Raw genomic sequence first — 55,480 nt, forward strand, 5'->3', positions numbered from 1 at the left:
CCGCTATTGACGGCGAAGTATTCGCTGCGTGGGGAAAACTTGGTGCTGGAGAAGGCTTTGAAACATTAACAGAAAGTCAACAAGCGAAAATTAGCGCAATGGGTACTAATTTAGAAACATTCATGCATGCAGATAAATATGTATTTGTAACACCAATGTGGAACTTTAGCTATCCGCCAGTTGTAAAAGCATACTTAGATAACTTAGCAATCGCTGGTAAAACATTTAAATATACAGAAAATGGTCCAGTAGGTTTACTAGAAGGTAAAAAAGCTCTTCATATTCAAGCGACAGGTGGCGTTTACTCTGAGGGCCAATATGCTGCGGTGGACTTTGGACGTAATCATTTACAAACAGTATTAGGTTTTATGGGTGTAACAGATGTAGATTACATTGCGGTTGAAGGTATGGGTGCGAACCCAGCGGAGGCGCCAGCAATTAAAGAAGCAGCAATCAATAAAGCACGTGAAGTAGCGAAACGCTTCTAATTTTAAAAGTAGGATATATTGTAGAAAAAATGTCCAAACGCTTGTCGTTTGGACATTTTTTCTTCTTTTTCATCTATTTGTCTTGTATAATGAAGGACGGAATGATAATTGTGGAGGGTTAATATGATTCAGACGTTTTTTAAAATCTTTTATTTAATTTTAATCGTTATTTTCATTGCACCAAGAACGTGGCGTTTAAAAAAACAAGCACAAGTATTATCTCCTAAGGAGAAAGATCAGCTTGTGTATAAGACAACGAACTGGTTCGGAAAGAAAATGGTTGGTCTTACTCATTCAACGGTAGAAGTGAAAGGGTTAGATCATGTACCAGCGGATGAGCCAGTACTTGTTGTTTGTAATCATCAAAGTAATTTTGATATTCCAGTTTTACTTGGCTATTTAAATAAACCAATTGGATTTGTATCTAAAGTAGAAATGCAAAGGTTTCCGCTTGTACCGACATGGATGGAACTAATGAACTGTATCTTTATGGATCGTAGCGATCGTCGTCAATCTTTGCAAGCGATTAAAGACGGAATTGAAACGCTTAAAAAAGGGCACTCAATCGTTATTTTCCCAGAAGGAACACGCAGTAAGAATGGTGAAATGGCAGAGTTTAAAGCTGGTAGTTTTCACCTTGCAACGAAGGCAGGCGTGGCGATTTTGCCAGTAACAATTGATGGTACATATAATATCTTTGAAGCGAATGGGAATAAAATGAAGCCAGCTCATGTGACATTAACGATTGGAAAGCCAATCACAAAAGAGCAGTATGAAGAGATGGATATGAAAGAGTTAGCGAAGCATACGCAAGATGTAGTTACGGCACCATTCAATAAATAGAAAAAAGTCTCCGTTATTAAAAACGGAGACTTTTTTTATGCTGTTGGTAACACGTAAAATAATACGCAGAAAAACATCATTGTGCTGCCACCGAGTACAAATACATGCCAAATCGCATGATTGAAGGGAAGTTTCTCCCATAAGAAGAAGATAGCACCAACGGAGTATAAAATACCGCCGATTAAGAGAAGGATAAAACCTTCACCAGTTAAATTTTCATATAAAGGTTTAATGGCAACGATAATAAGCCAGCCCATCATGATATAAAACAATGTTGATAGTTTAATAAAGCGGCGCACAAAAAAGATTTTGAAAACAATACCGCCAATTGCGAGTGCCCAAATGATAGCTAGTAATGTCCAGCCAAGAGGGCCTTTTAATGTAACAAGTAAAAATGGTGTATATGTGCCAGCGATAAATAAATAAATCGCAGAATGATCTAAAATAGTAAATAACTTCTCCACTTTTGGATGATGAATGCTATGTAACAATGTTGAAAATAAATAAAGTAAAAACATGCTTACGCCGTATATTGTAAAGGCAACGACAGCAGAAGCAGTACCGTGCTCAGCAGCGTGAATAATTAAAATAATTAACGCAGGTATACTTAAAATGGCACCGATACCATGAGTAATGGCGTTTGCAATCTCTTCTTTCATAAATTGGGACATTTTTTTCTTCATTGTGTGACCCCTTTCTGCAAAACATGTATCGTAAGTGTAATTTTCTCTACCATATCATATACAAGAGAAATAGAAAATGAAAATTGTTTACATATTATATTTTCTAATTTTTTTGATAAAAGAGTCCGGATACATTGACGTTTACGAAATTTTTTGACAAAATAAAATTAAGTGAAAATAAGGGGGAAGACAGATGCCGATGAACATTGGATTTCCAGGCTTAATACTCATTTTAATACTTGCTTTAATTATTTTTGGACCGAAAAAATTGCCTGAAATTGGACGGGCGTTTGGAGAAACATTAAAAGAATTTAAAAAATCAGCAAAAGGTTTACATGATGATGTAGACGAAAAGAAATAAAAGCTGACCCGGAAGTTGTAATGAGTAAGGAAATGTGGTGATAGACATGAATGATCAAGAAATGAGTGTAGTGGAACACCTTGGTGAATTAAGAAAACGACTCATTATTACAGCGCTTTCGTTTTTGGTTTTTCTTATTGTTGGTTTTTCATACACGAAAGAAATTTATCAGTTTATTGTAAAAGACTTAGATATGAAATTAACAGTACTTGGACCGAGTGATATTTTATGGATTTATTTTGTTATCGCCGCTGTTTTTTCTATTGTTTGCACGATTCCAATTGCCGCATTGCAACTTTGGCTTTTCGTAAAGCCGGCGTTACTTCCGCATGAACAGAGGGCGACAATTTTATACATACCAGCACTATTTTTATTATTTATTGGTGGCCTCTGTTTCGGATACTTTATTATTTTGCCGTTCGTCTTGCAATTTTTAATAGGGCTTGGAAGTGATATGTTTCAAACAATGTTTACAACAGAGAAATATTTCTCATTTGTAATGAATATGACGGTTCCGTTTGCGGTTATTTTTGAGTTGCCGGTCATAGCGATGTTTTTAACAAGTATTGGTATATTAAATCCAGTTCTTCTGCAGCAAGTAAGAAGGTATGCATACTTCGTTTTAATTGTTATTGCAGTATGTATTACACCACCAGACTTTGTTTCTGATTTTGCAGTAGCTATTCCGCTTCTTGTTATTTATGAATTAAGCATTACAGTATCGAAATTTGTATATAATCGAAAGTTAAAGAAGGAGTTACAGTCCTCTTCGCAAAGTGCTTCTGTATGAGGAGCACTTTTTCATTTCATTGTTATACTCTTGTGAGAAATGCGTACAATATAAAAAAGAAAAAATTCAATAATTCTCCTAAAATTAGACAAACTTTTCATCTTTTCTAGTTTATACTTGACTTATAAATCCAATGAAAAAGAGGATTGATATTGTGATTATGAAAAGCTTTTATTTCACTCATCCATCGGGGAAATGTATAAAAGTATTTGAAATCCCCGTCTTACAATCACAGCACCCATTAGCGTTTCAAGTGCAGTCACGTCTTCAGTTATTTATCTCCAAAATTCAAAAACAAAAACATCCAAGGTTTGCGTATTCATTTCGTGAATATTTACAAAGCTGTTTGAAGTGGAATGATTATTCCAATGTTTATGAAATAAATACGCTTGAGAAAAATGCATAGCAGCATAGAATAACAGAGCGGATTTGCTCTGTTATTTCTTTTTGTATTTAAAAATATGACAGTTTTATATTACATATTAAATGATAAGAAAAGATTTTTGTCGAAAAATAACCTCAAACTGTTGAAAGCGGTGTAAATACTAGTATAATAACAGGGAGAGCGTATTGGAAAGGGAAGAAGTAAAATATGCAAAAAATAAAGATTGTGACAGACTCAACAGCAGATTTATCACAAGAAGTGATTGAGAAATATGATATTCATGTGATTCCATTATCTATTTCAGTAAATGGAAAAACATATTTAGATCGTGTAGACTTACAACCAGATGAGTTTCTTGAAGAGATGCAAAAATCAAGTGAACTACCAAAAACATCACAGCCAGCAGTGGGCTCATTTGTTGAAATGTATGATCGTTTAGGAAAAGATGGTAGTCAAGTTCTTTCTATTCATTTATCAGGAAACTTGAGTGGATCTGTGGCAACAGCGAATAGTGCAGCGACAATGACAGATACAAAAGTAACAGTTGTGGACTCTACATTTTTAAGTCATGCGATTGCATATCAAGTAATCGAGGCAGCAAAAATGGTGAAGGAAGATCGTCCGTTAGAAGATATTTTAAAGCGTATTGAAGACGTACGAAAAAACACTCGTTTATTCGTTGTTGTTGATACGTTAGATAACCTTGTAAAAGGTGGACGTATCGGTAAAGGAAAAGCGTTAATCGGTTCTTTATTAAACATTAAACCAATTGCTGAAATTGCAGAAGGTGTATACAATCCTGTTACGAAGGTACGTAGCCAAGGGCAAATTGTGAAAACATTGATGAAAATCTTTGAAGAAGATATCGCTGGTAAAACAGTAAAAGCAGTGGGAGTGCCTCATGCAAAAGCATTGCCAATTGCAGAGAAAATGAAAGAAGCGATTGAAAAGATTAGTGGATTTACAGATACAGAAATTTTCTACACAACGCCAGTTATTAGTACACATACAGGTGTTGGAGCGGTTGGATTTAGTTATTTTGCAGAATAAAAGTAATTAAAAAAAAGGTTATTTAGAAGGAGTTTTCTAAATAACCTTTTTTTATTCCTATACTTGAGAATGTTCTTTTAATGGTTCTTCTTTTTCTTTAAATAAACTTGGTATGTACGTTTGTCCTAAGAACAATATATGTAGTTGTTCCCAAGGTAACATTCGTAAGTTCCAATTGTTACGAAGCTTTGTGACAGCTTCTTTTGGTGTTTCATCTGCTAGTGCAAATGTACCGTAATGCATTGGGATAAAATGTTTTGCTTTTATATCTAAAAATGCTTGTACAGCCTCTTCAGGGTTCATATGTGAAGATTTCATAAACCACTCCGGCTCGTATGCACCAATTGGCATAAGTGCAATATCGATTTCAAAACGTTCTCCAATTTCTTTAAATCCACGAAAATATCCGCTATCACCACAAAAATAAATTGTTTCTGTAGTTGTTTTATTTTCAATAACCCATCCGCCCCAGTGAGAGGAGTTTATGTCAAATAAAGAGCGTCTTGTCCAGTGCTGGGCAGGAACGAAGTGGAAATGGACATCATCAATTACAGTATGCTCCCACCAATTGTACTCTTCAACGCGATGAAGTTTTTTGCGTAAAAATAACTTTTTCAGTCCGCTTGGCACTAAATATAGAACATCAGATTTCAATTGACGAAGTGTCGGAAAATCAAGATGGTCGTAATGCCCGTGAGAGATGAGGACAACATCAATTGGCGGTAAATCATTTATAGATAAACCAGCCTCTGTTAACCGTGGTACAACTTTTACTTTATTTGACCATACAGGGTCAGTTAAAATGTTTAGTCCATTCGTTTGAATTAAAAAAGTAGAATGACCAATCCACGTTACAGTTGTTTTTTCTGTATTGTTCTTTAAAAAGGATACTTGTTTTACAGGTGATTGTTCTATAAGAAAGGAAAAATCTTTTTGCTTTTGTCTTCTTTCTTTTCGCCAACGTAAAATATCTTTTAATGGTTTTGGTGAGTGAATACCATCCATATTCTCATATCGTTTTCCCCACATATATATCACCTCTTATAAAATTTTTCTTGTTACTATTGTATCGGAATGTTGTAAAGGAAAGAAGTTTTTTGGATTGATGCTGTATTAAGAGAATGTAAAAAATAAATCTTCTGTTCTTTACAAAACTTTTGTTGTAATTTCGTACGATTTCGTGAACAAAAGGGGTTAACACTTTTCTTGTAGTGTTAACATTTGTTATGATACGTATGAATATCATATTTAAATGAAAGAGAAGAGAGGTTCCGTTATGAAACGATTTCGAAAAACAATCGGCCTATTAACAATTTTTTGTCTTATGGTACTTGCAGGGTGTAACCAAGAAGTTAAGCTACGTGGTTCATTAGATATGGATTTAGAGGATTTTTCATACATAAATCAAAACGGTGAAAAATTTGGAAAGAATGATTTAAAAGGGAAAGTTTGGGTGTCTGACTTTATCTTTACAAACTGTACAACAGTTTGTTCACCGATGACTGCAAACATGGCGAAATTACAAAAAATGGCGAAAGATGAAGGGTTGGATGTAGAATTTGTATCCTTTAGTGTGGACCCAGAAGTAGATTCACCAGAAGTGTTAAAAACATTTGTAGGGAAATTTACAGACGATACATCAAATTGGAATTTATTGACAGGTTATTCGTTTGATCATATGAAAGAATTTGCAAAAAATAACTTTAAGACACTTGTCGATAAACCAGAAGGACAAGATCAGGTTATGCATGGGACTAAGTTTTATTTAATCGATCAAAAGGGGTTAATTGTAAAGGAATATAGTGGTATTTCTAATACACCTTACGAAGAAATTTTACGTGATATTGAGCGTTTAACGCGATAAAAATAAGGATGCGAGTCGCATCCTTATTTTTTATGCTTTTAATCAATTGATAAAATATCATTTTGGTGTGGGATTTTTGGTGCGCGAATTTCTAAAATTCCGTTTTCATAAGAGGCCTTTGCTTTCTTTTTATTAATAGGATACGGTAGTTTAATCATACGCGATGCTTCAGACATGGAACGCTCACGTCGGTAATAATTATGTGTTTCACTCGTTTCATTTTCTTCTAATATATCTTCTTTTACAGAAATTTTTAAGTATTCGCCTTGTATTTCAATATGAATTTGTTGTTTGTCAATGCCAGGAAGCTCCGCCGTTATAATAAGGTCATCACCAGATTCGTATAGGTCAACTGGAAATGTTAAAAGGCGATTTCCTTTTTGGAAGAAATGATTCATATCAGCAATTACATCCCGAAGAGGTGTTTGTTCAAAAAAATCATCAATTTGTTTTAAATAACTACGAAATGGTGGACGTGATGGTGTTTCCTTCTTTTCATCACTCATCATATTTCCCTCCTAAAAGTGAAGTTGCCATATCATATGACAAAAGCGCCTAAATGTGATTCATTATTTTTCATGTTTTATCGCATGATTAACAATGGGAATAGCTTTAATCATTAAATTTTGTATAAAAAGTACGTAAAGATAGTGAAAACAAGTGAGTTTTTGTCGCTATATTACGGTGATTATGCTAGTATAAATAAGGTAAAACTTCTATAAGAATGATTGTTTAGCTATGATTCATAGAGGTTTCTTTACATGGAACATAAGGCATTTATTTTGTACGACTGTTTCTTTGAAATGTTGTGATAGAATAATGATTGTTTACTTATGTATAACAAAATTAATATTGTAGTTATTTGAAACAGAATGAAGACTGAAAGAGGGTAAGAAAAGTATGTGTGGTTTTGTTGGATGTTTATGTGAAAACCCTAGAGAGTTTTCAGCAGAAGAAAAGCATCAGTTTGAAAATATGAACTCGATTATCTTTCACCGTGGTCCAGACGATGAAGGATACTTTCGTGATGAACATGTACAATTCGGCTTCCGCCGTTTAAGTATTATTGACTTAGAGGCAGGACATCAGCCGTTAACGTACGAAAATGATCGATATGTTATCATCTTTAATGGTGAAATTTATAACTATGTAGAATTACGTGAAATGTTACTTGAAAAAGGGGCAACATTTGCAACGCAATCTGATACAGAAGTAATTATTGCTTTATATGCTCACATGAAGGAAAAATGTGTAGACTACTTACGTGGTATGTATGCATTTATGATTTGGGACCGTGAAGAAAAGAAACTTTTCGGTGCGCGTGATCATTTCGGAATTAAACCACTTTATGTTGCGCAGCATGGTGATACAACATTCTTCGCATCTGAGAAGAAGAGTATTTTAGAAGTGATCAAAGATAAAGGAGTAAATCCGGCATCACTTCAGCACTACTTCACGTACCAATATGGTCCAGAGCCAGAAACATTAACAGCCGATATTAATAAAATCGAGCCTGGTCATTATTTCGTAAAAGAACTTGGAAAAGAGATGGAAATCCATCGTTATTGGAAACCATATTTCAATGCGTCGAATATGACGAAAGAAGAACATATTGAAGCAATTCGTGATGTATTATATGATTCAGTGAAAATGCATATGCGTAGTGACGTACCAGTAGGTTCATTCCTATCTGGTGGTATTGATTCTTCTATCATTGCATCGATTGCAAAAGAAATGAATCCAAACTTATTAACATTCTCTGTTGGTTTTGAGCGTGATGGCTTCAGTGAAGTAGACGTAGCAAAAGAAACAGCAGAGAAATTAGGTGTGAAAAACTACAGTGTATTCGTAACACCGCAAGAATTTATGGATGAGTTCCCGAAAATTATGTGGCATATGGACGATCCATTAGCAGACCCAGCAGCAGTACCGTTGTACTTTGTTGCAAAAGAAGCACGTAAGCACGTAACGGTTGTTCTTTCTGGTGAAGGTTCTGATGAGCTATTTGGTGGATACAACATTTACCGTGAGCCAAATTCTTTAAAAATGTTCTCTTACATTCCTGATCCAGGAAAACGTGTATTAAAAGCGCTAAGTGGTGCCTTAAAAGAAGGATTTAAAGGCAAGAGCTTCTTAGAGCGTGGATGTACATCAATCGAAGAGCGCTACTATGGTAATGCGAAAATCTTCCGTGAAGAAGAAAAGGCAGTGCTAATGAAGCACTATGATGAAAGTGTTAACTACATGGACATCACGAAGCCACTTTATGATGAAATTAAAGGTTATGACGATGTAAGCAAAATGCAATACATCGACATGTTCACTTGGTTACGTGGCGACATTTTATTAAAAGCTGATAAAATGACAATGGCACATTCATTAGAGCTTCGTGTACCATTCTTAGATAAAGAAGTATTTGACGTTGCATCTAAAATTCCAACGGATCTTAAGATTGCAAATGGTACAACGAAAGCGATTTTACGTGAAGCAGTACGTGGTATCGTACCAGATCACGTATTAGATCGTAAGAAGCTTGGCTTCCCGGTACCAATTCGTCATTGGTTAAAAGACGAAATGCATGATTGGGCAGTTAACATTATTAAAGAAAGTAAGACTGAACATTTAATTGACAAGCAATACGTATTAAACTTATTAGAAGCACATTGTGCAGATAAAGGCGACTATAGCCGTAAAATTTGGACAGTGCTTGCGTTTATGGTATGGCATCAAATCTTTGTTGAGCACAAATATGATACGAACGCATTTCATGAAGAAACAAAGCGTGCGTATAGCTTAGTATAATAAGCAAAAACCTTAAGATAGTGATACTATCTTAAGGTTTTTTTCATAAATACTTGTTTTGTCCGATACAATGATAATAAGGAAAAGAGGAATTTTGTATGTTAATATTTGAGGCGGTTACTTTAGAAACAAAAGTTGTTGTAGAAGAGATGTTTTCTTCTTACAAACTGCCAGCTCAAGAAGTTGGATATTGTGTAAAAGCAGATGATACATATATTGGTATTATTGACTATGCGATGCAAGAAGAGAAAGCATTACTTCATTTTCTTCTTGTTCATCATGATTATCAAGGTTATGGTTATGGAACGAATGTATATTATACGTTCGAAGACATGATGAAAAAAGAAGGAATAAGGGTGATTGAGGTAGCGCGAAAAGAGCTGACTGAACGTGCACAATCATTTTTAGGGAATTTTGATTTTACAGAACAAAATGATGTATATATAAAGCAAATATAAGAGGTTGTATAGCTTAGGGGAAAAGGGAGAGTGCCATAAATGTTAGAAATTCGTCAAGCGAACAAAAAAGATGTACGAGCTATTTTAGAAATATATAATGATGCGATTCGTCATACGACCGCTACATTTGATTTGCAAGATAAAACGATGACGGAAATGGAATTATGGTTTACGAAGTATGAACAAGATTATCCGCTTATTGTTGCTGAAGAAGATGGTGTGATTTTAGGCTATTGCTCATTATCTCCATTTCGAGAAAAAGAAGCATATAAAAGAACCGTAGAAATCTCGGTTTATATAGGGACAGGATCGCGTGGAAAAGGTGTTGCAAATCGTTTAATGGAGCGGATACTACAAATAGCAAAAGAACGTGGGGATCAAACGATTATTGCTGGTATTACGAAGGGAAACGACATTAGCGTAAAGTTACACGAGAAATTTGGCTTTACATATATCGGTTGTTTCCGCGAAGTCGGTTATAAATTTGAGCAATGGCAAGATGTGTTGTTTTATCAATATATGGTTTAAAAATTTTACTTGGACAGTGCAAAGAGTATTTTTACATAAAAGGAAATATAACGATTTAAATTGAATTTAGGAGGGGTATAAGGGGATGCAATTCATGGTAATCATAGCCTGTTTTGTAGTAGCGGAATTATGGTATTCTGTTATAAAAAGAGTGTTACAAAAGAAACGTAAACCATATGAATGGCAATGTTTTTCACTATTTATTCTTTTACTTTTTATCTCTTGCACCTTACAATACGTCATCACACACCCTTATATGCTGACGTTGTTTTTGAAATTCAGTATGTTATATAGTATCAGCGGTCTTACAATTGTATTTTCTTTGTTTTGTATGAAATACGTTCATTATCAATCGTATATTTATATTTTGAATTGGTTAAAAGGATAGAGGCCGCCTAATTGTAGGTGGCTTTTTATATAAAGCGCTTTCGAATTGGTTTTATACAATCCCTTCATTAAGTGTATTAAAGAAGAGAAATCTCCTCTTTAAAAAACTGAAAATTCTTTCTTTACTGGCGGATTGGTAATACAATGTGTATATACGGAAAGGCGGGATAAAATGAATAAAAACATATATGAAGATTGGATTTTATTTAATGGCCGTATAGTAGATACGAAGGAAGAAGTGGTAATGGTGCCTCTTGAAGAACGCGGTCTGCAATTTGGTGATGGTGTATACGAAATGATTCGCATATATAAAGGAAAGATACATTTGCTACAATTACATATGGAACGCTTCTTTCGTTCAATGGAGGCAATTGGCATTGTAGCACCATTTACAATAAGTGAATTAAGTGAACAAGTACAACAATTGGTTGAAAAAAATAATTTTCAAGTAGATGGAAATATATATGTACAAATTTCTCGTGGAGTTCAGCCTCGAAATCATGTATATGCAAAAGATTTGCAGCCAACGTATTTTGCAAATATTGTACCGTTTCCAAGACCAGTTTCATTAATGGAGAATGGCGTTAAAGTATCAGTAGAAGAGGATATTCGTTGGAAGTTTTGTTATATTAAAACGCTAAACCTTCTTCCAAACATTATGATTAAAAATAAAGTTGAAGAAGAGGGATACAGTGAAGCAATTTTAGTACGGAATGGTATTGTGACAGAAGGGTGTCATTCTAACTTTTTCATTGTGAAAAATGGAAAACTCATTACACATCCAGCGAATGAATATGTTTTACATGGAATTACCCGTCATCATGTCATTTCATTAGCTAGGGAATTAGGAATTAAAGTAGAAGAAAGGACATTTGAGTTAGAGGAAGTATATGAAGCAGAAGAATGCTTTTTTACAGCGACACCGCTTGAAATATTGCCAGTTATTCAAATTAAAGAAGAATTATTCCGAAATGGGGAAATTGGTCCAATTACGAAGGACTTACAGCGCGCGTATGAAAAAAGTATTTCACTTTTAGAAGTGACAAAATAGTGAAAAGAAAAGCTGGTGTGATACCAGCTTTTTTTCGTGGTATAATGAGCGGATAGGGTTTGTATGAAAACGCTTTTAAAAGAGGGGTATAAATATGTATTATGAAGAATTAAAAAATATTATTCATGGTAGACGTAGTGTACGAAAATTTACAGAGCAAGAAGTAGCTGTAAGTGAAATAGAGGAATTAATAGATTGCGCGCGTTATGCACCAAGTGATACAAATTCACAAACGTGGGAATTTATCGTGATTTTAAATCAAGATAAAATTAAAGAGATTGAAAAAATGACATGGGATGCTTTGCATAGAGTAGCAGGGAAAGCTAAGAAAAAGGGAGAAGAAAGGGCTGGAAAGTTATTAACACGCTCTTTTGGACCGTATGCAACCGCCTTTTCAGATGCACCAGTTTTAATTATTTGTTTAGCTACGCCATATGAGTCAAAGTTTCGTGAAAAAATATTTGATCCGATTGGATTTGTGGAAGAATCTGTTTGGGAGGAAGAAGGGATTAAGAGTAGCTGCTTAGCAGCACAAAATTTAATGTTGGCAGCACACGCAAGAGGACTTGGTACATGCCCAATGACAGGACCGGTGTTGTTAGCGCAAGAAGAGTTAAGGGAATATTTAAAAATTGACAAACAAAAGCAAATTAATATGGTCATTGCACTTGGGTATCCGAAAGAGCAACCAAAAAAGCTCGCTCGTAAAGGGGTTGAAGAAATTACAACGTATGTAAAATAATTTTTTGCATCATAATGGAATGAATAGTTGTAAAAGTTGACCAAAATAAAGAAAGGATACTTCATTTCGTAGTATTACATATTAATCTACAATGAAGAAATGAATATACAGGGGGAATGGATTTTGAAAAAATTCATGATCACCGGATTAACGATTATTGTGTTAGCTGGATGTGGACAAGTAAAAGATGCAGAATATGCCAAGGAAAACAGTGCGGAGCAATTCGTGAATACGGAAGGGGCAACAAAGTATTCATTTCCAAAAGAAACCGATGCGACTCATAAAGGCTCTATAATAGTGGTTACACCAGCTGGAACATCTGAAAATGGAAATATTCCGACTGTGTTCATTAAAAAGGATACAATTATTCAGCAAGTTGAGATTGAATTAAGTAATTTTCAAGAAGATAAAGAAGTCTTTTTATACGTAGATAAAATATTTGAAGATCGTCACAGTGTTAGTAATTTTACTGATACAACGATAGAATTAAAGGAAGAAACATTAAAACCAGGTATACATACAATAACAGCTGTACAATTTGAGAATGATGACCCGAGTGGAAAAGTGATAAGCTTTGCAGAGGCAAAATTTGAAAATAAATCTTCATAGAAAATACGATTTTTATAGGTATATTATATAAGTTGTCGAATAGAAAAGAAGAAGTCGTTATGACTCGTTTTCTTTTGTTTATCGTGAAACAATGGGGGAGGAAGAAAGATGAAACGAGCACTGATTAATATTGATTATACATATGATTTTGTGGCAGATGATGGAGCATTAACTTGTGGAAAGCCTGCGCAACATATTGAAGATTATCTTGTGCATATAACAGAGAAAAGTATTCAAAATGGAGATTATGTTGTATTTGCAATTGACAAGCATGAAGAGGGAGATAAGTATCACCCTGAAACGACATTGTATCCACCACATAATATTGCAGGAACAAAAGGTAGAGAATTATATGGAAAGTTACAGGGTATATATGAAACATATAAAGAACGTGAAAATGTATGCTATATGGATAAGACACGCTACAGCGCTTTTGCAGGAACAGAATTAGAAATGAAATTGAAAGAACGAGGTATTGAAGAAGTGCATCTTGTAGGTGTGTGTACAGACATATGCGTACTTCATACAGCTGTTGATGCGTATAATAAAGGATTTCAAGTTGTTGTATATGAAAAGGCAGTTGCATCATTTAATGAGCAAGGACATGCTTTTGCGTTAGAACATTTTCGAGCTTGTTTAGGGGCACAAGTACAATCATAGAAGAGTGTTCTCTTCTATATAAATAAAATAAAATTTCATTTACCGTATTGTAATAAACATAAAAAATGAAACCTTATATCGAAATAGACAGATTGTTCTGTTTTATGTAAAATAATGGAGAGTGTTAGGGGGAAGGGGATGTTGTATGAATACGTATAAAGTCATACTATTGGATTTAGATGGTACACTTTCGGATCCAAAAGAGGGGATTACAAAATCAGTTCAATATGCACTACAACAATTACATGTTCATGTACAAAGTTTGGATGAATTAGAAAGCTTTATCGGTCCGCCGCTGCAAGTATCATTTGCAGAGAAATATAAATTTCATACAGAAGAAATCGAAAAGGCGATTACCTTTTACAGAGAGCGGTTTAAAGAAAAAGGAATGTATGAAAATGAGTTGTATGAAGCAATTCCATCTTTGTTACAGCAATTAAAAGAAGAGGGATATACGTTAGTTGTGGCAACATCAAAGCCAACTATCTTTGCTGAAAAAATACTTAAGTATTTTCAGATTGATGAATACTTTGACTTTGTTGTTGGAAGTAATCTTGATGGAACAAGGGCGGCAAAAGGTGAGATTATTTCTTATATTCTTCATACATATAAAGAATATAAGAAGTCATCGTTTCTTATGATTGGTGACCGTAAGCATGATATTATTGGTGCGAATGAAAATGATATTGATTCTATTGGTGTGACATATGGTTACGGGTCGTATGAGGAGTTAAAAGAATCTCGTCCTACATATATCGTAAATCATGTAATGGAGATAAAGGATATTATATTAGCAAGTAAAGTAAAATAATAGATAGAAACAATCTACTTTTATAGTAGATTGTTTTATCCCGCTATTTGCGGGCTGTAAGACTCCCACCTCAAAACTTAGAGGATTCAGAGAAGTTTAGGTGGAGATTAACAGTCCGTAAAAGCCCGAATTGGTCGGGCTGACACTCAGTGGGGGATGGAGAAAACCCCCACTGAGTGAAGTTTCACTTTATTGTTCGGAAAATTATTAATGTTATAATATATTTGGTGATGAATATGAATTTTCATAGTAAAGAAATACATCGGTTACAAGCGTTAAAAGAGATTGCAGAATTGTTAAATGAGGCAACAGACTTACAAACGATGTTAGAGAATGTATTACATACATTACTTGGGGTAATGAATTTACAAACAGGATGGATCTTTTTTATTGATGAAGGCGGATCGTATCGTATGCCAGTAGACGAAAAGCTTCCACCGGCGCTTACTTGGGGGGAGAAAAAACCAATGTGCGAAGGTGACTGTTGGTGTATCGATCGTTTTGTTAGTGGTCGTTTACAAAAAGCGACCAACATTATTGAGTGTAAACGAATTGAAGATGCAATCGAATGTGAATGGGGAGAAACAGAAAATATTACACATCATGCGACAATTCCGCTTCGTGCTGGAGAAGAAAAATTTGGTTTGTTAAATGTTGCATCCCCTCATAAAACAAATTTTACAGAGGAAGAATTAGCCTTATTAGAGGCAATTGCTTATCAAATTGGTACAACGATTCAGCGTATAAAGCTTGTTGAAAAAGAAAGGAAATATGTAGTCGTAGCAGAAAGAAACCGCCTTGCTAGAGATTTACATGATTCCGTAAAACAGTTACTTTTTTCTATTATGTTAACAGCGCGTGGAACGCTTGATATGACAAAAGATAAAGAATTACAAAATATGCTAGCGTATATCGGTGAATTATCACAGGAAGCATTGCAAGAGATGACACTATTAATTTGGCAATTACGACCTGAAGGGTTAGAAAAAGGGCTAGCGGAAGCAATCAAGAATTATGGAAAGCTTTTAGGACTAGAGGTTGTTATTCAGATTGAAGGAGTATTGTCAATTGGTGACGAGTTAGAGGAAGTATTATGGCGAATTAGTCAAGAAGCGCTTCATAACTGCAAAAAGCATGCCGCATGTGAAAATGTATTTGTACGCTTGAAAATAAAGAATCAATATTTGTATGTACAAATTGAAGACAATGGCGTTGGGTTTATAGAAGAAAAAGTAAGAGAAGCAGCCCTTGGTTTGAAAGGGATGAGAGAAAGAATTGAGCTGATGAAAGGGACATTTAGAATATATACAAAACCGGGAAAAGGGACAAAAATTGAGATGGTCTTACCGGTTTGAAAGGAAGAAGTCTGTTGAAAATAAAGCTATTACTTGTAGAAGATCATCATATTGTCCGAAGAGGACTTGTCTTTTTCTTGAAAACGAAAGAAGAATTCGAAATTATTGGCGAAGCAGAGAATGGAGAAGAGGCATTAGCGTTTATCCAAAAAAAAAGACCAGATGTTGTGTTAATGGACATATCGATGCCGAAAATGGATGGAATTGAAGCGACAAAGCAACTAAAAGCATATGATGAGACGATTAAAGTGCTAATGTTAAGTAGTTTTTCAGAGCAAGATTACGTTTTACCAGCATTAGAAGCGGGAGCAGATGGTTATCAATTAAAAGAAGTACAGCCGGATCAATTAGTTGCTTCAATTATCGCTGTATATCAAGGGAATACAAATTTTCATCCAAAGGTAACACCTGCGTTACTAGGAAAACCTAATATTAAAGAAAAAATGGTAGATTATTTATCAGAATTAACGAAAAGAGAACGGGAAGTACTTTGTGAAATTGCGAAGGGTAGAAGTAATAAGGAAATTGCAGCAGAGCTACATATTAAAGAACAAACAGTGAAAACGCATGTTTCAAATGTACTGGCTAAGTTAAATGTGGACGATCGAACACAAGCAGCGCTTTATGCGGTGAAGCATGGTATTGTATAAAAAATATGAAAAAAATTTTCATCATATATAAAAGTACCAAATAAAGGTTTTTCTTCTTTCGATAATTAGGTACAATAAAGATATTATGGAAGGAGAAGGATACATCATGCCTAGTACAAAGAATGGGATAGGTAAGATTCAAGCATCTTTAAATGGTTTATCTCCAAAGTTAAAAAGCATTGCTGAACACATTATTAAGCATCCACAAGATGTTGTACATAAATCAATCACTGAATTGGCAGAAACAACAAATAGCTCAGAAGCAACCATTTTCCGTTTGTGCAAAAGCCTTGGGTTTCAAGGGTTTCAAGATTTAAAGATTACATTAGCGCGAGAGGTTGTACATACACCAGTGCAAAATATTCATGAGGAAGTATCTGCAGAAGATGATATGGCGACGATTGCAAATAAAGTATTTCAATCACATATTACAGGGTTACAAGATACACTTCATTTATTAAATGGTACAGCGTTAGAAGAAGCGATCAAGCTCTTACAACATGCAAATCATATTGAGTTTTATGGGAACGGTGGATCAGGCATTATTGCGATGGATGCGTATCATAAATTTATGCGAACAGGTATTTCTTGTATTACTCATGTGGATTCTCATTTTCAAATTATGGGCGCAGGACTGTTGACAGAACAATCCGTTGTGGTTGCAATCTCACATTCTGGTAGCAATAAAGGATTACTTGAAGCATTAGATGTTGCAAAATCAAGGGGAGCAAGTGTTATAGCAATTACAAGTTATCAAAAATCAGCACTTAGCCAACTTGCTGATGCAACGCTTTACACATCAACAAGGGAAACAGAATTTCGTACAGAAGCAAGTTCATCACGTTTAGCACAGCTTAGTTTATTAGATGCATTATTTGTAGGTCTATCTTTACAAAGGCAAGAAGCAACGCTGAAAAACCTGCAAAGTATTCGAGAAACAATTTCAATGAAACGATTATGAGAGCGGTGCGAATATGCACTGCTTTTTTCTTTTTTATTTATGAAAAAAATTTTCTTTATTTATATTGATTTATGAAAAAATATTTCATATACTATGTATGTAAACGGTTTACTAGATTTCAAATTGCATGAATGATAGAAAACATAAAAGCATATTTGAGAAGCTTTCAGTAAAACATGATTGCTAAAACTAGCATGAAAATGAAGGGAAGAGTCATTATGGATACAAGGGGGAAAGTTATCGGGATTGATATCGGAACAACTAGCACAAAAGCAGTTGTTTTTACAGAGAGAGGAAAGGTCATTTCATCTCATGCAGTTGACTATCCGATTATTCAGCCATATGTAGGATGGGCTGAGCAAGATCCTGATGTAATATGTTCTGCTGTATATAAAAGTGTAAGCGTTGCCATTGAAAAAGGTAATGTACAACAAGAAGATATTTCTTCAATTGGGATAAGTACAGCAATGCATTCACTCATTGCTGTAGATAAAGACTGCAATCCACTTACTCATTCTATTATTTGGGCAGATAATAGAAGTGTTGGACAAGCAGAGAAGCTTTTGAAAGAGATGGATGGACTTAATATTTATAAGAGAACAGGAACACCGATTCATCCGATGTCACCATTGTCTAAATTATTGTGGATGAAAGAAGAAGAGCCAGAATTATTTGTAAGCACCTGTAAATCTATTTCTATTAAAGAATATGTAATCTATCAATTATTCTCGCAATATGTAGTTGATTATTCAATTGCATCGGCTACTGGGTTATTCTCTTTACAAACATTAGATTGGGATCAAGATGTATTAACACTACTAGATTTATCGAAAGAGAAATTATCTAAACCAGTACCAACGACTTACATATTAAAAGGTATGAAGCCAGAACTAGCAAAAAAAATGGGCATTCATATGGAAACGCCTGTTGTTATTGGGGCGAGTGATGGTGTTCTTGCCAATGTTGGTGTGGGGGCAGTTTCACCTGGAGAAGCGGCGATTACGATTGGAACTAGCGGCGCAGTTCGAACGATCTCCTCGCATGTCAATATCGATGTACAGGGCAGAACTTTTTGTTATGCACTAACAAATCAACACTGGGTTGTTGGAGGTCCAACGAATAATGGAGGTATTTTACTTAGATGGCTGCGTGATGAATTTGGAAGTCCAGAGAAAGAAGTAGCACGCAAATTAGGTGTTGATCCGTATGATCTATTAATTCAATATGCTGAGCGTGTACCAGCGGGGGCAAATGGATTATTATTTTTACCGTTTTTATCTGGTGAACGCGCGCCGTATTGGAATGCGAATGCTCGGGGAACATTTTTTGGTGTTAACCTTCAGCATACGAGAGAGCACTTTATTCGAGCTGTCATGGAAGGGGTTTGTATGAGCGTCTTCTCCGTTGCACTAGCAATACGAGATTCAACAGGACCTCTATCTGAAATTCGCGTTTCAGGAGGATTTGCAAGATCAGCATTTTGGAGACAAATGTTATCCGATATGATGGGGAAAGAATTGTTAGTTCCAGAAAGTCATGAAGCATCTGCATTAGGGGCTGCAGCGCTTGCTTTATATGCAATTGGAAAAATAGATTCTCTTGAAGAAGTCAAAGATTGGATTGATATTGTACATCATCATGTACCAAATAAAGAAAATACAGCTTTATATTTAGAAATGTTTTATATGTATGAACGACTTTACAATCGTTTAAAAGATGAGTTTGATGTAATTGCTGACTTTCAGCGTAAATATTAGGGGGATTGGGAGAAATGGAAGTTGGAATCATTTTAACGGCTATTGTTGTACTACTTCTATTAATTACAGTAGTAAAATGGCATCCGTTCGTTGCGTTAATTATAACAGCGATTGGTGTAGGGTTAGCGATGGGGATGCCGCTAATTGCTACTTCGCCAGAAAATCCAGGAATTATAGACTCGATTAAACAAGGTCTTGGGAATACGTTAGGCTTCTTGGCAATTGTTTTAGCACTTGGAACGACGCTCGGCAAAATGATGGCTGAGTCTGGCGGTGCGGAACGAATTGCGACTACCTTACTTTCTCGATTTGGAAAAAAACGTGTACACTGGGCGATGATGTTTGTTGCTTTTTTAGTTGGTATTCCTGTGTTTTTCCAAGTAGGTTTTGTTTTATTAATTCCATTAGTATTCACAATTGCGATTGAAACAGGTGTTTCGCTTATTGTGATTGGGATACCGCTTGTAGCAGGTCTTTCTGTTGTGCATGGACTTGTTCCACCACATCCAGCAGCGATGGCTGCAGTAGGAATCTTTAACGCAGATGTAGGAAAAACGATTTTATACTCTTTAATTGTCGGTCTTCCGACAGCTATTATTGCTGGACCAATTTACGGAAAATGGATCGGTTCTCGTATACATAAGCAAGTACCAGCAGAGATAGCTGCACAGCTAAAAGATCAAGGAGCAAAAAAAGAACTGCCGGGCTTTTGGAATACATTATTTACAATTTTATTACCAGTATTATTTATGTTAAGTGCATCTATCGCTGAAGTAACATTAGAAAAAACGAGTCAACTTGCACAAATATTAAAGTTTATTGGGGATCCAATTGTTGCATTGCTAATCGCAACAGTATATTCATTCTTTAGCCTTGGATATGCACGGAACTTCTCTAAAGATAAAGTGCTGCAGTTTACAAACGATTGCTTAGGTCCAATTGCTAATATTTTATTAGTCATTGGAGCGGGGGGTGCTTTTAATAAAGTACTGCTTGATTCTGGTATTGGTACAACAATTGCTGAAATAGCTAAAGACTCACTAATTTCACCGATTTTACTTGGGTGGGGAATTGCTGCAATGATTCGTGTTGCAACAGGTTCAGCAACTGTATCGATGATGACGGCAGCTGGCATTGTAGCTCCAATCGCTGCAAGCACGCCAGGGGTAAATGTAGAGTTGTTAGTACTTGCAACAGGAGCAGGATCACTCGTTTTATCTCATGTAAATGACTCTGGTTTTTGGATGATTAAAGAATATTTTGGAATGACAATTAAAGAAACGCTGTTAACATGGACGGCGATGGAGACAATTCTCTCTATTGTTGCTCTTGGATTCATTTCTTTATTAAATATATTTGTATAGAATGGGAGTTTGATGAATATGAAACTAGGTTTAGTAGGATTAGGAAAAATGGGTTTTCCATTAGCAGAACATTTACAGGAAGATCAGCATGAGGTTGTTGTATATGATGTAAATGAAGAACTTGTTACAAAAGCAGAGAAAGCGGGGATAACTGCTCGCCATTCCTTACAAGAGATGGTGCTTGCATTAGAAGTGCCGCGTACAATTTGGGTAATGGTACCGGCTGGAGAAATTGTTGATACTGTATTACATGAATTGTATCCATTATTAGATGAGGGCGATATCGTCATTGAAGGAGGAAACTCTTTCTATAAAGATACGTTACGCCGCGCTGAAGAAGCGAAGCGTTTCGGTATCCATTATGTAGACATCGGTACATCAGGTGGCATAGAAGGTGCTCGTCACGGTGCATGTTTAATGATTGGTGGAGAAAAAGAAATCTTTGACCGATTAGAGCCATTATTTAAAGATTTATCGGTTGAACATGGTTATTCCTATGCTGGGCGTGTTGGAAGCGGCCATTTCTTAAAGATGGTTCATAACGGCATTGAATATGGAATGATGCAAGCAATTGCAGAAGGATTTGAAGTGTTAGAGAAAAGTGATTTTGATTTTAACTACAAAGATGTGGCAAATGTATGGGCCAATGGATCTGTAATTCGAGGATGGTTAATGGACTTAACAGAAAAAGCATTTTCTGAAGATCCAAAGTTAGAGGGGATTAAAGGAGTTATGAACTCTTCTGGGGAAGGGAAATGGACAGTAGAAACAGCGCTTGAATTACAAGCTGCTGCTCCTGTTATTGCGATGTCATTATTCATGCGCTACCGTTCTCAAGAGGATGATACATTCCATGGTAAAGTAGTATCCGCTCTTCGAAATCAGTTTGGCGGGCATGCTGTTGTAAAAAATGATTAGTAAAAAAGAGGAAACTCATACGAAAGTATGAGTTTCTTTTTCATTTTCTCATACTATTTTCTCAATGCTTTTCCACCTTTATTACGGAGTTATATATGTAATTTTCTGATATTATGAAGATAGAAATGAAAACAAAGGGGAGAAAAAATGATGAAATTAGTCGTAATTAACGGAACACCACGTAAATTTGGAAGAACACGTGTGATTGCACAATATATCGCGGAGCAGTTTAATGGAGAATTATATGATTTAGCGACGGAAGAGCTACCTTTATATAACGGAGAAGAATCACAGCGCGAGTTAGACGCTGTAACGAAACTAAAAAAATTAGTGAAAGAAGCGGATGGTGTTGTTCTTTGTACACCAGAATATCATAACGCAATGAGCGGCGCGTTAAAAAATGCACTAGACTTTTTAGGAAGTACAGAATTTATCCATAAACCAGTTGGTCTTTTAGCGGTTGCAGGCGGAGGGAAAGGTGGCATTAACGCTTTAAATAATATGCGAATTGTAACAAGAGGTGTCTATGCGAATACAATTCCGAAGCAAGTCGTTATAGATGGTTTACATGTGCAGAACGGGGAAGTGGGAGAAGATGCTAAGCCATTTATTCATGACTTATTGAAAGAGTTGAAAGGATATATGAGTATATATCCGGAGTTGAAGAAAAAATTAGGAGTCGATTAAGATGTCAGCTCTTTACCGTGATTCTCGTCTGTATTATCCCGCATTAACTGGCTGTAAGATTCTCACCTCAAAACTTAGAGGATTCAGAGAAGTTTAGGTGGGAGATTAACAGCCAGTAAAAGCCCGATTGTTCGGGCTAACAATCAGTGGGGGATGGAGAAAACCCCCACTGATTGAAGCTTCACTTTATATTCTTGGAGCTAATAGTCTATCGGCTATTGGCTCTGGAATTGTAATGATTACAATTCCTTGGCTTTTAATTCAAGAAAGTGGCGGAGATACACTATTTGGGTATGTAGCAATGAGCTCAACTTTCATTATGTTTTTACTTACGCCATTTATAGGCCAGAGCATTGATCGTTTTTCAAGAAAGTCATTACTATTATTCAATGAAGGACTTGGCATTATTATTATTATTATTATTATTATTATTATTGGTCTCATGGTTATATGGGGATTTACAGGAAATACATATAGTTCGTTTCATTATATTATTATATATATAACAGGCACCTTTTATTATTTGTTGTTTTATCCAACGATATTTGCTTTTAATCAAGAAATATTTCAAAAGGATCATTATAAAGCACTAAGTGGAACGATGGAAATACAAGGACAACTGACACAAGTGATTGCTGGTGCGGCTGCTAGTTTTTTCATCGAAGTGATATCGTTAAAATGGATTTTATTAGTGGATATGTTGTCATTTGTAGGTGCATTTGTTCTCTTTTTATGTGTTCCATATGTAAGGGAAACAAATGTAATAGAAAAAGTACCACTTAAGAAACAGGTACTGGAAGGAATTCATTTTATGAAAGGCAGGCCGAAGTTTTTCTGGTTTTTGCTAGCGACATATATGCCTTTTATCGGAGTTATGATGGGGAATTATTTAATCCCAGTCTATGTTTCAGACATTTTAAAAGAAAGTGGTTCCGTTTATGCTGTAGAGGGGATGATGTATGGAGTAGGCGCAATTGTTGCGGGAGTTGGGATTCCTATTATGATGAAATATGTAAAAATTGAAATTTCCATACTCTTAACGATGTTTGTATATACAATTTCAATTACCGTGATGGTGATAGAACCATCCGTTCTGATGTTGTATAGTCTTGCCATTTTTCATGCGATTGGGAATGCAGGAACACGTGTTGCACGCAATGTATTGATGATGGAGGAAGTACCAAATGAGATTATTGGTCGTGTGGATAGTTTATTTCGATTTATTGGTACGGGAATTCGCGTTTTGTTATTAATGATGTTTACCACAGTTGTTTCAAAAATTGGCGTCATGCTCCCTTTTTATATGTTAAGTGTAATTTTAATGTGTGCAATGGTAGTAGCTTTTCATTATGTGAAAACAGAGAAAAAAGAAGGTGTGGCAGTTTCCAGTAAATCCATTGTATGAGGAAAGCAAAAATACAAAATCTATAAAAGAATCATCAATAAGAGGGTGTGAATAAACATGGGAAAAACGAAAGCATTAGGATCATCGGAGCATAAAGGAAATCAAACACAGTGCCGCACTTCGTCTAAAAAAGGACGAAATGCACAAAATGCAGGGCAACGTAGTCATTAAAAATATATTCTAACTCCCTTTCTTTTCTAATATAATGATAAGGAAAGGGAGTTTTTACTTATGAATAAATGGTTATTGCTTTGTCTATTGATACCACCATTATATATTTTATATGTTATGTTTCAAATTAATAAAGTGGCGCGGGAACGGGTGAGTGGTAATGCACCTTACGTGTTAATTTTAGGTGCAAAGTTGTTTGGAGATAAACCTTCAATCTCGTTAAAGAACCGTTTAGATGCTGCGTGTATGTACTTACAATCACACCCACATGTAAAAGTAATTGTATCGGGCGGACAAGGGAAAGATGAAGATATTCCAGAAGCGCATAGTATGCGAAACTATTTACGAGAGCACGGGATTGACGAACAGCGTATTTTTATTGAAGACCGTTCTACCAATACGTATGAAAATTTAAAGTTTAGCATCGATTTATACAATGTAACGCATGCGGTAGTTGTAAGTAATACATATCATTTATATCGTACGAAAATGATCGCAAATCGCTTAGGTTTACAGATGGAACCACTTCCAGCGCCAACTCCAAAACGCTCGAAGAAAAAAGCATATATTCGTGAAACAGCTGCTGTGTTGAAAACATATTTATTTGACCGCTAGAGCCGATAAACGGCTCTTTTTTTTATAAAGAAGGCATATTATTTGAAATGAAGCAGTATTTCCAGCAAAATGAAAGAAACGAAAAAAGGAGTTGTCTAGGTGATTCGATTCGAAAACGTTTCAAAAATATTCGATGATGGAACGAAAGCTGTCAATACACTCGATTTAGAAATACAAAAGGGTGAGTTTTTTGTTCTCATTGGTCCGAGTGGTTGCGGAAAAACAACTACGATGAAGATGATCAATCGTTTAATTGAAACGACAGAGGGTTCTATCTTTATTGACAATCAAAATATTAAAGATTATAACATTCATGAACTGCGCTGGAATATTGGGTATGTATTGCAGCAAATTGCTTTATTTCCGCATATGACCATTGCGGAGAATATTGCGGTTGTGCCAGAAATGAGAAGATGGAAGAAAGATGATATTCAAAGACGTGTCGATGACTTATTACATATGGTAGGTCTGGATCCAGATGTGTACCGTGATCGGATGCCAGATGAATTATCAGGTGGTCAAAAACAGCGCGTTGGTGTTGTAAGGGCGCTTGCTGCAAATCCCAAAATTGTACTAATGGATGAGCCGTTTAGTGCGCTAGATCCGTTAAGCCGTGAGCAACTACAGCGTGACTTAGTAAATTTGCAGAAGAAAATTCAAAAAACGATTGTGTTCGTAACGCATGATATGCAGGAGGCACTTTCACTTGGTGACCGTATTTGTGTGATGAGAAAAGGGGAAATTGTTCAGCTTGATACGCCAGAAGGAATCTTACAAAATCCAGCTAATTCATTTGTCGAAGAGTTTATTGGAAGTCCAGGCTTATCATGGTATGACGGTCGTAAAGTAGAAGAGTTAGTAACGTTACTACAAGAAGATGCAGACTATGACATGTCTCGTTCGCTTTCTTTGCAGTCTCCTTTGCAAGAGGCATTGCTTCGCTTACATGATGAGGAGATGGTGCCAATTGAAGATGATGGCGTTTATGTTGGAACGTTAACGAGCCGTCACATCGTGCAGTATATGACGGGAAAAATGCAGGAAAGGGGATAGACAGTGTCGACATTTGTACAAACATTTCAAGAAAGAAAACAAGAACTACTTAGCGCCCTTTTGGAGCATATACAAATTTCGCTCATTTCATTATTTTTTGCTGTTCTCATTGCTGTTCCACTCGGGATTGTATTAACGAGAAGAGAAAAGATTGCAGAGTTTATTATCGGAACATCAGCCGTTATGCAAACAATTCCTTCGCTCGCACTTCTTGGCTTGTTAATTCCACTTGTTGGAATTGGGAAAGTGCCAGCGATTATTGCACTTGTTATTTACGCGTTGCTTCCTATTTTACGAAATACATATACAGGCATTCGAAAGTTAGATCCCTCTCTTATCGAGGCGGCAAGAGCGATGGGGATGAACAGCTGGAGGAGGTTATGGAAGGTTGAGCTTCCACTGGCACTTCCAATTATTATGGCTGGTATTCGCACGGCAATGGTATTAATTGTTGGAACGGCTACACTAGCTGCGTTAATTGGTGCAGGAGGACTTGGTCAGCTAATTTTGCTTGGTATTGACCGAAACGATCATGCTTTAATTGTACTAGGAGCGATACCAGCAGCATTATTAGCTATCTTCTTTGACGTTATACTACGTATGTTTGAGCATGTAAGGCGCTCACCAAAGAAAGCCGCGATAGCAACAGTTATGGCTATTATTATTGTAATTGCTCCATTCCTTTTACATACAAAAGAAAAAGATATCGTAATTGCTGGAAAGCTTGGGGCGGAGCCAGAAATTTTAATTCATATGTATAAGCTGTTAATTGAACAAGAGACAGAATTAGAAGTAGATGTAAAACCAGGGTTTGGGAAAACAGCATTTGTGTTCGAAGCATTAAAATCGGGAGAAATTGATATATACCCTGAGTTTTCAGGAACAGCGTTATCGACATTTGTGAAAGAAACACCGGAAAGTACAAACGCTGCAGCTGTTTATGAACAAGCGCGAATTGGCATGGAGGAAAAATTTGATATGGTTTATTTAAAGCCAATGCAATATAACAATACATACGCACTTGCCATGCCAAAAGAAGTAGCGGCTATGTATAATGTAAGTACAATATCAGATCTTCGAAATGTAGCAAGCAATGTAAATGCAGGATTTACGCTTGAGTTTAAAGATCGTCAAGATGGATATAAAGGAATTCAAGAATTATATGGTGTGCAGTTTCCAAATTTAAAAACGATGGAACCAAAGCTTCGTTATAGTGCTATTGAATCAGGAGATGTACACGTAATTGATGCGTATTCGACAGATAGCGAACTTGAGCAATATGATTTGCAAGTATTAGAAGATGATAAAGGATTATTTCCTCCATATCAAGGAGCACCGCTGTTACGAAAAGAAACGTTAGAAGAACATCCAGAACTTGAAAAAGTATTAAATCAGCTTGCTGGAAAGATTACGGACGCAGAAATGAGAAAGATGAATTATGAAGTGAATGTAGAAGGAAAGGCTGCTGAAAAAGTGGCGAAAGAGTATTTGCAAAAAGAAAACTTACTAAAATAATTTTCAAAAAATATACAATTTTATCGTTTCAAAAGCCGTTTCTGAAAAAGGAACGGCTTTTTTTGTGCATACTTATACATTTTTTTAAAAAAGTATTCCATTTTTGTTCATTTTCTTATAGAATAAGTAATGTTTTTCAGAAAGAATATATGAAGAAGATATATATGAAAGACCGGATAAATATGGCAACGAGAATAGGCAGATGGGGTGGTACCGATAGAGAAGAAACTAGGATTTTTTCCATTAATTGCATTAGTAGTAGGAACAATGGTTGGCGGAGGGGTATTTAGCTTACCACATGATTTAGCAGAAGGAGCAAATAGTGGTGCTATACTTCTTGGTTGGTGTATTACAGCGCTTGGGATGATACCACTTGCCCTTGTATATCAAACATTAGCACATAAAAAGCCAGAACTTGAAGGTGGGATTTATAGTTATGCCCGCGCTGGATTTGGTGAATATATTGGTTTTAATAGCGCATGGGGATACTGGATTGCTGGTATTTTAGGGAACGTTGCAACAATTATGTTGTTGTTTAATTCCTTAGCATATTTCTTCCCGATTTTCAGCGGGGGAAATAACGTCCCATCTATTATTGGCGCATCTGTATTGTTATGGGGGCTGCACTTTTTAATTTTAGTTGGGATTCGCGAAGCATCTATTATGAATGTTATTGCGACGATTGGGAAGTTAGTTCCGATTGTATTGTTTATTGTGATTATGATTACAGCATTTCGCTGGGACACATTTACGCATGATTTTTGGGGAGCAGGTGCTGTTTCTACTTCTACTGTACTTGATCAAGTGAAGAACACAATGCTTGTTACATTATGGGTATTTATAGGTGTGGAAGGTGCAGTTGTACTATCAGGAAGAGCGAAAAACAGCCGTGATGTCGGAAAAGCGACCGTATTAGGTTTGTTGTTAGTAATGGGCATTTATATTTTAATCTCCGTATTATCGCTAGGAGCGATGACGAGAGAAGAACTTGCCGCTTTAGATACGCCATCGATGGGACATGTATTAGAGCATGTTGTTGGCTCGTGGGGAGCAACAGTAATTAATATCGGGCTAATTGCTTCGCTTGTTGGAACATTAATTGGCTGGTTCTTACTTGTTTCAGAAATTTCTCATGTGGCAGGAAAAGATGGAGTGTTTCCGAAAGCTTTTACAAAAACGGATAAAAAGCGTACGCCGCATATCGCTTTATGGTTTTCAAGTGGCGTCGCACAATTTATTTTTATTATCGTGTTGTTTTCTGAGTCCACATATCAAATTATGTACTTTATCGCGTCAACATCGATTTTACTACCGTATTTATTCTCAGCATTATATCAGCTGAAACTAGTGGTTACGAAGGCATATGAAGGAAGCAGGTTAAAAGATGGTATTCTTGCTTTCATGGCCTCTTTCTATTCTGCGTGGCTTGTATATGCGGCAGGAATGAAGAACTTACTGCTTGTATCCCTCGTTTATGGAATTGGAGCTTTCGTATATATAATTGCTCGAAAAGAAAAAGGAAACCGTAGTTTTACCGGAGTTGAAAAATATGTATTCCTTATTATTATGATGGCGGCTTGTCTATCCATTTATATGTTAGTGACAAATAAAATTACAATGTAAAAGCGACCTCTTTAATGAGGTTGTTTTTTTTATCCCGCATTAACCTCCCACCTCAAAACTTAAGGGGAGCGAAGAAGTTTAGGTAGAAGATAAACAGCCCGTAAAAGCCCGATTGGTTCAACTAACACTCAGTGGGGGATGAAGAAAACTCCCACTGAGTGAAGTTTCACTTTATATAGATTTTGACTATGTATGGAAGTAGGGAATATTTTTTTCCTATAGAATGTTATATGTATAGGAAATATAGGGGGGATGAATCATGGAGAAGAACGATCAATTAATGCGAATTGCTGAGCTTGCGCAAGGTGTTCGGAAATTGTTAGTGCATGAAGTGTTCTTTAATCGACATCCCGAGCTTCGAGGTGCGGTGGAAAACTTAGCGTGTTCCGTAGAAGGTTTAGCAAATATGCAAGTGAACAAAGATGAAAATGAAGAAGATACGCTTCGCTATATTCTTGCGAAAATGAAAATTGCGCATAATGCAATTGCACAAGAAAAAGAAGAATCACATTCAACCTAACGATATTCGTTAGGTTTTTTTGTTTCTAGTTCACTATTTCTATTCATACAATGATAAGAGTATGTGGAAAGAGGGGGAGTCAGATGAAACTTGGGAAAGCTCTTCATCCGAGCTTTATAAGAAGATTGCACCATATGCGATTTCTAGGAACGGCTATGTTAGAAGAGCAAAAAGGGAAGAAAAATTCATTTTTTATACGTTGCCTCTCACCTGTTCCAAGCGTTATTGTAGCGTTATACGGAGAAGAACCAATTGTATTTGAGGGAGAGTGTAACAATAAAAAAAATGAGCCGTTTTTTACAAAGGGAAAAGAAAGTGGCTTAAATGGCAAACTTATATTGTTTCGTTTACGTTATTGGGAAGGTTCTTTATTTGTAGAAATCATTCGAACAGAGAAGCGAAAGATTTCTAACTTTTATCACATCATTCCTTCACCAAAGATGTCTATCGTTCAAACAAGAGAGTCATTCGAAAGGAAGCTTGGGAAAGGCTATGTTTCATTTTTGATGCCAAAATTCCCTCATGATTTGGGGATGCCGGAGTTGTTATGGTATGAAGGTAGATTGTACGGGAATTTATCACTGAAATCATCAATTAGTGCGATTGCATATAGAGAACAAAAGCGAGAAGTGAAGTATATTGAAATTCATAATTGGTCTGATTGTATCGAAGTAGAAGTGGATGGTTCTTTATACTTTGTTGCCGCAGATATGCATGAACAGTTAAAAAAGAGAATAGAAGAAACGGGAGAAGAAATTGAAGTTGTTGATATAAATGAGCGAGCGAAAGGATTTGAATGGAATGAACGTGAATATACATTTTTGCAGTACGTAAAGCAAGTGACGGGTGAAAAAGGACTATATATTGATGAAAGTGATATATATAATTTTCATACTTGTGTAAAAACGAATATGTTAACGATTGTAGGAGGGATTCCTGGCATTGGAAAATCAAAGTTTGTTCAAACGTATGGGGAGGCGCTTGGTTTAACATTTGGAAAAGAACTAATTTGGATTCCAGTATCACCATCTTATCAAGAACCGCATGATGTATTAGGTTATCTTCACCCAAGTGGGGCTTATATGGAAAGTGAAACAAGCTTGGCTCGTACACTGTTAGCAGCCGCAGAAAATCCCAATCAACTATATATGATTGTGTTTGATGAAATGAATATGTCTCATATCGAGCACTGGTTTACGCCATTTTTATCTCTTTTACAACTAGATCGTAAGCAACGTGTCCTTTCTTTATATAACGGGGATGGGAAAAAGGAACAACATATTCCAGCTCAAATCGAGATTGGGGATAATGTCATATTTATTGGGACAGTGAATTTCGATGAAACGACGAAAGAATTATCCGACCGTTTATTAGACCGAGCAAATATAGTAATGATGAGAAAAATACCATTTTGTGAAATAAATATGTTACAAGAAAAGGCATTGCTATTACCATTTACTTTTTCTGTATCTACGGTAGAGTTTCGTAGGAATTGGTTCAAACAAAAAAAGATGCTTGAGGTGTTTGAAGAAGAAGAGCTGGAGTTATTAGATAAAATACATCAACTATTATCGTTACAAGATGCCTCAAAAGGGGTTTCTTTTCGTGTTGCCGCTGCTATTGCTTCTTATTTGCAAAACATTCCTGTTCTAGAAGATCATTCATGTTTACTAAGTAGGGAAGAGGCATTCGACATACAAATAAAGCAGCGGATTTTAACGAAGCTACGGGGAACAGAAGCGATGATAGGTCCTCTTCTACGAGAAGAGGGAAAGAAGGAATCTTCACTTGTACAACTATTACAGTCTCCACTTGCAAGTAGTGTATCAGCGTTTGAACATTCTCTTCTATATATGAAGCAAAAGAGGCAAGAATTGGAGTTGTACGGGTATGTTAAATGAGAACATATATGAGACAGAAGTTGTAGAAACAGGAGAAAGGTTACCGTTCGTATTAAAATTAATTATTGGAACGAAAAGTAAAGGAGAACATATCTTTTTAAATAAACTTTGTTTATCACCACATAACATTTTTAATTGTGTATATAGTTTTCAAGAATTAAAAGCATTGCGATTACAGGTTTATGTGAAGCAACCCACTTCACTTACTTTTATTTGGAATACAGTGTACGAAGGACAGAAAGAGCAAAAGGATAGAGCGTATGAATTTCACGAAGAAAATAATATCGTTCTTTTATATGAACATGGAAAGACTGATTTTTTATATCCATGGCGGTGTGGCTTGTATCATTTTGAAGTAAGGATCGATGATCATATATATTATGGTGCATTTCGCATTACACCAAAAAATTTTTTTGATGATCAATTAGAAACTATTCAAAATTATGTGAAATCAATTGTGAATGAGATGATTTTAGACCGAGGTTATTATAAAAAAACATTTCATGAATTAACAGATATTGAAGACCATTCTTATATGCAGTTTTTGCGAGCGTTACCAGCAAAGATGAAAAAAATGAAACAACTGTACTATGAAATTGAGAAAAAAACAAAACAAGGACGCATATATGAGTGGCAAACGAGAGAGAAAAAGCCGACATATCGTAGTGCCTTGATGGGGGTGAAAAGACAATCAAACAAACATTATAACCGTAAATTTGTTGAACTGCCAAGTTGTAAGGAGAATGGGTATATTAAGCATAGAACGAAGCAGTTTTATAACATGTTACAACAAATTGAGTGTTTTTTAAGAGAAACAATTGAAAAAATAGATAATAGCTATACTACAAGAAAAGAAGAGAAAAAGGCTGTACAAACGATTATACAAACAATTGAAAAGAATGGTTCTGTTACAGATCGTGATAAACAAAAGTACCGAAATATATCGTTACTAAAAGATACAGATGTTAGGAAAATGTCAATGAAGCTGCAAGAATATAAGGTGTTGTACAGCATTTTAGAACATGCATTACGTTATTATATGCAGCTATTATCTCGTCCATTTTGGCGAGAAGTAGCGGACAATATACTTGCGCCTACTTATTCATTACCACCTTCCTATACGCAATTACTTCAGTATTTAGACACTTCACAAAAACGTAACACAAAAGATCCTACCTTTTTATTTGTATATAAACCAACCTTTTTAATTTATGAATATTACACCTATTTTATTATCATTTCACTGTTACAACAATTAGGATTTCGTGATTATACTCCATTACATAAGCAAATTCAGTCCCATTTTTATGTAGATGGCTTGCAAGATGGAACAACCGTTATGCTAGAGGGACCTGGAATAGAACTTCGGATTTCATTTAACGATTTAATTGAAACGCACCCTTTAATTGCGTTAAGTAAGGGGAGTAATTTTTATAACGGTGAAGACACGAAGAAGCCGGACATTCGTATTGATTGGTATAAAATAGGAGATAAAGGGAAGGAATATCAATCCTCGATTATTATCGAAGTGAAATACAGTCCGATGTACAATATTTTTCAAGCAGTTGGAAATACGAAGGCGACAGAACAAATGTACAAATATTGGGCGATTAAATATGTAGAGGAACAGGAAGGGAAACGCCTGTTTAAACGTCGTTCCATTTATGAAGTCATTTGTGTATATCCAGGGAGTCACATGCACCGAAAGAAAATTGAGTCTGGTTGTGGTGTATTTATTCAATTGTATCCGCACAAAACAAAAGCTGGGGAAGAGAAGTTAATTGGTCAAAATGAATTGTTGTATATTTTTAAAGAATGGTTACAATACGATTGATCAGTGGAAAATAGAGGTTCCACTGATCAAAATTTTATGGTAGGAAGTAAGATTACTATAATTAACATAAAAAATATTGTGTAACACGTTTCTCTTTTTAGTATTTTGTCATGTCTTTTGAAAAGCTTTATATAAATATAAAAACGGAAAAGGAATTTCTGATTATATATGGAATATTTTATACGAGAATGTATTGTATATCGGCGTCCTTTCTACTATGATAATAAATGAAAACGCTGTCATTTCTTTCAGGGATGAGAAGAGAAAGGTGGGAAATTATGTTCCAGCGCGTTCAAACAAAGGAAGAGCATTTTTGGTTCGAGCAGTTATGGGGAGATTTTTGTGAGGAGCGAAAATTACAATTTGTCGAGCGAAATTTGAATCCAACACGATTTTTATTAATAGAAGACAATCACTATATTGGCACAGTTGAGTGTGTACCATATACAGTACCGGAGCAGTCAAATTCCGAGTTTTTTTACCCGTTTTCTAAAAATGAACATGTGAACAAACTAAAGAATGTATATGAAATTGGCAAACTGAGTATTGCAAAACATTCAAGAGGGCGTGGTCAGTTTAAAAGACTAGCAACAATTTTGTTTATTCATGCATTAGAAACGAGGGCAGAGTGGTATATTGCCGTCGTTACAAAACGAATGTATATGTACTTGCGTTCATTAGGGTTTCCAATTGAGCCAATTGATGATCCATTTTTCTTTCATGAAGGATTGCAAGGTGTACCGGTTCGCATTCATGCGATAAAAGGTATTACACATATGTATTCGTTAAAAGAGTTTCGTGATGTTATTCAAGGGAATGCTTACGTGCAGTCTTTACTGAGAGAAGGAACGAAAATTCAAATGTAATGAATAGAACGATAAGATAAAAAGGATGCCTAGGGAAGGCATCCTTTTTATCCAAGTTAAAAGCCAAAAATACTTAAAATCATTTTGCGACGCTTTGGCTTTTCTGTTTGTTTTTGAGGTTGGTTATCAGGGGCAATATATATAGGTTCTTTTCGTTTTAGCGCAGATTCTAGCCGTTCAATTTTTTCTAGCATTTCTTCCATCTCTCTTCGGTGTTGAAGTAGTTGATATGTTACGACATTATCAGCTTTTTCTTGCATTTTTTCTTCTATGCGATCTAGTCGCAATGTAATGGATTCAAGCTGCCTTGCAAACTGCTTTAATTCATCTGTTGAAGAAGTTTGGGTAACTGGAACAGTGCTTTTTTCTTCTTGTTCTATTGTTGTAAGTTGAAGTTCTAGCATTTTTTGTAAGTCTGTTTCCGTAAAGACGTAATGACCATATTTATTTTTTCCTAAATGTAAATTGAGTTGCTGTGCAATTCGAACGACCGCTTTTGGACTGATACCAAGCTTTTTCGCAATAAATGGAGTTTTGTATTCCACAATAATCCCTCCTCTATATTCCTGATAAATGATTTCGTGATGGGGACCGTTTTCCCTGCTATGGTGACAAAAGAAGTGGTGAATCGGCAAAGAAAGTGCTTTTTCACGAAAGTATTTTTTTATGAAGGGAAAACGTTCGAAATGTGCCAGAAGTTGTCTGTCATTTTCCGCTTTCTGTAAAGTGATATACTAATAGTACACAAGTCATATAAGATGTTTAGGTATGAAATCAACAGCTTGCAAAAGTCGATTAATTGAAACTGTTCCTCATGTTGGTTGACTCACAGAATAAGTTTTCTTATCATAAAAATTAAATATCAATAACTTTTTTACATATACATATACTGTATAAATACAGCTGAAAAACTGATAAAGACCAATGGAAATCTGTTCTGTTAAAGGGGAGAATGCTGGAGAACATAGACCACTACATCTAGGGGCTAAATTAGTAGGTTGATTTTCTTTACAAAATAGGGTTATAAATGTAAAAACATATAAAATTTGTGGATAAGTTTTTAGGGCAAACAATTAGGAGGTGGCATCCTTGCTTACGCCGTAAGTAAGGAAATGTACTTGGACATATTTAGTATAAGTATGATTATTGTTTTAATTGCCTTAACTGCATTTTTCGTTGCATCAGAGTTTGCAATTGTAAAAGTAAGAAGTTCACACATCGAATCGTTGATTACAGAAGGAAATAAACAGGCAAAAGCTGTGAAGGCTGTTATTACGAACTTAGATGAATATTTAGCAGCTTGTCAATTAGGAATTACGGTAACTGCGCTCGCACTTGGCTGGCTAGGTGAACCGGTAGCAGAACGTATGTTACAACCAATTTTTATGAGATTGGAATGGCCTTCTTCAATTGTTCTAATATTATCTATGTTTCTTGCGTTTATGATGATTACATTTCTTCACGTCGTGATTGGTGAGCTAGCACCAAAAGCCGTTGCGATTCAAAAAGCAGAGCGTATTAGTTTATTTATTGCGAAACCGCTCATTGTTTTCTACCATATAGCGTACCCATTTATTTTGATATTAAATAAATCGGCACGCTTTGTTGTAAAATTACTTGGTTTGCAAATTGTGAAAGAACACGGGATGGTTCATTCAGAAGAGGAATTACGAATACTCGTTTCAGAAAGTTATAAAAACGGTGAAATTAATCAATCTGAGTACAAATATGTAAATAAAATTTTTGAATTTGATAATCGAATTGCAAAAGAAATTATGGTGCCTCGTACAGAAATTGTGACCTTAGAAAAAGATCAATCTTTGCATAGCATGATGAAAATAATGTCAAAGGAACAATATACAAGATATCCTGTTATTGATGGTGATAAAGATCATATAATTGGATTTATTAATTTTAAAGATATTTTCACTGATTTTACTATGAACCATGGGGATAAGGAAAAGTGTGCACATCATTATGTACGTCCTATTATTCAGGTCATTGAGTCTATTGCTATTCATGATTTGCTCCTCAAAATGCAACGTGAGCACACACCGATGGCAATATTAGTAGATGAATATGGTGGTACATCTGGGCTTGTGACAATTGAAGATATTATAGAGGAGATTGTTGGTGACATAAGGGATGAATTTGATGTTGACGAAAGGCCAGAAATTGAACATATTAGTGATACAAAGGTGCTTTTAGAAGGGAAAGTTCTACTTTATGAAGTCAATGAGTTATTACAGTTGTCTATTTATGGTGAAGATGTTGATACAATCAGCGGATGGATTTTAACAGAGTACCAAGAAATAGAGGAGGGAGACTTCATTCAAGTAGCAGATTATAAATTTCATATTATAGAACGAGATGGTCACTATATAAAGAAGATTGAAGTGAGCAAACAAAGGGCTCCCCTGAAAACTACAATAATAGAGGATACCGTTTCACTACAAGAACAAGTAAGTTCGTAAACTCTGCTGTGCAAGTAGAGTTTTTTTGTAATTGCTTTTGAATTTATCTTGCTTCAAAATTTGAGGGAGGCAAAGAGGTTTTGATGGAGATTAACAGTTAATAAAAGCCCGCTGCGTTGATTACAATAAAGTTTTATTTTATAAATTACATAAGTGAAAGTGGTCTTCATTATGATAGAAAATTCTTTTTATTACCTAGAGAGATAAAAATGGTTTATTATTATACTGAAAAACTAAGTGAAAATAAAAACATGTACGCCACATAATGGGGCGTACATGTTTATCATTTCATTTCTTTCTGATAAATTTCATCTTCGACATAAATCTTCGCTTTATCGACAGCAGTGCTATGAGCGAGCACGAGACCAATAGAAGTATTGGTACCTTTGTTTTGGACAATCGTAAAGGGAACATTTTTTTCGTTTGCTAATTTAATGTACTTTGATAAAAATGAATATGTGATACTTCCATTTAAGTAGAGAGTTAAAGATTGAGAAGGGGTCATGCTTTCTTTTACTTCTTTATATACACTCTCTTGCATGACTTGACCTATCGTTAAGGCAATTTCAACACGTTCACGCAACGTGCTTAAAAACATATTTCTTTCTTCGGGTTTATTTTGTTTTTGACCATGAATGCCTTCTTGAAGATAATCTTCTACATTTTTATTTGCCATATTTACCACACCTTCCTCTCTTCAATTGTACGAAAGAAATAGCTCAGATGCAAAATTGTATAGCGTTATGTTAGTATAAACATTTTATCAACAATAATTAACAAAATGTGACAAAAAATTATTAACGAAAGGAGAATTTTGTGTTAATATTCAAAATATATAAGTGTTTGTCGTATGGATATGGGGGAAATGGGGGTGTTTCCAATCGCTAAAGATATAAAAGAGATGTTTTGTACATACTTACAGCAGAATAGTCAACAATTTGTGAAAGAATGGAAAAATAAAGTTATCATTTCAGATCAGGATCCATTCAAAGAAGAAATTATAAATAATGGTGAAAAATTATTATTTTTAATGATATCGCTTATCCGTGAGGAACAGAACATGGAGAACCTTCAAATGATGTGTGAAAAAATTGCAATTGAACGCGCAGGTGCAGAGGCAAACATAGGGGATTTCGTTTATAATGCGAACGTAGGGAGAAACGCTTTGTTTGAAGCACTTTGTGAATTGGATGTAAAGGCTAGTGAATTAAAGCCTATTATGGATAGAATGCATACATACTTTGACCACTTAATTTATTATACTGTTTTAAAATATTCGGAGATTATCTCAAAAAACTTAGAAGAGAAAAAACAATACATACATGAAACACATAAAGAAAGATTGAGCATTTTAGGACAAATGTCAGCGAGCTTTGTTCACGAATTTCGTAATCCATTAACATCAATTATGGGATTTGTTAAGTTGTTAAAAGATGAGCATCCTCATCTTTCTTATTTAGATATTATTTCGCATGAATTGGATCAATTAAACTTTCGTATTTCACAGTTTTTACTCGTTTCTAAAAAGGAAATGTGGAATGAGGCTGAGCAGTTTTGGCTAAACGACTTATTTCATGACATCATTCAGTTCTTATATCCGAGTTTGGTGAACGCCAATGTTTCAATTGAAAAAAATTTACCATATCCAGTATCGCTTGTTGGGTATCGTAGTGAAGTGAGACAAGTATTTTTAAATATTTTAATGAACTCAATCGATGCACTTGAAGATGTAAGAGAGAACCGGAAGATTGGTATTGAAGTAATAGAGGAAAATGAGATTATCCATGTGAAAATTCGTAACAATGGTCCGATGATTCCAAAGGCGAGTATTGCAACGATATTTGAGCCGTTTGTGACGACAAAGAAGTTGGGGACAGGAATTGGTCTATTTGTATGTAAACAAATAGTTGAAAAACATAACGGTACAATTACATGTGAGTCTTATAGTGAATGGACAGAGTTTCATATTACATTTCAAAGAAAAAATGAAAAAGAAAAGTCTACACAATAATAAAATGTGTAGACTTTTTTAATTTGTTAAGAAAATGGCTTCAAGATTAGGAGATTTCTTTTGGTGACCGATGAGAGCAATGATATATAGTTTATTCTCCATAATTTCAGTTTCTGGTATTGAAAGGATGGAATTTTTTAAACCGGTTAGATAAACTTCAATATTTGCGACACCTGGGCTTACTTGTACATAGTCAGTAGCTTCCTGAAAAGAAACTTTTTCAAATAATGATTCACCATCTTTTAAGAAAACATCAACAGCAGGAGTATCAGGAGATAGATGTATAAATCGTAATTTTGCTTTTCCAGATGGGAGCGGTGTACTGTCTAAAATTGGTACTGTTTGCACTTTTGTCTCAGATCCTGTTACGGCAAATGTATAAGCGTGATTTCCCATTATGGGGACAAGTGTAGAAAAAATAGGTTGTTCTGTTTCTGCTGGAGCAATATCAAGACGGTATTGTCCTTGTCCGAAAGAAAGATATGGGCTACATTGTTTGAAAGAAAGGTTTTTAATCATTTTTTTTCCATTGATCATAATATCGATGCGTGGTAGGTCAGATGACGAGTGAAATACACGTAAATAAGTTGGTTGTGTAGCTTGGCTCATAGCCGATGGTGATATCCGATTTTTCTCGTAAGTATGAACAACTTGCTGGATCGCTTCTACATGTTTTGCGTATACATACATATACATTTGAGGATTTGTATATTTGTAGTAGCAAGCTAGCTGCTCGTAGATGGAAGCTTGCTGTGCATATTTTTCTAATTCATTCACATATAACCCTCCTTTTCCTCTCTCTACAACTATATGCATGTACAAAAAGAAGTTATGCAAAAAAACAACATAAGCCTGTACTTATAACAAAATGGGTTATTTTTTCATTTATAGGCGAATGCATATACAAAGTGACAGTTGTCCGACATATTTTGTCATTGTAAAGGAATTACAAATGGTCTATGTAGGGAGTGAACATGCTATGTGGGGATATGGATATCCAAGTTATGATTGCGGATACGAAGGGTATGGTGGTGGCTGCGGTTTTGGACATGGTTTTGCGTTACTTGTTGTATTGTTTATTTTATTAATTATTATTGGAGCGACTTGGGTGCGCTGCTAACAATGGAAAGAGCGTCATGTAAAACCGATTAATAGAGTATTAATCGGTTATTTCTTTTGTCAAAATTTGTTTAAAAGTATCAGTAAGAAAGTCTCGAATGAAGCAGGGAAATGGCGGGCAGTTCGTCGAAGTTTACATACTGTTGGCATCTATGATTACATACAATGTAGTTGATTTTGTAGTGATTTGGAGAGGTAGGTGGGGGAAGATTACGAGCGTTTGTTTTTGTGTGATGTGTATATGAAGTAATGCAAGGTGTGTTTGAAATATCGAGTTATGTTCTTTATGGGCCTTATATTTATATTTTTCGATTTTTTAATTCACTGCCTCGGCAGCGGGTTCTTTTTTTGCGAAAGAAACGTCGATTTTCTTCATATATATATACAAATTGAAGAAATGGGGGAGCGCTATGCGCGATTACTTAATTAAACCACTTGTTGGTCAGCCGTATCCGATGATTTCTCATGGAAAAGGTGTGTATTTGTATGATCAAAATGGAAATAAATATTTTGATGGTTCGTCAGGGGCGATTACGGCAAGTATCGGACATGGCGTAAAGGAAATTGCAGATGCGATTCAAAAGCAAGCGGGGGAAATCGCTTTTGTGTATCGTTCGCAGTTTACGAGTGAACCAGCTGAGAAACTAGCAAAAAAGTTAAGTGAGTTAAGTGCTGGTGATTTAAATTGGAGTTTTTTTGTAAATAGTGGTACAGAAGCAAATGAAACAGCTATGAAAATCGCAATCCAACATTTTCAGGAGCGCGGCATTCATGGAAAACATAAAATTTTGTCGAGATGGATGAGTTATCACGGTATCACGATGGGGGCATTGTCGATGTCTGGACACCCATTACGTAGACAACGGTTCGTTTCGATTTTAGAAGATTATCCAACGCTTCCAGCGCCGTACTGTTTCCGTTGTCCTGTTCAAAAAATGTATCCGACATGTCAAATGGCATGTGCAACGGAGCTTGAACGTGCAGTAGAACGAATTGGTGCAGAGCATATTGCTGCATTTATTGCGGAGCCAATCATTGGAGCGGCTGGTGGAGCGATTGTGCCACCAAAAGAATATTATAAGGTGATTAAAGAGATATGTAATCATTATGATATTTTGTTTATTGCAGATGAAGTGATGACAGGGCTTGGACGAACTGGAGCATGGTTTGCGATGGATCATTGGGGTGTAGAGCCGGATATTATGACACTTGGAAAAGGACTCGGTGCAGGTTATACACCGATGGCAGCAACTGTTGTGAGCGACCGTGTCATGGATCCGATTTTACGAGGTTCTCGTTCTGTTATGAGTGGGCATACGCTCAGTGCAAATCCACTTTCAGCAGCGACCGCTTTAGCGGTGATTGAATATATGGAAAAACATAATCTTCCAGAGCAAACAGCTGAAAAAGGAGATTATTTAATTTCAGAATTACAGAAAATTCAGCAAGAAGCTACGATTATTGCAGATGTGCGCGGGAAAGGCCTCTTAGTTGGCATTGAATTGCAACCGTTTACAAAGGCGTCTGAATTAATTTCAGTAGCTGCGAAAAATGGTCTTCTCTTATACCAAGCTGTATCGGGGCAAGCAGGAAAGGAAGATAGCGCACTATTAGTAGCACCACCTCTGACAGCTACATATGCAGAGCTTGATGAGTTACTTTCGATTTTTGCAAAAAGTGTAGAGGAAATGATGAAAAAAGGAGGGCATAGTATCGCATGACGACTGTTACAAATACATTTGGGAAGATAAAAGAAATCGAAGATGTGATGCCATTTTTTCATAATGATATGACATTAATGTTCGGAGGGTTTGGGGGGATTGGTTCTCCTCCCTCTTTAATTGATGCGATTGTAGAGAAAGGTTTTTCCCGTTTAAATTTAATTGGGAATGACACTGGATTTCCTGATGTCGGAATCGGAAGACTCGTGACAAATGAACGTGTGAAATCATTAGTTACGTCCCATATTGGTTCAAATCAAAATGCAGGAAGGCAACTAAATGAAGGTAGACTACAAATTGAATTTTCACCACAAGGAACGTTAGCGGAGCGTATTCGTGCTGGTGGCGTAGGACTTGGTGGTGTGCTTGTTGATGTTGGAGTGGACACAATTGTTGAAGAAGGAAAACGAACGATGGAAATGAACGGAAAGACGTATTTAATAGAAACAGCATTAACAGCGGAAGTTTCCATTGTATTTGCGAAAAAAGCGGACCCGTTTGGAAATTTAGTTTTTGATAAAAGCGCTCGTAATATGAATCCGCACGTTGCGATGGCTGGTGATATTACGATTGTAGAGGCGGAAGAGATTGTGCCTCTTGGTGCATTAGATCCAGAAGAAATTGTTGTTCCTGGTGTATATGTCGATTATATTGTGCCGTCAAAAGGAGTGAGCTGGAAATGGGTATGGGAGTAGACGTTCGAAATAAAATTGCAAAGCGCGCAGCAAAAGAAATTAAAAATGGGATGATTGTGAATTTAGGTATAGGTATTCCATCGCTCGTTCCAAATCATTTACCACACGATATGAATGTGATGTTTCATGCAGAGAACGGCATTGTTGGTATGGGAGCGACGCCAGCGAAAGGAGAAGAAGACGAAAACTTGTGTAATGCGGCAGGCTTGCCGACATCTATTATTGCTGGTGCGAGTTATTTTGATAGTTGCACGGCGTTTGGGATTATTCGAAAAGGATTGTTAGATGTAACGATTCTTGGTTCACTGCAAGTTAGTGCGCAAGGTGATTTAGCGAACTGGATTGTTCCAGGAAAGCGAGTTCCAGGTATTGGCGGGGCGATGGATCTTGCGCAAAAAGCAAAGCGCGTTGTTGTTGTGATGAATCACGTTGATAAATATGGAAATGCAAAGATTGTTTCTGAGTGTACATTACCGCTGACATCGAAAAAGTGCGTAGATGTTATTATTACAGATATGGCAGTTATGGAAGTTACGGATGATGGGCTAATATTAAAAGAGTTGATGAGTCCTTATACAATAGAAGATGTTACAGCAAATACAGGTGCACCTTTTCAAATAGGTTCAGATTTACTAGTGATTGAATGAGGGGAGCTGCAAAATATGGATAAGTTAAAGAAGCAAGTATGTGATTATATTGAAAACCATGAAGAAGAAAGTATAAAACTATTAACGAGATTAATTCAAGAAAAGAGTGTGTCGGGGTACGAAAGCGGAGCCCAGGCGATTGTGATTGAGAAGCTTCGCGAATTAGGAGTAGATCTTGATATTTGGGAGCCTTCTTACACAAAAATGAAAGAACATCCATATTTTGTATCACCGCGTACTAATTTTTCTGATAGCCCAAATGTAGTGGCGACGTTAAAAGGAAGTGGCGGCGGAAAGTCAATGGTGCTAAATGGGCATATTGATGTTGTTCCAGAAGGTGATGTCAATCAGTGGGAGAATCATCCGTATAGTGGTCAGAAAATTAAGAACCGTGTATACGGAAGAGGGACAACGGATATGAAAGGCGGAAACGTCGCATTAATGTTGGCGATGGAAGCCATCGTCAAATCTGGTATTACATTAAAAGGAGATATTTATTTTCAAAGTGTAATAGAGGAAGAGAGCGGGGGAGCTGGTACGCTTGCTGCAATTTTACGGGGGTATACAGGTGATGGAGTAATTATCCCAGAGCCAACGAATATGAAGTTTTTCCCGAAGCAACAAGGTTCGATGTGGTTTCGCTTACTTGTAAAAGGAAAAGCTGCCCATGGTGGAACTCGTTATGAAGGGGTTAGTGCGATTGAGAAAAGTATGCTTGTTATTGAACATGTGAAAAAATTAGAGACAAAGAGAAATGAGCGTATTACAGACCCGTTATATAGCGGAATTCCAATTCCAGTTCCGATTAATATTGGGAAAATTGAAGGTGGAAGCTGGCCAAGTTCTGTACCAGATGAATTAATTTTAGAAGGAAGATGCGGAGTTGCGCCGAATGAAACTATAGAGGCGGTAAAAGAAGAGTTTATTGTTTGGATGGAGGAACTTTCAAAAATAGACCCGTGGTTTGAAGAAAATCCAGTACAAGTGGAATGGTTTGGAGCAAGATGGGTCCCTGGTGAACTTGATGAAAACCATGAATTAATGATGAAGCTAAAAGATAATTTTTTTGAAATTGAAGGCGAATCACCAATTGTTGAAGCATCACCTTGGGGAACGGATGGGGGATTATTTACACAAATTGCAAACGTACCAACGATTGTATTTGGACCAGGTGAAACGAAAGTGGCTCATTATCCAAATGAATATATTGAAATTGACAAAATGATTGCCGCAGCAAAAATTATTGCATGTACATTACTAGATTGGTGTGAGGTGGAAGAATGAAATACTATGAAACATTTGTAGAAAAAACGAGCGACTATACGATGGAAGGCGCGCTAGATTATTTTAACAAGCGTATTCGAGTTGATCACTATACGGGAAATGTAGCACATCTCGTCAATACAATTGAAAAATTAGCAGAGAAGCATTCTTTCACGAAGTTGATTATAAAAGGAAAAGGAGAGCATGTTTCGGCATGGCTCTCTTTTGGCTTTTCGCTAGAAGCAACGATGCCCGGTTATTTTCAAGGGCATGATGCGTATTTCTTCGTGAAGTATACAAGTGATGAACGAAGAAATAGTATGAGATGGGTAGAGGAAGACACGATTATTACAGATGTACAAAAGAAGGAAGTAAAGGAAAAGGAAATTCCAAAGGAGTTCACTTTGCGAATAGCGACAGAGGAAGACGCAGAAGAGCTTGCGGATGTATTTGGAAAAGTGTTTGAAATTTATCCAACGCCGTTAAATGAAAGTGACTATGTTCGTAAAACAATGGAAGAAGATACGATTTATTACGTATACGAAACAGGAGGACGTATTGTAAGCACAGCTTCAGCAGAGATGAATCTTTGTGAACGGAATGCAGAACTCACAAACTGTGCAACGCTTCCAGAGTATAGAAAGCATGGTTTTATGAAAAGTTTATTACGAAAGCTGGAAGAGGAGTTAAAGGATCGATCTATTTTCTGTTCGTATACGATTGCCCGCTCGCTTTCCTTTGGAATGAATGCAGCATTTCACCAGCTTGGATATACGTATACAGGAAGACTAGCAAATAATTGCTATATTTTCGATAAGTTAGAAGATATGAATATATGGGTGAAAGATTTATCAACTGGAAAATAGATACATTTAAACAGACGGCTTCTTTTAGAGTGGGAATGCGTAGCATATAATTTTTTCTATATGTTATGGAGGATGTGAACAAAGTTTTGAAGCCCTGCCATGTATTGTAGTGGTTGGGGCTTTTCTTTCTATAGAGATATAGTGAAGTTTCACTTTATATAAAAAAGAGTTCTTTTTCAAAAAAAATAAAAATAAGATTTATCCCGCATTAACGGGCTGTAAGACTCCCACCTCAAAACTTAGAGGATTCAGAGAAGTTTAGGTGGGAGATTAACAGTCCGTAAAAGCCCGATTGGTCGGGCTGACACTCAGTGGGGGATGAAGAAAACCCTACTGAGTGAAGTTTCACTTTATAGAACGCCATATAATAACGAATCATCGGAATGAGTGCCGAAAAACCGGCGGGTATTTTGCTGGATTTTCGGCGAGAGGGGGAGATGAGAGTGCTGGCTGTTTCTACACCAGAAGTAATTGAAGCAATTTTAGGAAGTATCGATGAAGCGATTCACGCAGTTGATGAAAATGGTGTAACAATTTTTTATAACGCTGCTGCGGCAAAGCATGACGGATCAAAGATAGAACATGTATTAGGTAAACATTTACTGGAGGCGTTTCCTTCTCTATCGAGGGAAACAAGTACATTGCTGGGCGTTTTAAACAAGAAAAAACCAATTATACATCAAGTGCAGCGCTATCAAAATTTAAATGGAGAAGATGTTTGTACGGTAAATACAACATTACCAATTTTTATTGATGGAAAGATTGCCGGTGCTGTTGAAATCGCAAAAGATTATTCAACGATCCAGCGGTTAACAGATACAATTGTTGATTTGCAATCAAAAATGAAGCGTTCAACGCGAAAAAAAGTAACAAAGAAGCACGTTGCGTTTAATACAATTGTAACGAATGATTCTCGTTTTAAGCAAACGAAGGAATTGGCGCAAAAAGTGGCACCAACAGATGCAAATGTGTTGATTTATGGGGAAACAGGAACAGGGAAAGAATTGTTTGTGCAAGCCATTCATGAGGCATCGAGGCGGAAAAACAAGCCGTTTATTGCACAGAACTGTGCTGCACTTCCAGAATCTTTATTAGAAAGTTTATTGTTTGGTACGACAAAAGGAAGTTATACGGGTGCAATTGAGCGAGCTGGCTTATTTGAACTTGCAGATGGAGGGACATTATTTTTAGATGAATTAAATTCAATGCCCCTTGATCTGCAAGCGAAAATGCTCCGCGTATTAGAAGATGGGGTCATTCGTCGCATTGGTGATAGTAAAACGAGAAAAGTAGATGTTCGTGTTATTACTGCGATGAATCAACCACCGGATGTATGTTTACAAGAGCAAAAAATTCGTACAGACTTATATTATCGATTAAATGTATTCTCGTTATATATTCCACCGCTTCGTGAACGAAGAGAGGATATATTACTACTTGCTCCTTACTTTTTAAAAGATTATAACAAGGAATATGGAAAGAATGTGCTTGGAATTGACGAAGAAATGAAGGAGCGGTTATTACAATATCATTGGCCTGGAAATGTTAGAGAGTTGAAACATACAATTGAGCATGCAGTGATTGTAGCGGAAGGTGAGCTGTTGACAACGTCTTATTTACCAAGAACATTTCGGAAAGAACCTCCAGTAGATAAACAAAAGCCAATGTTACCACTTCGGCAAGCATTGAAAGAAACAGAGAAAGAATTAATTCAGCGGGCTATGAAAGAAACAGATGGGAATGTCATGCAAGCTGCAAAATTGTTAGGTATACCACGCCAAACATTACAGTATAAGTTAACGAAAGAAAAGCATGTATAATTAACAGAGGAAAACCGCCAATTATTCGGCGGTTTTTCTCTGTTTGCACGAATAAAAGGGCGCTTACATATATAAAAAGTAATGAAATATGTAGCTTAAAACGTTTTCTTTACAAATCTGCTGATTTCATAATTTTAAATTTTCTGTTTATATAATAGGGTATATCTCGCTTTTAAGAAAGAATTACTACTATTTTATTAAAAGTGGCACGCTTTTTGCTTTATAAAAAGTGAGCGTTAAAAAAGGGGGAATAGTAATGTTACATGATGTATATAAACCAGAGAGAAATTGGAAAGATATCGATTTGTGGAAAGATGTACCGGAAGAGAAGTGGAATGATTGGGTTTGGCAATTAACAAATACAATTAAAACGTTAGATGAACTAAAACAAGTCATCAACTTAACACCAGAAGAAGAAGAAGGTGTGAAAATTTCAACGAAAACAATTCCGCTAAACATTACACCATACTATGCATCATTAATGAACCCAGATGACCCACGCTGTCCAATTCGTATGCAGTCTGTACCAATTTCTGAAGAATTGCATAAAACAAGATATGATTTAGAAGATCCGCTCCATGAAGATGAAGATTCACCAGTTCCAGGATTAACACATCGTTACCCAGACCGCGTTTTATTTTTAGTAACAAACCAATGTTCTATGTATTGTCGCTATTGTACACGTCGTCGTTTTAGTGGACAAATTGGAATGGGTGTACCGAAGAAACAATTAGACGCAGCGATTGCTTATATTCGGGATACGCCAGAAGTGCGTGATGTGTTAATTTCAGGTGGTGACGGTCTTCTAATTAATGATAATATTTTAGAGTATGTTTTAAAGAATTTACGTGCGATTCCGCATGTGGAAATTATTCGAATTGGTACGAGAGCGCCAGTCGTATTCCCACAGCGCATTACAGAGAACTTATGTAACATTTTGAAAAAGTATCATCCAATTTGGTTAAATACGCATTTTAATACATCTATTGAAATTACAGAAGAATCGAAACAAGCTTGTGAGATGCTTGCAAATGCGGGTGTACCAGTGGGGAACCAGGCAGTTATTTTAGCAGGTATTAACGACAGTGTACCAATCATGAAAAAACTAATGCACGATTTAGTAAAAATTCGTGTACGCCCTTATTACATTTATCAATGTGATTTATCAGAAGGAATTGGCCATTTCCGTGCGCCTGTTTCAAAAGGTCTTGAGATTATTGAAGGACTGCGCGGCCATACATCTGGCTATGCAGTACCGACGTTTGTAGTTGATGCACCGGGCGGAGGCGGAAAAATTGCTCTTCAGCCAAACTATTTAATTTCACAAAGTGCGGATAAAGTTGTGCTTCGTAACTTTGAAGGGGTAATTACAACATATCCAGAGCCAGAAAATTATGTAGCAGGAAGAGCGGATGGTTACTTTAAAGAGATTTATCCAACGTATGAAGAAAAAGGATCTGATGTCGGCATCTCCGCACTATTAAGTGATAAGAAGTTCAACCTTGTTCCAGATGGCCTAAAGCGAATCAATCGCCGTAAAGATTATGAAGTAAATGAAACACACGCATCGTTAAAAGATAAACGTGAAAAACGTGATGAACTAAAAGAGAAAAAATATCAAGCACAACTTGAAAAAATGGAAGAAACGAAGGCTGAGGATGATGCAGTATGAGATGTATGTGGTGTGATGAAGAAACGGCAAAAGAAGCTGTAAATACTGTATATTGGGAATTGCCAGATGGCACAAAAGCGATTGAAATTACAGAAGCACCATGTATTTCATGCACTGAGTGTGGTATTGATTATCAACCGGATCATATTGTAAAAGAAATTGAAGATCAGCTATTTTTAATTTATACAAAAGATTTGCCAAAGCAAGTAACATATACAGAGTTAATGGAGCGTCCCCGCCTATTAAAGCGAAATTATTTTGATTTTTAACCAGCATATTTGCTGGTTTTTTTCTTTTTACCCTTGTATAATGTACCCAAGTTAGAAAGGCAGGGAATACAATTGAAAAAGTCATTTTATCATTATATGATGAAACACCGGGCAGCTCTTGTGAGTAATGAAATCTCACAACTTGCAGAAGCGATGTATGATGATCTTAGCTTCCCTAAGCAATCAGAAGAATATGAAGAAATTAGCTCCTATTTAGAGCTAAGTGGAATGCTAGAAAGTATGTCTACCTTTGATGAAGCTTGGGATTTGTATTTACAAGACGCATAAAATGAAAGTTTTATAGCATGGTCAAAAAACACACCGCTAAAGCGGTGTGTTTTTTATTATGTATCTTAAAAAAATTTTTGATTATACGCACATGTGATAAGCGTTTTCTCAATAGGAGCATATACTGTTAAAAAATCACGACGTTAGAAGGAGAGATACACATGGCGAGAAAGAAACAACCTAAATATAATATAGGAGATATAGTCGTGATTACGCTATATGGTACTGTAGGGAAAATTACAAATATGAGAATATTAGATGGTAACTACGTATACGAAGTGAACAATCACGACGGTTTTTATGTAGAAAATACATTGCAGCTTGTGACAGAGAAAGAAGCAGACAATGGTGAAAAAGAGTGGATTGAACTTTGTTATAAATTTACTTTTGGTGATCTTGTTCAAGTAACTGGGTATGACAAAGATGTTTTTCGTATAGTTGGCTATCGAACAGAGGTATGGCGTTATAAAAATGATGCGTGGGAAGATACAATTTATGAGTTATCAAGAATTACAGATGGTGAATGGTTAGAGGCAGATGAATCGGATTTGCGGCTTATTGCAAATGCACAAACTGCAAATATGATTTTAAAAAAAATGAAACAAGATAAAGCGGGAATGAATAAGTTAGACTTAAGTAAGTTAAAATCCATTAACAGTTCAAAAAAGGTGAGTGTGAAAACAAACCGAAAAGAAATTATTGATGGATTGTTAGATATATACAATGACTACCGAACATTGTATGAAATATTTGACGATCAAGAGTATAAAATTGTTATGGATGTTGTGCGGAATTATTTAACAAAATTGTCTGAGAAGAAATGATTAAAAAGAGAGAAGAAACTTTACTAAAATGTAAATTGTATAAGGTATGCCTACAATTGTTAAAAACGTGACTAGTATAGAGATAATAGAGTCCGCCCATGCATCGTCATGTGTAAGTTCCTCTTCAAATTGTGCCATCTCATATTTTTGCTCCATTAATAATTCCTCCTTTGTAAGGCTTGTACTATAGCGTATGCACAAGCTTTTGTGTATATAACTATGTAGTGCGAAAAAATGTTTTTATAATCGTATACATATTTTCTTTAATTCCTCATAAAACAGAATTAAAGGGGTGATGCTCATGAAGGAAATAGAAGTCGTGATTGATACGGAAGAAATTGCGGAGTTTTTTTATGAGCAATTAATTGTAAGAGGGTATGTACCAAAGCGAGAAGAAGTGGAAGATCTTGCGGATATTACATTTGATTACTTATTAGAAAAGTGCATGATTGACGAAGTATTTGAAGAAGATGATGATTAGAAGTAGCGACGGGACAACTCGTCGTTTTTACAGGTTTGTAGGTTATATTTACAAAAATGTTATAAACATATAATGCTTTTCTTGGTATAATGAAGAGGAATACATTTAAAGAGGTGAAGGGATGTTTAAAAAAATTATTAAATCTTTACTAGGAAGTGGACATAAGTATCGTTCTTACTCTAGTAGTGATTACCGCCATCGTGGTCGTCATCGTTCTTACTCTAGTAGTGATTATCATAGACGTCGTCCTTCTCATGGTCATGGACACCATCATTATAAAAGAAAATATAAGAGCCGTAGTTTCTTCTCAAGTAGTTGATGAAGTGGAGAAGAGTACTTGCCTTCTTTGATAGACCTCTCCGCGTTCATACAGTTGTGATGCAACGTTATGAAATTGAACGTATTATCGGAATGGGCAGCTATGGGTTTACATACGTTGTAAGAGACTTGCTTTCTGGAAAGAAGCAAGTCTTAAAGCAATTAAGGAAAAGTAAGCAAAGGTCTCAGTCAGGGCGAAAATCTTTTTCTTATGAAAAAGAGATGTTAGAGAAGCTTGCACATCCCGCAATACCAAGCTTATTTCATAGCTTTACTTGGAAAAATCAATTCTTTTTTGTGATGGAGTATATGCAAGGGAAAACGTTTGAAGATTTAATCTTTTTTGAGGGAAAGGTATATACAGAGCAGGACGTGTTTGAAATCCTTCATAAGATTCTTGAAGTCGTTTCCTATTTTCATAAAAAAGGAATTGTCCATCGTGATTTGCGAATTCCTAATATTTTAATGAATAATAATGAAATTTTTATTATTGATTTTGGTTTAGCGCGATTTGTTGGTGAAAGTGATGAACGGGCACATTCCTATAAAGATGAGCAAGCATATATGCGTGAAGTTCATTTTCGAAGTGATTTTTATGCACTTGGTCACTTTGTGCTATTTTTATTATATTCAGGTTATGAGGCCTCACAAGTGGAAGAGAGGCCGTGGTATGAAGAACTAGCCATTAGTCATGCAGGTTGTGAAATCATTATGCGGATGTTACAAATGAAAGAGCCGTATTATGAAAATGTACAAGCTGTTATACATGATGTACAACATATATTGGAAGGGATGAGGAAACCATGTTCCAAAAGTTTTTAGCGAGTGTAGGGATTGGTAGTGCGAAAGTAGATACGGTACTTGCGAAAGATGAATATGTTGCAGGAGAAGAAATTACAGGTGTTGTTCATATTACAGGCGGATCTGTTGAGCAAGAAATTGATAGTATTTATTTAACGTTATCTACATCATATGTACGAGAAGTAGACGATAAAAAAGTAAGTACAACATATGATTTAGAACGTGTACGATTAACGGATCCAATTACAATTGGTGAAAATGAAAAGCGTGAAATTTCATTTTCATTTTCACTTCCATATGAAACGCCAGTTACATTAGGAAGAAAAACAGTGTGGGTTCAAACAGGTCTTGATATTAAACGTAGCATTGATCCAAGTGATCGCGACTATGTTCAAATCTTGCCAAATGCACTTTTAAATAGTGTATTACAAGCAGTAGACCAATTAGGATTCCGCTTGCGTCAATTTGAATGTGAAGAGTTACCGCATCGTTTGCGTAGTCGTATTCCATTTGGACAAGAGTTTGAATTTGTACCTGTTTCTGGTCAATATTACGGAAAATTAGATGAACTAGAATTGTTAATTACAGCGAGTTCACCAGAGCGCCTTGATATTGTGATGGAAGTAGACAGAAAGGCACGCGGGTTGGCAGGTTTATTTGCTGAAGCACTAGACCTAGATGAAAAGTTAATTCGTTTTAGTGTGACATCAGCGGACATTCCAGTAATGGTACAAAAAATTAACAATTACATTTCAAAATAATCATGCATAAAAAAGAAGTGGAGAGGGATACTAAGACGACCCCCTCCATTTTTTTTGTATTGTGAGGTTATGCATGTGAAACAGTATCGATACTTATATATGTTAGGCGGTACGTTATTCGTTTGCTTTATCTTATTATCAACTACTTATGACACAATTTATATTGAAACATTCGATTATCTTGTGAGCAGTTATATACAAAGTTTTCGGCACCCATATTTGACATCGTATTTTTTATGGATGTCCTATATCGGTTCAAAAAAAGTGTACTTTCCGTTACTTATAATAGGGGTTATGTACATGTGTATTCGAAAGCGATTTATGAGTGCTCTATTGCTTGTTGCAAACTTGTATGGATCTCGTTACGTTAATAGTATGTTAAAACTATGGTATGAACGGACACGCCCAGATGTATCGCCATTAATTACAGTAACCGGTTATAGTTTTCCGAGTGGTCATGCGATGAACGCCGTAGCATTTTTAGGATTTATTGCGTATATGACCATCACAGAGCACCGAATTGCTTTGCATAAAAAAGTTTTAATTATCGTTACAACGTCTTTTGTTATTTTCTCAATTTCACTTAGTCGTATATATCTTGGTGTTCATTATCCATCAGATGTTGTAGCGGGATGGGCTGCAGGTGGAAGTTGGCTCGTGTTATGTATTATTTTTCATAAAGTGTTTGTAAAAAAAGAACCTACGACAGCATAGGTTCTTTTTTTGATGGCTCCACATGAATGTGAGTATGCATAATATGAAATTTTTCTCTTAGCATCTCTTCGATTTCATCTGTTATGCGATGACTTGTATCTACTTTCATATGCGCATCTACTTCAATTGTAATATCGACGTACGTATGAGACCCATACATGCGAGCGCGAATATCAACAATCTGTTCTACGCCTGCAATAAGCTTTACGGATTGGGCATATTCTTCTATTTTTTCGGGATCAATACCATCTGTTAACATGTGTGATGCTTCTTTAAAAATATCCCATGCCGTTTTACAAATGATACATCCTACAAGAAAGGCAACGATAGGATCGATAATTGGCATATGAAATTGCGCAGCAAAAATACCAATTACTGTTCCAATGCTCACGAGAGCGTCTGATAAATTATCTTTTGCCGCAGCTGCAAGTGCCTTACTTTTTGTTCGTTTTGCTAAGTTGCGATTATATATATACACCCCATACATCACAATCGCACAAAATAAAGAAACCCAAGCGGCTAATAAGTTCGGTGCAACTTGCTCTGGATTAAATAGCGATTGCCCGGAACTGATGATGACTTCTAAGCCAACGGTTGCCATAATGAAAGATGCGATTAACGAAGCAATTTGCTCAGCGCGTGAATGGCCATATGGGTGATCGGGATCACGTGGTTTCCGAGAAATTTTCAACCCGATTAAAACAGCTAGTGAAGCGCCAATATCTGTCAAGTTATTTAATCCATCTGCACGGAGGGCGCTAGATAGGGCAATATATCCGATCGTAAGTTTTAGAGTGGATAAAAATATGTAGGTAATGATGCTAAGAACTGCCCCTTTATCCGCCTCTTGAGAAGAAAGTGAATTCATGATTATCACTCACCTTTCTATCAGGAATTTCTTTCTATATATAGCGTAACAAACGAAAGTCGGGTGGGTCTACACAAACATTGTTGACGTTTTTTAGCTTTTTAAGAGCAGGATAACAAAGTTTACTGAAGGAAAAATATGTTGGAAAGTGCAAGTAATAGCAATGTTTCGTGCAAGAGATAAGTATAAAAAAAGCTGTTTAGAAAAAATTTCTTTCTAAACAGCTTTTACTATTTTAGTATTCGCTTAAAAACTCTGTAACTTGCTCTTCTGTTTTTGCGTTTGCGCTATGTAAGTGACCAATTTTTTCACCATTTTTGTAAACAAGTAAACTTGGAATACCCATTACTTGATACTCTTCAGCAATCGCCGGGAACTCATCTTTATTGATAGAGTACCACTCGAACTTATTGAACTCTTCCATTACATCTTCAATAAAGTTGTCCATACGTACGCAGTCTGGGCACCATGTTGTATAAAACTTTACTACCACTGGATTTTCGCTTGCGATGATTTCCTTGAATTCCTTGTCAGTCTTGATTTGTTTCATGTTTTTATCTCCTCTCATTTTCATGCGGATTTGCTAGTATTTTTATGCAAAATCCGCATTTGCAAACATTTTGCAAACATTAGCTTTTTTGAAATAGGTTGTTTGCAAAATCTTCGACTGCTTTTTCTTGTAGGCCTGGTACAACATGTGAGTAGGTGTCTAATGTGATACCTACTCTTTTATGTCCTAATCGTTCACTTACAATCTTCGGGTGAATACCTTGCTTTAACATTAGTGTTGCATGGGTATGCCTTAAATCGTGGAATCGAATATCAGGAACCCCACTTTTCTTTATAAGCTTTTTCCAGAGCTGTGTCAAACTTCTGAAATTGCAGGGGTTGCCATTAACAGTTGGACACACCAAATCGTAATCATTATATGTGCTTCCATAGCGTGCTTTTTCTTCTTTAATTCGTTCTTGTTGCTCTTTAAGGGCCTGCATTGTGATTTCTGGAATTACAATTAAACGTTTACCTGAAGAGGTCTTAGGTTCATGAAATTCCTTTGTAATATGGGAGAGAGAACGATTAATAGAAAGTGTATTTCTTTCAAAGTCGATGTCTTTCCACTGTAATCCTAAGATTTCACCTTTACGCATGCCACAAGTTATAGCAAGTAGATAAGCTACATAATAACGACTATCTTTAGCGGCTTCTAAAAAACATAAAACATTTTCTTGAGACCAAGTGTTTACTGTCTTTTCTATACCTTTTGGTGGACTGACAACATCAGCAACATTCTTTTTTACAATTTCATGCCTCAGTGCATAAGTTAGGGCAGTGCGAATGATTTGATGTATATTTCGTATTGTAACAGGTTTCATAATTTCAGATAAATCATTATAAAATTTTTCAAGGTCGATACCTTTTAACTTTTGCATTGGAATGTTACCCAGTTTTGGTATAATATGATTATTGATGTGTTTTTTATAGTTGTAGTACGTGGTTTCTCTAAGATTTATCTTTCGAGCTTCGAGATATTGAATAAAGAATTCACGTACTCTCATTTTTGTCGGCTCGATATACGAGCCTTCTTCTATTTCTACGATTCTTTTAGCCATATCGGCTTGTGCTTCTTTTTTTGTTTTATATCCTGAAAACCATTTTTGTCTTCTTTTTCCGGTCTCTGGATCAGGACCTATATCTATAATTATTGACCACTTTGAACCTCTTTTTCGAATATGTCCTTTCAATTCAAACACTTCCTTCATCATTTAATATAAATTCTGTTAAGAAGCCTAGTTGTGAGTTAGCTGTTATGGAAACTACATTTTGGACATATCAGCGACGATTATATTTTACCATATATAAACATTGTTAGTGATAGGATATGTTTGTCATTACTTGTTAGAAAATAGAAGAATAGGATAAAATATTAATAGATTTACAAATTAATATGAAAGGGGAATGTATGATGATAGAGTTCACAAAAGACCCAGGTGGTCATAAAATCTCGGATCCAGGCACTCATAAGGTATCTGATCCGGGTGGAATGAAAGTAGAAAACAAACCAGGTGGTGGCGGTTGGGATAATGCAAAATAATAACCTGGAATAGGGGTAAAATAAAAGAGCCATTTGGCTCTTTTCACTTTGTTGAAAAAAGATTTTGTC

60 protein-coding genes and 1 pseudogene (1 of these 61 running past the window's edge) are annotated in these 55,480 nt (G+C 35.9%); 51 read left to right on the forward strand and 10 right to left on the reverse strand.

The annotated features are described in order from the left end of the window. Both BAMA_RS16425 and BAMA_RS16430 read left to right on the forward strand, forming a co-directional pair. Positions 1 to 488 carry the 3' portion of an FMN-dependent NADH-azoreductase gene (locus tag BAMA_RS16425; protein WP_034641213.1) on the forward strand. 148 nt of this gene lie to the left of the window's left edge, so only the last 488 of its 636 coding nucleotides appear in the window; the start codon falls outside the window, past its left edge; it ends in the stop codon at positions 486 to 488. A 123-nt stretch (positions 489 to 611) separates the two neighbouring features. Beyond that, a complete protein-coding gene (locus tag BAMA_RS16430) occupies positions 612 to 1,331 on the forward strand; it encodes a lysophospholipid acyltransferase family protein (RefSeq protein WP_034641216.1) in 720 nt (239 codons plus the stop codon). A 35-nt stretch (positions 1,332 to 1,366) separates the two neighbouring features. Here the strand turns inward: BAMA_RS16430 and trhA are convergent, their stop codons facing one another. Continuing rightward, on the reverse strand, positions 1,367 to 2,014 hold the full coding sequence (gene trhA, locus BAMA_RS16435) for a PAQR family membrane homeostasis protein TrhA (RefSeq protein WP_034641219.1): 648 nt from the start codon (positions 2,012 to 2,014) through the stop codon (positions 1,367 to 1,369). A gap of 193 nt (positions 2,015 to 2,207) precedes the next feature. On the opposite strand from trhA, the gene tatA reads away from it, so the two are divergent. The 4 genes from tatA to BAMA_RS16455 all read left to right on the forward strand — a co-directional run bounded on the left by tatA (position 2,208) and on the right by BAMA_RS16455 (position 4,600). Continuing rightward, positions 2,208 to 2,375 carry a twin-arginine translocase TatA/TatE family subunit gene (tatA, locus tag BAMA_RS16440; RefSeq protein WP_034641222.1) on the forward strand — a complete coding sequence of 56 codons (168 nt, stop codon included), beginning with the start codon at positions 2,208 to 2,210 and terminating at the stop codon, positions 2,373 to 2,375. Between the two features lie 46 nt (positions 2,376 to 2,421). Continuing rightward, positions 2,422 to 3,165 carry a twin-arginine translocase subunit TatC gene (gene tatC / locus BAMA_RS16445; protein WP_034641225.1) on the forward strand — a complete coding sequence of 248 codons (744 nt, stop codon included), beginning with the start codon at positions 2,422 to 2,424 and terminating at the stop codon, positions 3,163 to 3,165. Between the two features lie 154 nt (positions 3,166 to 3,319). Beyond that, complete coding sequence (locus tag BAMA_RS16450; protein ID WP_034641228.1) at positions 3,320 to 3,571, forward strand: DUF2535 family protein; 252 nt, start codon at positions 3,320 to 3,322, stop codon at positions 3,569 to 3,571. 186 nt (positions 3,572 to 3,757) lie between these two features. After that, positions 3,758 to 4,600 carry a DegV family protein gene (locus BAMA_RS16455; RefSeq protein WP_034641231.1) on the forward strand — a complete coding sequence of 281 codons (843 nt, stop codon included), beginning with the start codon at positions 3,758 to 3,760 and terminating at the stop codon, positions 4,598 to 4,600. Positions 4,601 to 4,657: 57 nt separating this feature from the next. Here BAMA_RS16455 and BAMA_RS16460 read toward each other — a convergent pair whose 3' ends face one another. Then, positions 4,658 to 5,629, reverse strand: coding sequence for an MBL fold metallo-hydrolase (locus BAMA_RS16460; RefSeq protein WP_034641234.1), 972 nt, complete (start codon positions 5,627 to 5,629; stop codon positions 4,658 to 4,660). 247 nt (positions 5,630 to 5,876) lie between these two features. Here BAMA_RS16460 and BAMA_RS16465 point away from each other — a divergent pair, with 247 nt between their 5' ends. Beyond that, on the forward strand, positions 5,877 to 6,464 hold the full coding sequence (locus tag BAMA_RS16465; protein WP_034641237.1) for an SCO family protein: 588 nt from the start codon (positions 5,877 to 5,879) through the stop codon (positions 6,462 to 6,464). Between the two features lie 38 nt (positions 6,465 to 6,502). Here BAMA_RS16465 and BAMA_RS16470 read toward each other — a convergent pair whose 3' ends face one another. Beyond that, positions 6,503 to 6,970, reverse strand: coding sequence for an Hsp20/alpha crystallin family protein (locus BAMA_RS16470; protein WP_034641239.1), 468 nt, complete (start codon positions 6,968 to 6,970; stop codon positions 6,503 to 6,505). Positions 6,971 to 7,364: 394 nt separating this feature from the next. Here BAMA_RS16470 and asnB point away from each other — a divergent pair, with 394 nt between their 5' ends. The 25 genes from asnB to BAMA_RS16595 all read left to right on the forward strand — a co-directional run bounded on the left by asnB (position 7,365) and on the right by BAMA_RS16595 (position 33,707). Then, positions 7,365 to 9,266 carry an asparagine synthase (glutamine-hydrolyzing) gene (gene asnB, locus BAMA_RS16475; protein WP_034641242.1) on the forward strand — a complete coding sequence of 634 codons (1,902 nt, stop codon included), beginning with the start codon at positions 7,365 to 7,367 and terminating at the stop codon, positions 9,264 to 9,266. A 98-nt stretch (positions 9,267 to 9,364) separates the two neighbouring features. Beyond that, entirely contained in the window at positions 9,365 to 9,724 is a 360-nt protein-coding gene (locus tag BAMA_RS16480) for a GNAT family N-acetyltransferase (protein WP_034641246.1), read from the forward strand. Between the two features lie 39 nt (positions 9,725 to 9,763). Further along, on the forward strand, positions 9,764 to 10,252 hold the full coding sequence (locus tag BAMA_RS16485) for a GNAT family N-acetyltransferase (RefSeq protein ID WP_034641251.1): 489 nt from the start codon (positions 9,764 to 9,766) through the stop codon (positions 10,250 to 10,252). A gap of 85 nt (positions 10,253 to 10,337) precedes the next feature. Continuing rightward, the gene (locus BAMA_RS25205; RefSeq protein WP_034641254.1) at positions 10,338 to 10,640 is read left to right on the forward strand and encodes a hypothetical protein; all 303 of its coding nucleotides are present in this window, start codon (positions 10,338 to 10,340) and stop codon (positions 10,638 to 10,640) included. Between the two features lie 171 nt (positions 10,641 to 10,811). Continuing rightward, complete coding sequence (dat, locus tag BAMA_RS16495) at positions 10,812 to 11,690, forward strand: D-amino-acid transaminase (RefSeq protein WP_034641256.1); 879 nt, start codon at positions 10,812 to 10,814, stop codon at positions 11,688 to 11,690. 94 nt (positions 11,691 to 11,784) lie between these two features. Beyond that, a complete protein-coding gene (locus tag BAMA_RS16500) occupies positions 11,785 to 12,432 on the forward strand; it encodes a nitroreductase family protein (protein WP_034641258.1) in 648 nt (215 codons plus the stop codon). Between the two features lie 123 nt (positions 12,433 to 12,555). Continuing rightward, positions 12,556 to 13,041: a hypothetical protein gene (locus BAMA_RS16505; protein WP_034641260.1), complete on the forward strand. Its 486-nt coding sequence runs from the start codon at positions 12,556 to 12,558 to the stop codon at positions 13,039 to 13,041. Between the two features lie 108 nt (positions 13,042 to 13,149). Continuing rightward, on the forward strand, positions 13,150 to 13,701 hold the full coding sequence (locus BAMA_RS16510; RefSeq protein WP_034641263.1) for a cysteine hydrolase family protein: 552 nt from the start codon (positions 13,150 to 13,152) through the stop codon (positions 13,699 to 13,701). 145 nt (positions 13,702 to 13,846) lie between these two features. Next, the gene (locus BAMA_RS16515) at positions 13,847 to 14,512 is read left to right on the forward strand and encodes an HAD family hydrolase (protein ID WP_034641265.1); all 666 of its coding nucleotides are present in this window, start codon (positions 13,847 to 13,849) and stop codon (positions 14,510 to 14,512) included. Positions 14,513 to 14,748: 236 nt separating this feature from the next. After that, positions 14,749 to 15,867, forward strand: a complete 1,119-nt coding sequence (locus BAMA_RS16520) for a GAF domain-containing sensor histidine kinase (protein WP_034641268.1) — start codon at positions 14,749 to 14,751, stop codon at positions 15,865 to 15,867. Between the two features lie 14 nt (positions 15,868 to 15,881). Next, positions 15,882 to 16,517: a response regulator gene (locus tag BAMA_RS16525; protein ID WP_034641271.1), complete on the forward strand. Its 636-nt coding sequence runs from the start codon at positions 15,882 to 15,884 to the stop codon at positions 16,515 to 16,517. 106 nt (positions 16,518 to 16,623) lie between these two features. After that, positions 16,624 to 17,478 (forward strand): MurR/RpiR family transcriptional regulator, encoded by an 855-nt coding sequence (locus tag BAMA_RS16530; RefSeq protein ID WP_034641274.1) that lies wholly within the window; start codon positions 16,624 to 16,626, stop codon positions 17,476 to 17,478. A gap of 218 nt (positions 17,479 to 17,696) precedes the next feature. Beyond that, positions 17,697 to 19,235 (forward strand): gluconokinase, encoded by a 1,539-nt coding sequence (locus BAMA_RS16535; protein WP_034641277.1) that lies wholly within the window; start codon positions 17,697 to 17,699, stop codon positions 19,233 to 19,235. A 14-nt stretch (positions 19,236 to 19,249) separates the two neighbouring features. Then, positions 19,250 to 20,599 carry a GntP family permease gene (locus tag BAMA_RS16540; protein ID WP_034641280.1) on the forward strand — a complete coding sequence of 450 codons (1,350 nt, stop codon included), beginning with the start codon at positions 19,250 to 19,252 and terminating at the stop codon, positions 20,597 to 20,599. A gap of 18 nt (positions 20,600 to 20,617) precedes the next feature. After that, a complete protein-coding gene (gene gnd / locus BAMA_RS16545; RefSeq protein WP_034641285.1) occupies positions 20,618 to 21,517 on the forward strand; it encodes a phosphogluconate dehydrogenase (NAD(+)-dependent, decarboxylating) in 900 nt (299 codons plus the stop codon). 150 nt (positions 21,518 to 21,667) lie between these two features. Further along, positions 21,668 to 22,204, forward strand: a complete 537-nt coding sequence (locus tag BAMA_RS16550) for an NADPH-dependent FMN reductase (RefSeq protein WP_034641356.1) — start codon at positions 21,668 to 21,670, stop codon at positions 22,202 to 22,204. A gap of 190 nt (positions 22,205 to 22,394) precedes the next feature. Further along, positions 22,395 to 23,609 (forward strand): MFS transporter, encoded by a 1,215-nt coding sequence (locus BAMA_RS16555; RefSeq protein WP_265182748.1) that lies wholly within the window; start codon positions 22,395 to 22,397, stop codon positions 23,607 to 23,609. 231 nt (positions 23,610 to 23,840) lie between these two features. Next, entirely contained in the window at positions 23,841 to 24,395 is a 555-nt protein-coding gene (locus BAMA_RS16560; RefSeq protein ID WP_034641288.1) for a YdcF family protein, read from the forward strand. Between the two features lie 99 nt (positions 24,396 to 24,494). Next, positions 24,495 to 25,448 (forward strand): ABC transporter ATP-binding protein, encoded by a 954-nt coding sequence (locus tag BAMA_RS16565; RefSeq protein WP_034641291.1) that lies wholly within the window; start codon positions 24,495 to 24,497, stop codon positions 25,446 to 25,448. Positions 25,449 to 25,451: 3 nt separating this feature from the next. Then, a complete protein-coding gene (locus BAMA_RS16570) occupies positions 25,452 to 26,963 on the forward strand; it encodes an ABC transporter permease/substrate-binding protein (protein WP_034641293.1) in 1,512 nt (503 codons plus the stop codon). Positions 26,964 to 27,170: 207 nt separating this feature from the next. Further along, complete coding sequence (locus BAMA_RS16575) at positions 27,171 to 28,586, forward strand: basic amino acid/polyamine antiporter (protein WP_034641295.1); 1,416 nt, start codon at positions 27,171 to 27,173, stop codon at positions 28,584 to 28,586. Between the two features lie 259 nt (positions 28,587 to 28,845). Beyond that, positions 28,846 to 29,106: a hypothetical protein gene (locus BAMA_RS16580; protein ID WP_034641298.1), complete on the forward strand. Its 261-nt coding sequence runs from the start codon at positions 28,846 to 28,848 to the stop codon at positions 29,104 to 29,106. Between the two features lie 83 nt (positions 29,107 to 29,189). After that, positions 29,190 to 31,007, forward strand: a complete 1,818-nt coding sequence (locus BAMA_RS16585; protein WP_034641299.1) for an AAA family ATPase — start codon at positions 29,190 to 29,192, stop codon at positions 31,005 to 31,007. Continuing rightward, complete coding sequence (locus BAMA_RS16590) at positions 30,997 to 32,841, forward strand: hypothetical protein (RefSeq protein ID WP_034641302.1); 1,845 nt, start codon at positions 30,997 to 30,999, stop codon at positions 32,839 to 32,841. The genes BAMA_RS16585 and BAMA_RS16590 overlap by 11 nt, the downstream gene beginning before the upstream one ends. A 278-nt stretch (positions 32,842 to 33,119) precedes the next feature. After that, positions 33,120 to 33,707: a hypothetical protein gene (locus tag BAMA_RS16595; RefSeq protein WP_034641305.1), complete on the forward strand. Its 588-nt coding sequence runs from the start codon at positions 33,120 to 33,122 to the stop codon at positions 33,705 to 33,707. Positions 33,708 to 33,763: 56 nt separating this feature from the next. Here the strand turns inward: BAMA_RS16595 and BAMA_RS16600 are convergent, their stop codons facing one another. After that, positions 33,764 to 34,252, reverse strand: a complete 489-nt coding sequence (locus BAMA_RS16600; protein ID WP_034641308.1) for a chromosome segregation protein — start codon at positions 34,250 to 34,252, stop codon at positions 33,764 to 33,766. Between the two features lie 573 nt (positions 34,253 to 34,825). Between BAMA_RS16600 and BAMA_RS16605 the strand changes: the two genes are divergently transcribed. Continuing rightward, a complete protein-coding gene (locus BAMA_RS16605) occupies positions 34,826 to 36,181 on the forward strand; it encodes a hemolysin family protein (RefSeq protein ID WP_235184468.1) in 1,356 nt (451 codons plus the stop codon). Positions 36,182 to 36,464: 283 nt separating this feature from the next. Here the strand turns inward: BAMA_RS16605 and BAMA_RS16610 are convergent, their stop codons facing one another. After that, positions 36,465 to 36,857: a YueI family protein gene (locus BAMA_RS16610; protein WP_034641312.1), complete on the reverse strand. Its 393-nt coding sequence runs from the start codon at positions 36,855 to 36,857 to the stop codon at positions 36,465 to 36,467. 174 nt (positions 36,858 to 37,031) lie between these two features. Between BAMA_RS16610 and BAMA_RS16615 the strand changes: the two genes are divergently transcribed. Beyond that, positions 37,032 to 38,192, forward strand: a complete 1,161-nt coding sequence (locus tag BAMA_RS16615) for a BA2291 family sporulation histidine kinase (protein WP_084158031.1) — start codon at positions 37,032 to 37,034, stop codon at positions 38,190 to 38,192. Between the two features lie 18 nt (positions 38,193 to 38,210). Here the strand turns inward: BAMA_RS16615 and BAMA_RS16620 are convergent, their stop codons facing one another. Beyond that, entirely contained in the window at positions 38,211 to 38,969 is a 759-nt protein-coding gene (locus tag BAMA_RS16620) for a DUF4397 domain-containing protein (RefSeq protein WP_034641315.1), read from the reverse strand. Between the two features lie 265 nt (positions 38,970 to 39,234). On the opposite strand from BAMA_RS16620, the pseudogene BAMA_RS25645 reads away from it, so the two are divergent. The 11 genes and pseudogenes from BAMA_RS25645 to BAMA_RS16675 all read left to right on the forward strand — a co-directional run. Further along, positions 39,235 to 39,312, forward strand: a pseudogene (locus BAMA_RS25645) (YjcZ family sporulation protein); the annotation flags it as partial. A gap of 409 nt (positions 39,313 to 39,721) precedes the next feature. Beyond that, entirely contained in the window at positions 39,722 to 41,032 is a 1,311-nt protein-coding gene (locus tag BAMA_RS16630; RefSeq protein ID WP_034641316.1) for an aspartate aminotransferase family protein, read from the forward strand. Continuing rightward, positions 41,029 to 41,727: a 3-oxoacid CoA-transferase subunit A gene (locus BAMA_RS16635; RefSeq protein ID WP_034641317.1), complete on the forward strand. Its 699-nt coding sequence runs from the start codon at positions 41,029 to 41,031 to the stop codon at positions 41,725 to 41,727. Before BAMA_RS16630 ends, BAMA_RS16635 begins: the two co-directional genes overlap by 4 nt. Next, entirely contained in the window at positions 41,712 to 42,374 is a 663-nt protein-coding gene (locus BAMA_RS16640) for a 3-oxoacid CoA-transferase subunit B (RefSeq protein WP_034641318.1), read from the forward strand. The genes BAMA_RS16635 and BAMA_RS16640 overlap by 16 nt, the downstream gene beginning before the upstream one ends. A 15-nt stretch (positions 42,375 to 42,389) precedes the next feature. Then, positions 42,390 to 43,658 carry a peptidase gene (locus tag BAMA_RS16645; protein WP_034641319.1) on the forward strand — a complete coding sequence of 423 codons (1,269 nt, stop codon included), beginning with the start codon at positions 42,390 to 42,392 and terminating at the stop codon, positions 43,656 to 43,658. Further along, positions 43,655 to 44,503 carry a putative beta-lysine N-acetyltransferase gene (ablB, locus tag BAMA_RS16650; protein ID WP_034641321.1) on the forward strand — a complete coding sequence of 283 codons (849 nt, stop codon included), beginning with the start codon at positions 43,655 to 43,657 and terminating at the stop codon, positions 44,501 to 44,503. Before BAMA_RS16645 ends, ablB begins: the two co-directional genes overlap by 4 nt. Before the next feature lie 437 nt (positions 44,504 to 44,940). Continuing rightward, positions 44,941 to 46,323, forward strand: coding sequence for a sigma-54 interaction domain-containing protein (locus tag BAMA_RS16655; protein ID WP_157406028.1), 1,383 nt, complete (start codon positions 44,941 to 44,943; stop codon positions 46,321 to 46,323). 256 nt (positions 46,324 to 46,579) lie between these two features. Next, positions 46,580 to 47,995: a lysine 2,3-aminomutase gene (kamA, locus tag BAMA_RS16660; protein WP_034641323.1), complete on the forward strand. Its 1,416-nt coding sequence runs from the start codon at positions 46,580 to 46,582 to the stop codon at positions 47,993 to 47,995. Further along, the gene (locus tag BAMA_RS16665) at positions 47,992 to 48,264 is read left to right on the forward strand and encodes a YokU family protein (RefSeq protein ID WP_034641324.1); all 273 of its coding nucleotides are present in this window, start codon (positions 47,992 to 47,994) and stop codon (positions 48,262 to 48,264) included. The genes kamA and BAMA_RS16665 overlap by 4 nt, the downstream gene beginning before the upstream one ends. A 72-nt stretch (positions 48,265 to 48,336) precedes the next feature. Then, positions 48,337 to 48,552 (forward strand): YozE family protein, encoded by a 216-nt coding sequence (locus BAMA_RS16670; protein WP_034641326.1) that lies wholly within the window; start codon positions 48,337 to 48,339, stop codon positions 48,550 to 48,552. A gap of 161 nt (positions 48,553 to 48,713) precedes the next feature. After that, complete coding sequence (locus BAMA_RS16675) at positions 48,714 to 49,376, forward strand: hypothetical protein (protein ID WP_034641329.1); 663 nt, start codon at positions 48,714 to 48,716, stop codon at positions 49,374 to 49,376. Here BAMA_RS16675 and BAMA_RS24105 read toward each other — a convergent pair whose 3' ends face one another. Further along, on the reverse strand, positions 49,377 to 49,532 hold the full coding sequence (locus tag BAMA_RS24105) for a DUF3930 family protein (protein WP_084158032.1): 156 nt from the start codon (positions 49,530 to 49,532) through the stop codon (positions 49,377 to 49,379). A 145-nt stretch (positions 49,533 to 49,677) separates the two neighbouring features. Here BAMA_RS24105 and BAMA_RS16680 point away from each other — a divergent pair, with 145 nt between their 5' ends. The 5 genes from BAMA_RS16680 (at position 49,678) to BAMA_RS16695 (ending at position 52,451) form a co-directional block, all read left to right on the forward strand. Next, positions 49,678 to 49,857 carry a YozD family protein gene (locus BAMA_RS16680; protein ID WP_034641332.1) on the forward strand — a complete coding sequence of 60 codons (180 nt, stop codon included), beginning with the start codon at positions 49,678 to 49,680 and terminating at the stop codon, positions 49,855 to 49,857. A gap of 121 nt (positions 49,858 to 49,978) precedes the next feature. Beyond that, the gene (locus BAMA_RS24110) at positions 49,979 to 50,176 is read left to right on the forward strand and encodes a hypothetical protein (RefSeq protein ID WP_084158033.1); all 198 of its coding nucleotides are present in this window, start codon (positions 49,979 to 49,981) and stop codon (positions 50,174 to 50,176) included. Further along, positions 50,176 to 50,997, forward strand: a complete 822-nt coding sequence (locus BAMA_RS16685; RefSeq protein ID WP_034641335.1) for a serine/threonine protein kinase — start codon at positions 50,176 to 50,178, stop codon at positions 50,995 to 50,997. The genes BAMA_RS24110 and BAMA_RS16685 overlap by 1 nt, the downstream gene beginning before the upstream one ends. Further along, positions 50,979 to 51,737: a sporulation protein gene (locus BAMA_RS16690; protein ID WP_034641336.1), complete on the forward strand. Its 759-nt coding sequence runs from the start codon at positions 50,979 to 50,981 to the stop codon at positions 51,735 to 51,737. The genes BAMA_RS16685 and BAMA_RS16690 overlap by 19 nt, the downstream gene beginning before the upstream one ends. 75 nt (positions 51,738 to 51,812) lie before the next feature. Then, positions 51,813 to 52,451 carry a phosphatase PAP2 family protein gene (locus tag BAMA_RS16695; RefSeq protein WP_034641365.1) on the forward strand — a complete coding sequence of 213 codons (639 nt, stop codon included), beginning with the start codon at positions 51,813 to 51,815 and terminating at the stop codon, positions 52,449 to 52,451. On the opposite strand, the gene BAMA_RS16700 is transcribed toward BAMA_RS16695, so the two are convergent. From BAMA_RS16700 to BAMA_RS16710, 3 genes are all read right to left on the reverse strand, one after another. Then, positions 52,438 to 53,319, reverse strand: a complete 882-nt coding sequence (locus BAMA_RS16700) for a cation diffusion facilitator family transporter (protein ID WP_034641338.1) — start codon at positions 53,317 to 53,319, stop codon at positions 52,438 to 52,440. The two genes, BAMA_RS16695 and BAMA_RS16700, sit on opposite strands and share 14 nt — an antisense overlap. 235 nt (positions 53,320 to 53,554) lie before the next feature. Further along, positions 53,555 to 53,869 carry a thioredoxin family protein gene (locus tag BAMA_RS16705; protein ID WP_034641339.1) on the reverse strand — a complete coding sequence of 105 codons (315 nt, stop codon included), beginning with the start codon at positions 53,867 to 53,869 and terminating at the stop codon, positions 53,555 to 53,557. 79 nt (positions 53,870 to 53,948) lie between these two features. After that, positions 53,949 to 55,061 carry a site-specific integrase gene (locus BAMA_RS16710; RefSeq protein WP_034641341.1) on the reverse strand — a complete coding sequence of 371 codons (1,113 nt, stop codon included), beginning with the start codon at positions 55,059 to 55,061 and terminating at the stop codon, positions 53,949 to 53,951. Between the two features lie 221 nt (positions 55,062 to 55,282). Here BAMA_RS16710 and BAMA_RS25425 point away from each other — a divergent pair, with 221 nt between their 5' ends. Further along, positions 55,283 to 55,411, forward strand: coding sequence for a hypothetical protein (locus BAMA_RS25425; RefSeq protein ID WP_265182747.1), 129 nt, complete (start codon positions 55,283 to 55,285; stop codon positions 55,409 to 55,411). Positions 55,412 to 55,480: the final 69 nt, after the last annotated feature.

Source organism: Bacillus manliponensis (assembly GCF_000712595.1).
In the GTDB taxonomy this organism is placed as follows: Bacteria; Bacillota; Bacilli; order Bacillales; family Bacillaceae_G; genus Bacillus_A; species Bacillus_A manliponensis.

Coding starts and splice junctions, on each gene's coding strand:
- BAMA_RS16680 (WP_034641332.1), top strand. CDS start 49,678: ATGAAGGAAATAGAAGTCGTGATTGATACGGAAGAAATTGCGGAGTTT.
- BAMA_RS16480 (WP_034641246.1), top strand. CDS start 9,365: ATGTTAATATTTGAGGCGGTTACTTTAGAAACAAAAGTTGTTGTAGAA.
- BAMA_RS16655 (WP_157406028.1), top strand. CDS start 44,941: ATGAGAGTGCTGGCTGTTTCTACACCAGAAGTAATTGAAGCAATTTTA.
- BAMA_RS16675 (WP_034641329.1), top strand. CDS start 48,714: ATGGCGAGAAAGAAACAACCTAAATATAATATAGGAGATATAGTCGTG.
- BAMA_RS16585 (WP_034641299.1), top strand. CDS start 29,190: ATGAAACTTGGGAAAGCTCTTCATCCGAGCTTTATAAGAAGATTGCAC.
- BAMA_RS16430 (WP_034641216.1), top strand. CDS start 612: ATGATTCAGACGTTTTTTAAAATCTTTTATTTAATTTTAATCGTTATT.
- BAMA_RS16455 (WP_034641231.1), top strand. CDS start 3,758: ATGCAAAAAATAAAGATTGTGACAGACTCAACAGCAGATTTATCACAA.
- BAMA_RS16590 (WP_034641302.1), top strand. CDS start 30,997: ATGTTAAATGAGAACATATATGAGACAGAAGTTGTAGAAACAGGAGAA.
- BAMA_RS16690 (WP_034641336.1), top strand. CDS start 50,979: ATGTTCCAAAAGTTTTTAGCGAGTGTAGGGATTGGTAGTGCGAAAGTA.
- BAMA_RS16530 (WP_034641274.1), top strand. CDS start 16,624: ATGCCTAGTACAAAGAATGGGATAGGTAAGATTCAAGCATCTTTAAAT.
- BAMA_RS16700 (WP_034641338.1), bottom strand. CDS start 53,319: ATGAATTCACTTTCTTCTCAAGAGGCGGATAAAGGGGCAGTTCTTAGC.
- ablB (WP_034641321.1), top strand. CDS start 43,655: ATGAAATACTATGAAACATTTGTAGAAAAAACGAGCGACTATACGATG.
- BAMA_RS16635 (WP_034641317.1), top strand. CDS start 41,029: ATGACGACTGTTACAAATACATTTGGGAAGATAAAAGAAATCGAAGAT.
- BAMA_RS25205 (WP_034641254.1), top strand. CDS start 10,338: ATGCAATTCATGGTAATCATAGCCTGTTTTGTAGTAGCGGAATTATGG.
- BAMA_RS16615 (WP_084158031.1), top strand. CDS start 37,032: ATGGATATGGGGGAAATGGGGGTGTTTCCAATCGCTAAAGATATAAAA.
- BAMA_RS16665 (WP_034641324.1), top strand. CDS start 47,992: ATGAGATGTATGTGGTGTGATGAAGAAACGGCAAAAGAAGCTGTAAAT.
- BAMA_RS16580 (WP_034641298.1), top strand. CDS start 28,846: ATGGAGAAGAACGATCAATTAATGCGAATTGCTGAGCTTGCGCAAGGT.
- BAMA_RS16535 (WP_034641277.1), top strand. CDS start 17,697: ATGGATACAAGGGGGAAAGTTATCGGGATTGATATCGGAACAACTAGC.
- BAMA_RS16685 (WP_034641335.1), top strand. CDS start 50,176: ATGAAGTGGAGAAGAGTACTTGCCTTCTTTGATAGACCTCTCCGCGTT.
- BAMA_RS16515 (WP_034641265.1), top strand. CDS start 13,847: ATGAATACGTATAAAGTCATACTATTGGATTTAGATGGTACACTTTCG.
- BAMA_RS16540 (WP_034641280.1), top strand. CDS start 19,250: ATGGAAGTTGGAATCATTTTAACGGCTATTGTTGTACTACTTCTATTA.
- BAMA_RS16465 (WP_034641237.1), top strand. CDS start 5,877: ATGAAACGATTTCGAAAAACAATCGGCCTATTAACAATTTTTTGTCTT.
- kamA (WP_034641323.1), top strand. CDS start 46,580: ATGTTACATGATGTATATAAACCAGAGAGAAATTGGAAAGATATCGAT.
- BAMA_RS24110 (WP_084158033.1), top strand. CDS start 49,979: ATGTTTAAAAAAATTATTAAATCTTTACTAGGAAGTGGACATAAGTAT.
- BAMA_RS16610 (WP_034641312.1), bottom strand. CDS start 36,857: ATGGCAAATAAAAATGTAGAAGATTATCTTCAAGAAGGCATTCATGGT.
- gnd (WP_034641285.1), top strand. CDS start 20,618: ATGAAACTAGGTTTAGTAGGATTAGGAAAAATGGGTTTTCCATTAGCA.
- BAMA_RS25425 (WP_265182747.1), top strand. CDS start 55,283: ATGATAGAGTTCACAAAAGACCCAGGTGGTCATAAAATCTCGGATCCA.
- dat (WP_034641256.1), top strand. CDS start 10,812: ATGAATAAAAACATATATGAAGATTGGATTTTATTTAATGGCCGTATA.
- BAMA_RS16500 (WP_034641258.1), top strand. CDS start 11,785: ATGTATTATGAAGAATTAAAAAATATTATTCATGGTAGACGTAGTGTA.
- BAMA_RS16510 (WP_034641263.1), top strand. CDS start 13,150: ATGAAACGAGCACTGATTAATATTGATTATACATATGATTTTGTGGCA.
- BAMA_RS16460 (WP_034641234.1), bottom strand. CDS start 5,629: ATGTGGGGAAAACGATATGAGAATATGGATGGTATTCACTCACCAAAA.
- BAMA_RS16705 (WP_034641339.1), bottom strand. CDS start 53,869: ATGAAACAAATCAAGACTGACAAGGAATTCAAGGAAATCATCGCAAGC.
- BAMA_RS16550 (WP_034641356.1), top strand. CDS start 21,668: ATGAAATTAGTCGTAATTAACGGAACACCACGTAAATTTGGAAGAACA.
- BAMA_RS16470 (WP_034641239.1), bottom strand. CDS start 6,970: ATGAGTGATGAAAAGAAGGAAACACCATCACGTCCACCATTTCGTAGT.
- asnB (WP_034641242.1), top strand. CDS start 7,365: ATGTGTGGTTTTGTTGGATGTTTATGTGAAAACCCTAGAGAGTTTTCA.
- tatA (WP_034641222.1), top strand. CDS start 2,208: ATGCCGATGAACATTGGATTTCCAGGCTTAATACTCATTTTAATACTT.
- BAMA_RS24105 (WP_084158032.1), bottom strand. CDS start 49,532: ATGGAGCAAAAATATGAGATGGCACAATTTGAAGAGGAACTTACACAT.
- BAMA_RS16640 (WP_034641318.1), top strand. CDS start 41,712: ATGGGTATGGGAGTAGACGTTCGAAATAAAATTGCAAAGCGCGCAGCA.
- BAMA_RS16630 (WP_034641316.1), top strand. CDS start 39,722: ATGCGCGATTACTTAATTAAACCACTTGTTGGTCAGCCGTATCCGATG.
- BAMA_RS16560 (WP_034641288.1), top strand. CDS start 23,841: ATGAATAAATGGTTATTGCTTTGTCTATTGATACCACCATTATATATT.
- BAMA_RS16485 (WP_034641251.1), top strand. CDS start 9,764: ATGTTAGAAATTCGTCAAGCGAACAAAAAAGATGTACGAGCTATTTTA.
- trhA (WP_034641219.1), bottom strand. CDS start 2,014: ATGAAGAAAAAAATGTCCCAATTTATGAAAGAAGAGATTGCAAACGCC.
- BAMA_RS16595 (WP_034641305.1), top strand. CDS start 33,120: ATGTTCCAGCGCGTTCAAACAAAGGAAGAGCATTTTTGGTTCGAGCAG.
- BAMA_RS16645 (WP_034641319.1), top strand. CDS start 42,390: ATGGATAAGTTAAAGAAGCAAGTATGTGATTATATTGAAAACCATGAA.
- tatC (WP_034641225.1), top strand. CDS start 2,422: ATGAATGATCAAGAAATGAGTGTAGTGGAACACCTTGGTGAATTAAGA.
- BAMA_RS16520 (WP_034641268.1), top strand. CDS start 14,749: ATGAATTTTCATAGTAAAGAAATACATCGGTTACAAGCGTTAAAAGAG.